We start from the raw sequence: 57671 nt of genomic DNA, 5'->3' as shown, positions 1-57671 counted from the left end.
GCCGATCCGAAGGCCGCCTCCACCGCCGGAACCGAGCAGCTACGCGAGATCATCGAACGGACCATCGCCGTGAAGGCACGGATCGTGTCCAGCGACCTGCGCGAAGCAGGCCAGCGCGAGTTCCTGAACTACGGACACACCCTGGCCCACTCCATCGAATTGGCCGAGCGCTACCAGATGCGCCACGGGGCAGCGGTGTCCATCGGCCTGGTCTTCGCCGCCGAACTGGCCCGTTCGATGGGCCGGATCAGCGACGAGCTGGCGGACCGGCACCGGAACATCCTCGAGTCCCTGGGCCTGCCGGTGTCCTACCGCCGCGACCGCTGGCAGTCCCTGCTCGACGGGATGCGCCGGGATAAGAAGGCCCGCGGGGACCTGCTGCGTTTCGTGGTCCTGGACGGGCTGGCCAAACCGGGGATGCTCGAGGTCCCCGATACGTCCCTGTTGTTCGCCGCCTACCAGGAAATCGCCCAATGAGTACCGCAGAGAACTGGATCCGCACCGGGATCCCGGGCCTGGCCATCGACCCCGAAACCCTGCTCGCCGAGGTCGTCGACGAGGAGGCCGCACGGCAGGCCTACGCCACGGCCAACCCGGTGGAGAAGGTCATGATCCTCGTCGCCCGCGGTGATGTCGCCGACGCGGCGGAACTGGTCACCGAGACCCGGCTCGTGGAGCCACAGAACTTCCCGATGCGCGTGGTCGACGCCGATGTCGTCCGCGCCAACGGCGACCCGCAACGGGCCATCAACCGGCTGCGGAACCTCATCGAGGAGTATAAGGACCTGCCGCACGAGTCGGTACTGCAGCAGCAGCTGGGGGTCCTCTACTACACGGTGGGGGATTTCCATGCCGCGGTGACCCGCTTCAAGCTGGCGCTGGACCTGCGCGTGGAGGCCGGGGACGAGGAGTTCAGGATCGAGATCTCGCGGCGGTCGCTGGCGGCCGCGCAGGCCAAGGCCTCGCCCGTACGTTAGAATGGCTATGGTTTTTTGACAATGCGACCCGACCCGCAGTCCTGCCCGTGACCGGGCGGGCACTGACCGCGGAGCGGGAATCAACAGAGAGAGTATTCGTGGCTACCACTAACGACATCAAGAACGGCACCGTGCTGAAGATCGACGGCCAGCTGTGGACGATCACCGAATTCCAGCATGTGAAGCCCGGCAAGGGTGGGGCCTTCGTCCGCACCAAGATGCGCAATGTGCTCTCCGGCAAGACCGTTGACAAGACCTTCAACGCCGGTCTGAAGATCGAGACCGCGAACGTGGACCGCCGCGATTACCAGTACCTGTACCAGGACGGCGCCGACTACGTCTTCATGGACACCGAGGACTACGACCAGCTCACCGTCGAGGGCAAGGTCGTCGGCGATGCCGCGAACTTCATGCTCGAATCGCAGATGGTCACCATCGCCCTGCATGAGGGCACGGTGCTCTACGTGGAGCTGCCGCCGTCGGTCACGCTCGAGATCACCTACACCGAGCCGGGCCTGCAGGGCGACCGCTCCTCGGCCGGCAACAAGCCCGCCACGGTGGAAACCGGTTACGAGATCCATGTCCCGCTCTTCCTCGAGCAGGGCACCATGGTCAAGGTCGACACCCGCACCGGCGATTACCTGGGACGTGTCAACTAGTGAGTGCCCGCACCAAGGCCCGGCGCAGGGCGCTCGACGTCCTGTTCGAGGCCGAACAGCGTCAGGTCTCCCCGTTGGAGGCCATGCGTCTGCGCCGGGAGACCACCGACATCACGGTCAACGAGTACACGCTGACGCTGATTGAAGGGGTCATGGCCCAGGGCGAGCGGATCGACGAGATCCTGAGCACCTATGCCAAGGGCTGGACGTTGGAGCGCATGCCCGCGGTGGACCGCACCCTGCTGCGTCTGGGGACCTGGGAACTGCTGTACAACGACGATGTGCCCGACGCCGTCGCGGTGGCCGAGGCCGTCGCCACGGCGAAGCTTTTCTCCACCGATGACTCCCCGGAGTTCATCAACGGCCTGCTCGGACGCATCCAGCAGCTCAAGGACACCCTGTTGGCCTAGCCGACACCGGGGTTCCCCGGAAAGAAGACAGCGTACGACGGCGGGTGCCGTCCCCGAGATGGGGACGGCACCCGCCGTCGTTGGTGCATGGATCGTCTCAGGCGGTGCCCGGGGCCTGCGGGGTGCCGGTCAAGGCCAGCCGGTAATCAAGGATCAGCGCCAGCAGCCTGGCCTCGTCGCGTTGGGCCTTCTGCCGGTGGGAGCCGGCAATGATGCGGTTGCGGGTGGCCGCCAGGCGCATGGCCGTCCGGGTGAAACCGCGCATGGCCTTCCGCCGCCCGGTGGCCGAAGCCCAGCCGTTGGCCTGGCGGCGTCCGCGGCGGGTGGCGAACATCTCGACCTCCTCCGGGCTGAACCAGCCGGCCTGGGCATAATCGGTCAGCCGTTGGGCCACCAGCCGGCGTTCGGCCCGGCGCAGCAGGATCACCGCCACGATGGCGCAGATGAACAACGGGACCTGCAGCAGCACGTAGAACGTCCAGAAGTTGTGGAAGATCAGCCCCACCCCGCCGTTCCAGAGGAAGTGACCGAGCATCGCCGGGATCAGCCCGGCCAGGAAGTAGAAGGGCCAGTAGCGACGGGCCCCGCGTTGGACGGCCAGGCCCAGGGCGAATCCGGTCCACGCGGTGAACATCACGTGGGCGAAGGGGGAGAAGAGCCCACGCAACACGAACACCTGCACCGCTCCCGCCCCGGCTCCGGCGAAGGCGTCGGAGAAGTAGAGGATGTTTTCGGTGAACGCGAAGCCGGCGGCAATCGTGCCCCCGTAGACGATCCCGTCCACCGGTCCATCGAAGTTCCTCCGGGCGACGAAGAAGATCAGCAGCACCCCCAGGCCCTTCATGGTCTCTTCGACCACCGGGGCCTGCACCACCGCGCCGAACAGATCGGGCCCGGTGACCGCGGCCAGTGACGCGAAGGCCCGTTCGAAGGCTGCCCCGAAGATCAAGGACCCGGCGACGGAGACCCCGGCGCCCCAGACGAATGCGCTGATCAGGATCAGCTTGGGTTCGGGATCCCACCGGTCCACCCAGGCCAGGCCCGCCAGGCAGATGCCGAGCGGGAACAGGGCCAGCAGCCCCACGACGAACAGGGTTCCGGCGCCCAGTACCAGTCCCAGCCAGAGGGCGACCCCGAGCAGGATCAGCCCACTGAGCACCAGGACGATCACCAGCCCCGGGCTGTAGCGTCGCGGCGGTTTCACCGCCGGGAGCCGGGTGGGGTGGAACAGGTTTTGGGCCGGCTCGTGGTGGGGCCAGGCAGGGGTCGAGGGGGCCGCCGGATCCACTCCGTGGAGGTGCGGTTCCCGGGGAGGGTAGACGTTCATGGTTTCCAGCATATCCATTCGACGGATGGATTCGTCGATCGTGGCTGCCGGCTACGGAGACCCTGCGGCTTCCCCGACCGACCCTGGGCGCGGGAGGCCGCAACGACCCACCGGGGTCCTACACGGCCAGGCCACCATCCACCGGCAGGAGGACGCCGTTGATGTAGGAGGCCTCGTCCGAGAGCAGGAAGGCCACCGTGGCTGCGATCTCCTCCGGCTCGGCCATCCGCTGCATGGGCCCGAAGCCTGTCAGATCCGCTGATTCAGGGATGCCTGCTGTCATGGCGGTCTTCACTCCGCCGGGGCACACGGCATTGATGCGCAATCCATGACGGCCGTATTCACTGGCCGCCGTGACCGTCAGCCCCGCCAGCGCGTGTTTGGTGGCGGCGTACATCCCCATCGACGGTTCGGCCCGGATGGCCGCATGTGATGCGGTATTGACGATGGAGCCCGAGCCCTGGAGCATCATCTGCTCCAATACGTATTTCATTCCCATGAAGGCCCCGCGCAGGTTCACCGCAACGATCTGGTCGAAGTCCTCGATGCTGGACTCGTGGAGCGGGCCGGGGACCTGCAAGATTCCGGCATTATTGTGGAACAGGTCGACCCGCCCAAAATTCTCGATCGCGGCTTGGACGTACCCGTGCACGGCGCCGGAGTCGGAGACGTCCGCGACGACGGCATGGGCTTCGGCCCCCTGTGCCTTGACCAGTTCCAGCGTTTCGTGGAGCATTTCCTCGTTGTAGTCGACGAGGATCAGCTTCGCACCGTCCGCTGCCAGCCGCCGCGCCGTGGCCCGGCCGATCCCGCTGGCGGCACCCGTGACGATCGCGGCCTGGTCTTTCAGTTTCATGTCCGTTCATCTCCCTGATGGTCTGCGCATCTTCAGGCCATCCTCGGTCGAAAGGTCCATAAAGGCCAGCATCTTGATGAAGAACCAGCGGTCCGCCGCCGGGGGACGTGAGCAAGGCCTCGGGTCACATACCCCTACCCGGGTCACCGGCGAGTGGGAACGCCGACGTCCTGTGGTAATTTTGAGCGGGCAGTCACCCTTTAAATTCCGTCCAGTGAGGCGGGGAAGGAGGCGGCATCTTGGAAACCAACGGCGCCACCGATGAGACCGGGTCCACCGGTCCCACCAGCGTTCGCACAGTACTTTCAGAAGCCGACATCTCGCGTGTGCTCACCCGCATCGCGCATGAAATCATCGAAGCCAATAAGGGCACCGAGGACCTGGTCCTGATGGGCATCCCCACCCGCGGCTTCCCGCTGGCGCAACGGCTCGCCCAGCGCATCGCCCGGGCCGAACCGGGCACCGATCCCGCAGCGATCACCGGTCAGCTGGACATCACCATGTACCGGGACGACCTGCGTCATTCCACCACCCGCACCCCGCTGCCCACCAAGCTGCCCGCCGGGGGGATCGACGGCAAGGTCGTGGTCCTCGTCGACGACGTGCTCTACTCCGGGCGGACCATCCGCGCGGCCCTGGACGCCCTCTCCGACCTGGGACGACCGCGTATCGTGAGGCTGGCAGTGCTGGTCGACCGGGGCCACCGCGAACTGCCGATCCGGGCCGACCACGTCGGCAAGAACCTGCCGACCGCCTCCTCCGAAAAGGTGCGGGTCCGCCTCGGCGAACTGGACACCGACCACGGCGAACCAGTGAACGACGTCGTCATCGAGTCCCGCGCATGAGGCATCTGCTCTCCACCGCCGATCTGGCGCGCACCGATGCCATCCGGATCCTGGACATCGCCGAGGACATGGCCGCCGTGGGAACCCGCGAGGTCAAGAAGCTCCCGGCCCTGCGCGGGCGCACCGTGGTGAACCTGTTCTTCGAGGACTCCACCCGCACCCGCATCTCCTTCGAGGCCGCCGCCAAACGCCTCTCCGCCGATGTCATCAACTTCTCCGCCAAGGGCTCCTCGGTGTCCAAGGGCGAATCGTTGAAGGACACCGCCCAGACGCTCAAGGCGATCGGCGCCGACGGGGTCGTCATCCGCCACGGGTCCTCCGGGGCCCCGGCCAGGCTGGCCGCCGCCGGCTGGATCGACGCCCCGGTGGTCAATGCCGGGGACGGCACCCACGAACACCCCACCCAGGCCCTGCTGGATGCCTTCACGCTGCGCAACCACTGGGCGCAGGTCCAGGGCGTGGACTCCACCGGCTCGGACCTGACGGGCATGCGCGTGGTCATCGTCGGGGACATCCTGCACTCCCGGGTCGCCCGCTCGAACCTGTGGCTGCTGCGCACCCTGGGAGCCGAAGTCACCCTGGTCGCCCCGCCGACCCTGTTGCCGGTCGGCGCGGCCGCCTGGCCGTGCACCATCAGCTACGACCTCGACGCCACCCTGGCCGAAGGGGCGGATGCGGTGATGATGCTGCGCCTGCAGGCCGAACGCCAACATGCCTCCTTCTTCCCCAGCACCCGCGAATATTCGCGGATCTGGGGTTTCGACGACGCTCGGCTGGCCGCATTGGACACCCAGCCCGGCCGCGAGACGATCATCCTGCACCCCGGGCCGATGAACCGTGGGCTGGAAATCTCCTCGGCCGCCGCGGATTCCCCCCGCTCCACTGTGCTGGAACAGGTCAGCAACGGCGTCGCCGTGCGCATGGCCGTCTTGTACCTCCTGCTGTCCGCGGACCCACAGCAACCGGGCTCCCTCTGAGAATCGAGAAACACATGAGCACCACCACCTACCTCATCCGCGGGGCCACCCTCGGCGGGGCCGAGGAGACCGATCTGCTGCTGGTCGACGGCCTCATCGCCGCCGTCGGCCCCGACGCACGAACCCATGAAGCAGCGGCCACCGCAGAAGTCATCGAGGCCGCCGGGCTGATCGCCCTGCCGGGTCTGGTCGACCTGCACACCCACCTGCGCGAGCCCGGACGAGAAGACGCCGAAACCGTCGAAACCGGGACCCGGGCCGCGGCCCGCGGCGGATTCACCGCCGTGCATGCCATGGCCAATTCCACCCCCGTGGCCGATACCGCAGGCGTCGTGGAACAAGTCCACAACCTGGGACAGCGCAGCGGCTGGGTCGACGTCCGACCCGTCGGCGCAGTGACTGTCGGCCTGGCCGGGGAGCGCCTCTCCGAGATCGGCGCGATGGCCGACTCCCGGGCCCGGGTCCGGGTCTTCTCCGACGACGGGATCTGCGTCTGGGACCCGGTGCTGATGCGTCGGGCGCTGGAATACGTGAAGGCCTTCGACGGGGTCATCGCCCAGCACGCCCAGGAACCCCGGTTGACCGAGGGCGCCCAGATGAACGAAGGCGAGGTCTCCGCCGTCCTGGGGCTGACCGGCTGGCCGGCGGTGGCCGAGGAATCGATCATCGCCCGGGACGTCCTGCTGGCCCAGCATGTCGGCTCGCGGCTGCATGTCTGCCATGTCTCCACCGCGGGCTCGGTGGAGATCATCCGCTGGGCCAAATCCCTCGGCATCAACGTCACCGCCGAAGCCACCCCGCACCACCTGCTGCTCACCGACGAAATGGTGCGCAGCTACGACCCCGTCTACAAGGTCAATCCGCCGCTGCGCCGCGAAGCCGATGTCATGGCCCTGCGCGCCGGCCTGGCCGACGGGACCATCGACATCATCGGCACCGACCACGCCCCGCACCCCTCCGAAGCCAAGGACTGCGAATGGGCGCAGGCCGCCATGGGGATGACCGGGCTGGAAACAGCGCTCTCGGTCGTCCAGCACACCCTGGTCGACACGGGCCTGATGAGCTGGGAAGGGGTCGCCCGCATCACCTCGACCACGCCGGCGCTCATCGGCCGGCTCACCGACCAGGGCCGTCCGTTGGCCGCCGGGGAACCGGCCAACCTGATCCTGGTGGATCCCGCGGCCCGCTGGACGGTGGACCCGTCCGTGATGTCCACCAAGGGCAGGAACTCGCCGTTCGCCGGCATGGAACTGCCCGGCTCGGTCAGGGCCACGTTCTTCCACGGTCACCCCACGGTCCTCGACGGCGCCCTGGCCACCCCCCGTCCCTACACCGGAGCCCGCGCATGAGCGAATACACCCCGTACCTCATCGGCATCGTCGTCATCGCCGCCGTGGTCATCATCCTGATGCGCGTGGGTTGGCGTCATCGCCAGGGACGCCAGTCCGACGTCGCCGCCCCGGCCCCGACCCCCGACACCCTGGGCGCGCCCCTGGTGGAAGCCGTGGGCCAATACGTGAGCACGACGACGGCGGGGGACTGGTTGGACCGCATCAGCGTCCACGGCCTGGGCATGAAGTCCAATGCCGAACTCTCCGTGCACACCGATGGCGTGCTGTTCTCCCGCACCGGGGCCCCCGATGTGTTCATCCCCGCCGCCGACCTGGAATCGGTGCGCCGGGAATCCGGCATGGCCGGCAAGTACGTCGAAGCCGGTGGCCTGCTGGTCCTGGGCTGGCAATTGGGGGAACACCACCTCGATACCGGTTTCCGACCGCGACGGGCCGAGGACATGGCCCCTCTGGTGGCAGCAGCCGAATCCCTCATCCCCGCAACCGGCGCCGCAGCGCCCAACCCCGACCGCACCGCACCGAAGAAGGACAAGCCATGAGCGTCAACACCACCCCCGAGCCGGCAGTACTGGTCCTGGAGGACGGCCGGATCTTCCGCGGCCAGTCCTATGGAGCCGGTGGCACCACCCTGGGAGAGGCGGTCTTCACCACCGGCATGACCGGCTACCAGGAGACCCTCACCGATCCCTCCTATGCCCGCCAGCTGATCGTCCAGACGGCCCCGCATATCGGCAACACGGGCATCAACGTCCAGGACAACGAATCCGATCGCATCTGGGCCGCCGGCTACGTCGTCCGCGACGCGGCCCGCCGTCCCTCCAACTGGCGCTCCGAAGGGACACTGGACGAGGAACTGGTCCGTCAGGGCATCGTGGGCATCCAGGGCGTGGACACCCGGGCCATCACCCGCCACCTGCGTGAACGCGGGGCCATGAAGGCCGGGATCTTCTCCGGGGACGACGCCGTGGCCCCCGACGCCGAGCTCGTCGCCCGGGTCGCCGCGCAGGAATCGATGGAGGGCTCCCAACTGGCCGAGGAGGTCAGCGTGAAAACCGCCTACACGGTGGAACCGGCCGACTACGGCTGGCAGGGCGAACCGCGCTTCACCATTGCCGCCATCGACCTGGGCATCAAATCCACCACGCCGGAGCGCTTGGCCGAGCGCGGACTGCGGGTGCACGTGGTCCCGGCAACCAGCACGTTCGAGGACCTCACCGCGCTGGAGCCCGACGGCGTGTTCATCTCCAACGGCCCCGGCGACCCGGCCACCGCCACCGCCCAGGTGGCCACCCTGCGCCGGGTGCTCGAGGCGCGGATCCCGTACTTCGGCATCTGCTTCGGCAACCAGATCCTGGGCCGGGCCCTGGGCTTCGGCACCTATAAGCTGCGCTACGGGCACCGCGGGATCAACCAGCCGGTCATGGACCTGTCCACCGGGAAGGTGGAGATCACCAGCCAGAACCACGGCTTCGCCGTCGACGCCCCCCGCGGGGGTGCCTTCCAGGCCCCCGAGCAGAAGTTCGGGCGGGTGGAGGTCTCCCACGTCTCGCTGAACGACGACGTCGTCGAAGGGCTGCACTGCCTGGACGTTCCTGCCTTCTCCGTCCAATACCACCCCGAGGCAGCCGCCGGTCCCCACGATTCCGCCTACCTCTTTGACCGCTTTTTCGACATGATGGCCGCCCACGGCGACCAGTCCACGAACTCCAAGGAAGAGAACTAATGCCCAAGCGCGAAGACCTCAAGTCAGTCCTGGTCATCGGGTCGGGCCCGATCGTCATCGGACAGGCCGCCGAATTCGACTATTCGGGAACGCAGGCGCTGCGTGTGCTGCGCGAGGAGGGCCTGCGGGTCATCCTGGTGAACTCGAACCCGGCCACCATCATGACCGACCCGGAGTTCGCCGACGCGACCTACATCGAACCCATCACCCCCGAGGTGGTGGAGAAGATCATCGCCAAGGAACGCCCCGACGCTATCCTGCCGACCCTGGGCGGACAGACCGCACTGAACACGGCCATCGCCCTGGACAAATCGGGGGCGCTGCAGCGCCATAACGTGGAACTGATCGGCGCGAACATCGAAGCCATCGAACTCGGCGAGGACCGCGAGAAGTTCAAGGGCGTCGTCGAACGCTGCGGGGCCGAATCCGCGAAGTCGATCATCGTGCACTCCATGGACGAGGCCTTCGCCGCCGTGGAGGAACTGAACTACCCCGTCGTCGTCCGCCCCTCCTTCACCATGGGCGGGCTCGGCTCGGGGATGGCCTACAACGCGCAGGACCTGCGCCGCATCGCCGGGGCCGGCATCCAGTACTCCCCGACCTCCGAGGTGCTCCTGGAGGAGTCCATCCTGGGCTGGAAGGAATACGAGCTGGAAATGATGCGCGACGCGAACGACAACGTCGTGGTCGTCTGCTCCATCGAGAACTTCGACCCCGTGGGGGTGCACACCGGTGACTCCATCACCGTCGCCCCGGCCATGACGTTGACCGATCGCGAATACCAGAAGCTGCGCACCATCTCGATCGCGGTCATCCGCGAGGTCGGGGTGGACACCGGCGGCTGCAACATCCAGTTCGCGATCGAACCCGACACCGGCCGGGTGGTCGTCATCGAAATGAACCCGCGCGTCTCCCGTTCCTCCGCGCTGGCCTCGAAGGCCACCGGTTTCGCGATCGCCAAGATCGCCACCAAGCTCTCCCTGGGCTACACCCTGGACGAGATCCCCAACGACATCACCCGCAAGACCCCGGCCAGCTTCGAACCGGCGCTGGACTACGTCGTGGTGAAGGTCCCGCGGTTCGCCTTCGAGAAGTTCCCGGCGGCGGATCCGACCCTGACCACCACCATGAAGTCCGTCGGGGAGGCCATGGCCATCGGCCGCAACTTCACCGAGGCCCTGCAGAAGGCGCTGCGTTCGCTGGAACAGCGCGACGCCCAGCTGCAGTTCACCACACCGAACGCGATGGACGTGCCCGGCCTGCTCGAACGCAGCCGGGTCGGCACCACCGGCCGGCTGGCCATGGTCCAGCAGGCACTGCTGGGCGGGGCGAGCATCGAGGAGACCTACGAGGCCACCGGGATCGACCCCTGGTACCTGGACCAGCTGGTGCTCATCAACGAGATCGCCGAACGGATCCGGGAGGCGGGCTCCCTCACCGAGGACGTGCTGCGTCTGGCCAAACGCCACGGTTTCTCCGATGAGCAGATCGGCGCGCTGACCCACACCCCCGAGGCAGTGGTACGCGGGGTGCGTCATGCCCTGGGCGTGCGCCCCGTCTATAAGACGGTCGATACCTGTGCTGCCGAATTCGCCGCCTACACCCCGTACCACTACTCCTCCTACGACGAGGAGTCCGAGGTCGAGGTGCATGAGAAGCCCTCGATCATCATCCTGGGCTCGGGACCGAACCGGATCGGCCAGGGAATCGAGTTCGACTACTCCTGCGTCCACGCCACCATGGCGTTGCGGGAGGCCGGACACGAGACGGTCATGATCAACTGCAACCCCGAAACGGTCTCCACCGACTACGACGTCTCCACGCGGCTGTACTTCGAGCCGCTGACCCTGGAGGACGTGCTGGAGGTCATCCACGCCGAGGAGGCGACCGGCGGGGTGCTGGGCGTCTTCGTCCAGCTCGGCGGGCAGACCCCGCTGAAGCTGGCCCAGGAACTGGCCGACGCCGGGGTCCCGATCCTGGGCACCTCGCCGGAGGCGATCGACCTGGCCGAACACCGGGGTGCCTTCCAGCAGGTCCTGGACGCCGGAGGGCTCATCGCCCCGAAGAACGGCACCGCAGTCTCCTTCGAGGATGCCAAGCGCATCGCCGACGAGATCGGCTACCCGGTCCTGGTCAGGCCCTCCTACGTGCTGGGCGGCCGCGGCATGGAAATCGTCTACGACGAGCCGAACCTCGCCCGCTACATCGAACACGCCACCGAGATCACCATCGACCACCCGGTGCTGGTGGACCGTTTCCTGGAGGATGCCATCGAAATCGATGTCGACGCCCTCTACGACGGCACCGACATCTACGTGGGCGGCATCATGGAACACGTGGAGGAGGCCGGCATCCACTCCGGTGACTCCGCCTGCGTGCTGCCCCCGATCACCCTGGGCACCGAGGTCCAGGCCCGGGTGGCCGAAGCCACGCTGGCCATCGCCCGCGGGGTGGGGGTCCGGGGGCTGATCAACATCCAGTTCGCCCTGGCCTCCGACGTCCTCTACGTCATCGAAGCCAACCCACGGGCCTCCCGCACGGTGCCGTTCGTCTCCAAGGCCACCGGGGTGCAGTTGGCCAAGGGGGCCGCCCTGATCGGGACGGGGGTCTCGATCAAGCACCTGCGCGAGGTCCACCACCTGCTGCCGGCCAGCGGCGACGGATCGCATCTTCCCGACGACGCCCCGGTTTCGGTGAAGGAGGCCGTACTGCCCTTCGCCCGCTTCCGCACCCCCGAAGGCCGGGTCGTCGACTCGCTGCTGGGCCCGGAAATGCGCTCCACCGGCGAGGTCATGGGCATCGACAAGTACTTCGATACCGCCTTCGCCAAGAGCCAGGCGGCCGCGAATTCGCCGTTGCCCACCCACGGACGGGTCTTCGTCTCGGTGGCCAACCGGGATAAGCGCTCCATCGTGCTGCCGGTGAAGCACCTGGCCGATCTGGGCTTCGAGATCGTCTCCACCGGCGGGACCGCCGAGGTCCTGCGCCGCAACGGCATCACCGCCACCGTGGTCCGCAAGGTCCGCGAAGGCACCGAGGACGGGGAAGCCACGATCGCGGATCTGATCACCGACGGCAAGATCGACATGATCCTGAACACCCCCTCGGGAGGCGATGCCCGCGGAGACGGGTACGAGATCCGGGCGGCCGCGACCTCGGTCGGCACCCCGGTGATCACCACGGTGGCCTCCTTCGGGGCGGCCATCCAGGCGATCCAGGCGATGCGCCAGTTCGAATGGTCGGTCACCTCCCTGCAGGAGCACGCCGAACGGCTCAACGACTCCCGCCAGGGGGCCTGAGCCGTGAGTGCACCGCACGACGCCGGCCGGGAGCCTTTCGGCTCCCGGCTGGCCCGGGCCATGGCCGTGCACGGTCCGCTCTGCGTGGGGATCGACCCGCATCCGGGGTTGCTGGCCGACTGGGCGTTGACCGACGATGCGGCCGGGGTGGAACGATTTGCCCTCTCGGTGGTGGAGGCCCTGGCCGGAGAAGTCGCCATGGTCAAACCCCAGGTCGCCCTGTTCGAACGCCACGGGTCGGCCGGAATGGCCGCCCTGGAACGGACCCTGGCTGCATGTTCGCAGGCCGGGCTGCTGTCCCTGGCCGATGCCAAACGCGGGGATATCGGCTCCACCATGGCCGCCTATGCGGACGCCTGGCTGCGCGATGGGTCCCCCCTGGCCGCTGATGCGGTGACGCTGAGCCCCTATCTGGGGTTCGGGTCGCTGCGTCCGGCCCTGGAGGCCGCCGCCGCCAGCGGCCGCGGGGTCTTCGTCCTGGCGCTGACCTCCAACCCCGAGGGGGCCAGCGTCCAGCATGTCGGCGGGGCCGCCTCGGTGGCGCGGGGGATCGTCGAGGCCACGGCCCGGGAGAACCAGGGGACGCAGCTGGGCTCCACCGGGTTGGTGATCGGGGCGACCGTCGGCCCGGCCCTGGAGGAACTGGGGATCGATCTGGCGGCCAGCCAGGCCCCGATCCTGGCCCCGGGGCTGGGGGCACAAGGAGCCACGCCGGAGGATTTGCGGGCGGTGTTCGGCGCGGTCTGGGACCAACTGGTGCCCACCTCCAGCCGCGACATCCTGCGCCATGGACCCGATATCGCGACGCTGCGCAGGGCCGCCATCGACGTCCAGGACTCCTTGCGCGGTTGAGTCGGCAGGCCTGCGACCATTGCGCCTGGTCCCAGGGTTCGCTAGGTTCGGATCACATCGTCACTAGGCACGTTCGGTTCCCGGTGACGACCGATTCCTAGTCGGCAGGGGATTACGCTATGGTTTTGAAGTCATTATCGGAGGAAGACCGTGCGAAGGCGAGGGCCAAGGCCCTGGTCTCGCGGACCCGCCGAGCCGAGGTGAAGAACAGCTTCGGCCGCGGCGAGTTGCCCATTGCGGAGCTGCTCGAGCTGGCCCGCAGCGATGAGGCGGTCGGACGCCTCCGCGTTGCGGATCTGTTGGAGTCGGTTCCCGGGATCGGTTCGGTCAGGGCCGCGGCGCTGATGGAACGCATCGGCATCTCGGCGAATCGCCGGTTGCGCGGCCTGGGACGTAAACAGCAGGCGGCGCTGCGGTCCCACTTCGACGACACGCCGCCACACGCAAAAAAGTAACAAAGGACACCATGCCGGCTTCCAGCCACCCGCCAGTCACCGTCCTCGCCGGCCCCACAGCAGTGGGCAAGGGGACCGTTTCCACCTACATCCGTGACCACTACCCGGAGGTGTGGCTCTCCGTTTCGGCGACGACACGCGACCCCCGGCCGGGGGAGCAGGATGGAATCCACTATTTCTTCGTGGGCCCGGACGCCTTCGACGAACTGGTCGGGGCCGGGGACATGCTCGAATGGGCGGTGGTCCACGGACGCAACCGCTACGGGACGATCCGCACCAAGGTCGCCGAAGCCGTGGCCGCCGGACGCCGGGTCCTGTTGGAGATAGACCTGCAGGGTGCCCGCCAGGTGAAGGAGTCGTTGCCGGAGGCGAAATTCGTGTTCCTGGCCCCGCCCAGCTGGGAGGAACTGGTCCGCCGGCTCATCGGACGCGGCACCGAATCGGAGGAGGAACAGCAAAGACGGCTCGATACCGCTAAACTGGAACTCGCTGCCGAATCCGAATTCGACGTCACCATCGTGAACGACGATATTCGGCGTGCAGCCGACGAGCTGGTTTCCCAGATGGGCCTGACTCCGCACCAGCGGTAGTCGGGGCCGACCGGCACCGACGAACACCACACAGAATTTGGAGGCTTCGTGTCTACGAACACCGAAGGCATCATCAATCCGCCGATCGACGAGCTGCTGACCACCACGGATTCCAAGTACGCCTTGGTGATCAACTCGGCCAAGCGGGCCCGCCAGATCAACGCCTACTACTCGCAGCTGCATGAGGGCCTCTTCGAGTACGTCGGCCCGCTGGTCGACACCCAGTTGAACGAAAAGCCGCTCTCCATCGCCCTGCGCGAAATCAACGAGGGCCTGCTGCAGGTCAAGCCGCTCGACGCCGACGACGCGCAGTAGCGCCACCCCGTGAAGGCCCAGCAGCGCATCGTCCTCGGAGTAGGCGGCGGGATCGCCGCCTATAAGGTGGCGGGGCTGCTGCGCCTGTTCACGGAATCGGGCCACCGGGTCGACGTCGTCCCCACCGAAGCCTCGCTCCGGTTCGTCGGCAAGGCCACGTGGGAGGCCCTCTCGGGGCGCCCGGTGCGCACCAGTGTGTTCGAGGCCGTGGAGGACGTGAACCATGTCCTCCTCGGCCAGGACGCCGATCTGATCGTCATCGCCCCGGCGACGGCCGATCTGCTGGCCCGCCTGGCCGCCGGGATGGCCAACGACCTGCTGACCAATACGGTGCTGGCCTCCACCGCCCCGATCGTGGTGGCCCCGGCCATGCACACCGGGATGTGGGAGAACCCCGCCACCACCACCAATGTCGCCACCCTGCGTTCGCGCGGGATCACCGTCATCGACCCCGCCGTGGGCCGTTTGACCGGCAAGGACACCGGTGCCGGACGCCTGCCCGAGGCGTCGCAGATCTTCGACGTCGCCCAACGTTTCCTGATCCCCTCCGGGGCCACGGGCCCACGGACCCCCATGGAGGAGCCGACGACGGGGGAGGGACCCCTGGCGGGCCGCACCGTCGTCGTCACCGCCGGGGGCACCCGGGAACCATTGGACCCCGTCCGCTTCCTGGGCAACCGCTCCTCCGGCAGGCAAGGTACGGCCATCGCCCGGGCCGCCCTGGCCGCCGGCGCCACCGTGCGACTGGTCGCCGCCCATCTGGAGACCGAGGTCCCCGCCGGCGTCGAGCTGACCACCGCCTCCACCGCGCTGGAACTACGGGACGCCGTCAGCGAGGCCTGCCAGGGGGCCGATGCGGTCATCATGGCCGCCGCCGTCGCCGATTTCCGTCCCGCCGACTACGCCGGCACCAAGATCAAGAAGACCGGCGAGGACGGGGCCCCCGGCCTGACGCTGGTGCGCAACCCCGACATCCTGGCCTCACTGGTCGAACACCGCCGGGACCATCCCGAGGAGGGCCCGGCCCTGATCGTCGGCTTCGCCGCCGAAACCGGCGACACCGAAAACTCCGTGCTGGAATACGGCCACGCCAAACTCGTGCGCAAGGGCTGTGACCTGCTGGTCGTCAATGAGGTCTCCGCCACGTTGGGCTTCGGCACCGAAGACAACACGGTCACCATCCTGGCCTCCGACGGCGCCGAACCCACCCGGATCGACGGGAGCAAGGACGAGGTGGCCCGCGGACTCATCGCGACGGTGGGGACCCTCCTGAACCGGTAGAGTGATCGGGTGACTTCCCAGAACCCCTCCCTGCGCCTGTTCAGTTCCGAATCCGTCACTGAAGGCCACCCAGACAAGATCTGCGACCAGATCAGCGATGCCATCCTCGATGAGATGCTCGCCCAGGACCCGAATTCCCGCGTCGCCGTGGAAACGCTGGTCACCACCGGTCTGGTGCACGTCGCCGGTGAAGTCACCACGGCCGGATACGTCGAGATCCCGCATCTGGTGCGCAAGACCATCCTGGACATCGGCTACGACTCCTCGGCCAACGGATTCGACGGGGCCCGCTGCGGCGTCTCGGTCTCCATCGGCCAGCAATCCCAGGAGATCGCCGACGGCGTGTTCAACTCCTGGGAACAACGCGAAGGCACCGGCCAGGATCCCCGGGACGCCCAGGGCGCCGGGGACCAGGGCATCATGTTCGGCTATGCCTCCGACGAGACCCCCGTGTTGATGCCCACCCCCATCTGGCTGGCCCAACGGCTATCCGAAAAACTCACCGAGGTCCGCAAGACCGGGGCCCAGCCGCTTCTGCGTCCCGACGGCAAGACCCAGGTCACCATCGGCTACGACGGGGACGTCCCGGTCTCGGTGGAGACCATCGTCGTCTCCTCCCAGCATGCCCGCGAACTCGAACTCGAGGCGCTGCGCACCGATCTGCACGAACTGGTGGTGCGCCCGGTGCTGGCCGGAACCGATCTGGACATCTCCAACACCCGGATCATCCTCAACCCCTCCGGCCCATTCATCATCGGTGGCCCGGTCGGCGATGCCGGGCTGACCGGACGCAAGATCATCGTCGATACCTACGGCGGCTTCGCCCGGCACGGCGGCGGGGCCTTCTCCGGCAAGGACCCCTCCAAGGTCGACCGTTCGGCCGCCTACGCGATGCGGTGGATCGCCAAGAACGTGGTGGCCGCCGGGCTGGCCCGCCGCGCGGAAATCCAGGTCGCCTACGCCATCGGCGTGGCCCGGCCCGTGGGGCTGTACGTGGAGACCTTCGGCACCGAAACCGTGGATCCGCTGAAGATCGCCAGCGCCATCGAGGAGGTCTTCGATCTGCGCCCGCTGGGGATCATCGAGGATCTGGATCTGAAGCGTCCCGTCTATCAGCGCACCGCCGCCCACGGCCACTTCGGCCGCGAGGAACCGGGCTTCACCTGGGAGCAGACCAACCGCGTCGAGGCGCTGCGCCACTACTTCAACCTCTAGGAGGGCCTCGTGGACCGGTCAGCCGCAGAGCCCGAGCAGCCCACGCTGCTGCAGGGCTTCGACGTGCGCCGGCCCCTGCCCACCGGGGTCACCCCGGCGGCCTCGCTGCCCGTGGCCCGGGTCCTGCTCGACACCCAGGTCCCGCATCTGGACCGGCTCTACGACTACCTGGTGCCCGCGGAACTGGAGGCCCGGGCCATCCCCGGGGTACGCATCCGGGCCCGTTTCGGCGGGCAGGAACTGACCGGATATCTCGTGGAACGACTGGCCGAAACCGACCCCGGGGTGAGCTTGCAGCCACTGGGGAAGATCGTCTCCGACGAGGTCGTCCTGCGCCCCGAGGTCCTGCGGCTATGCCGGGCCGTCGCGGACCGCTACGCCGGAACCCTTCCCGATGTCGTCCGCTCCGCCATCCCCCCGCGGATGGCCCGCGTCGAAACCGAGACCAGTGCCGCCGACGCCTCCGATGCCCCACGGGCCGCACTCCCGGCGGCCCCCACCGACGAGGGCCCGCGCGTGACGCCGTCGTCGGTGCCGGAGTACGACGGTGGAGCAGGGTTCCTGGAGTCGCTGGCCGGCGGCGGCGCCCCCCGGGCCGTGCTCAGCGTGATGCCCAACCAGCCGGGGGGCTGGCCTGCCCTGCTCGGCGAAGCGGTGGGAGCCTGCCTGGATTCGGGGCGGGGGGCCCTGGTCGTCGTCCCCGATGCCCGCGACCTGGATCGGGCCGCCGAGACCTTGACCGCCCTGCTGGGCCCGGCGGTCGTCGCCCGGCTCAGCGCCGAGGACGGGGCCACCCCGCGCTACCGGGAATTCCTGCGGATCTCCCGCGGCCAGGCATCGGTGGCGGTGGGGACCCGGTCGGCGGCCTACGCCCCGGTCCACGACCTGGGACTGGTGGTGCTGTGGGAGGACCAGGATTCCAGCCACGCCGAACCACGGGCCCCCTACCAGCACGCCCGCGAAACCCTGCTGCTGCGGTGCCAACTGGCCGGCTGCGCCCTGCTGATGGCCGGGACCTCGCGCAGCGCCGAGGCCCAGCGCCTCGTGTTGACCGGGTGGGCCGCCGAACTGACGGCCCCGCGGGCCCTGTTGCGGGCCCAGGCGCCCCGGGTGGTGGCCAGCTCCGATTCCTTCGAGCAGGAACGTGACCCGGTCCTGCATGCCGCCCGGCTGCCGAAGCTGGCCTGGTCGACGGCGTCGAAGGCGCTGGAGCACGGTCCGGTGCTGGTACAGGTGGCCCGGACCGGCTTCCTGCCGGCCGTGCGCTGTGAACGCTGCCGCGAACCGGTGCGGTGCCCCGCCTGTTCCGGCCCTCTGGGTCTGGATCATTCCTCCGCCGTCCCCGGCTGCCGGTGGTGCGGGGAACAGGCCCCGAACTGGACCTGCCCCACCTGTGGGGGGCGGCGTCTGCGGGCCGCGGCCATCGGGGCCGACCGCACGGCGGAGGAACTGGGCCGGGCCTTCCCCAAGGTCCCGGTCGTCAGCGCCACCGGCGGCCTGCCCCGCCGTCGTGTCCCGGGATCCCCGTCGCTGGTGGTCGCCACCCCGGGGGCCGAGCCGGTGGCCGAGGGCGGCTACGCCGCGGTGCTGCTGTTGGACGGGGACCGCATGCTCGCCCGCGATGAACTGCGCACCGGGGAGGAAGTGCTCCACCGCTGGCTCGCGGCCGCCTCCCTGGGCAGGTCATCACGGGATGGTGGCGTGGTGGTCATCGCGGCGGGGGAGTCCGATCCGGTCCGCGCCCTGGTGCGCTGGGATGCCGCCGGCTATGCCGAACGCGAGCTGAACCTGCGGCGTGAACTGGAGCTGCCCCCCGCGGTGCGCACGGCCTCCCTCTCGGGTCCCGCCCTGGCGGCCGACGCCTTTGCCGAAGCACTCGAGCTTCCCGAATCGGTCAGGCTCACCGGACCGGTGATCGAAGAGGACGGGGTCCACCGGTGGCTGCTGTTCTTCTCCTACGGCCAGGGCGGACCGCTCTGCGCTGAACTGCGCCGGGTCAAGGCCAGGTCCTCGGCCAACCGCGATCCGGTGGTCGCGGTACGCGTCGACCCGCAGGGCCTGCTCTAGTTCTTGCCGGTCAGGAAACCGGTGATCATCCTGGCCGCGGTCCGCGGGCGTTCGTAGTGGATCAGGTGCCCCACCCCGGCGATGACCTCGACCCTGGCCTGCGGGAACCTGGCCGCCAAGGAATACTGCCCCTCGATGGAGCCGAGGTCGTCGAGGGCGCCGACGATCAGCAGGGTCGGCTCCTCCACCTCGGCGGCGACGTCACGGACCGTATCGGTGATCGAGGAGGCGAAGGCCTCCTGCAGGCTGGCCCGGGTGGCGAAGCGGCTGAAATAGCGCCGGTGCTGGTCCACCACATAGGCCTGGGTCCGCGGATCCCCGGAGGTGCCCATCGCGGCCGACATGACATCGACGATCAGCCGGTTGCGCAGCACCGCCAGGCCCAGGCGTTCGGGCAACATCCGACCGGCGGCGTAGTAGCCGGCCGCGACCCGGGAGAAGACGGCCTGGCTGCCCTCCAGCGCCGGTTCGCAGATGGGGTTGATCAGCACCAGCGAGGCGAACCTGCCGGGATGTTCGGCCAGGTAGCGGGAGGCGACGATCGTTCCGAAGGAGTGCCCCAGCAGGACGGCCGAGGCCGGGATCCCCAGCTCGGCGCGCACGGTTTCGATGACCCCCGCCTGGGTGGCCGCGTCGTGGCGGGCGTCGGGGTAGGCCGTGGAATCACCGAACCCGGGCAGGTCGGGAACGATGACGGTGTAGCCGGGAAGGTTGCGCACCAGCAGGTCCAGTCCGTGGTGGTCCCCACGGAACCCATGGATCGCCAGGATGATCCCCTGCGAGGGGCCCCGGGAGGGGTAGGTCCTGACCGCCAGGTCCGAGCCCAGGTGTCGGTGGCGGGTGACCCAGGGGGCGCGGTAGTCGGAAGGGATGTCCATGGGATGAGCCTATCGGCCGCCGGTGCTCATTTAAGCAACCGCCAGGCGGTCCCCTCGTCGATCACCAGATCGGTCATCAGTCGGCCCTCCAGTGCGCCGCGGACGGCTTCGAGCTTGCCCCGGCCGGCGACGATCGCCAGCCGTTGCGGAACCCGGCGCAGGGCGTCGAGCGGGGGACCGGTGGAGCGGTCGTTCATCGAGATCGAGTCGTCACTGCCATCGCGACGGTAGAAGACGGTGGCCACGTCCCCGACCACCCCTTGTTCACGCAAGGCGGCGGCTTCCCGGGCGCTGACATAGCCTCCGCGGTAGATCTGGCTGGGGACCGCGGCGTCGATGGAGCCCAGCCCGAAGACCGCCAAACGGCACTCTGACTGGGTGTCCAGCACGCGGCGGACAGATCGTTCCTGCCACATGGCGGCCCGGGTCTCGGCCCGGTCGAAGAAGGCGGGGACCGGGAACTGTTCCACCCGGGCGGTGAAGGCCGCCCCGAACCTGAAGAGGATCTCGCTGGCATAGGAGATGCCCGTGGTCTGCGGGTTGGCGGCGCCGTTGAGTTGGACGAAGACCGTGTCATGGGTGGGTTTATGCACCAGGTGCCGGCTCAACGCGGTCAGCGTGGACCCCCAGGCCAGCCCGACGGTCATTCCCGAAGAGATCAGCGGTTGGACCACATGGGCCCCGTGGGCGGCCACGCGTTCGAGGACCTCGGCCTCACTGAGAGAACCGTCGGTGGGCACCACATGGGCCCTGACCCCGTATCTGGTTTCCAGGGCCCTGACCAACGACGTGGCCCGGCCGCGCGGGGGATTCAACTCGATCTTGACCAGGCCATTGCGCTTGGCCAGTGACAGCAAGCGGGACACGGTGGACCGGGAGACCCCCAGGTCCCGGGCAATGGCCTCCATGGTCAGTTCCTGGACGTAGTACAGCTGGGCCGCCCGCAGCGCATCGCGTTCGCGCCGGTCACCGGACGTGTGTCGTACGCCATGAACGTTCGGGTCACCGGATCCGTTCTCCGGATCCTCCTCCAGCGGGTCGTACGGCATGATTCCTCCGCTTCCTGCACGTTTGTGCATTCCGATTGACGGCAACGTTCTCCACTGGACAGACTACTGGGCGGTTGCCCGTTCAGGGGCCAACAGTTCCATTTCGCAGCAAAGGACAGATCTAAGTGTCATCCACGCAAGCAGCCCGTCCTGCCGTTTCCCGGTTGTCGGAGAGGCCCCGTGCCCAGGTCCTCATCGTCGGAGGAGGAATCAATGGCGTCGCCACCTTCCGCTACCTGGCCCTGCAGGGCATCGACGTCGCGCTGGTGGAGCGCGGGGACTACTGCCAGGGGGCCTCCGGCGCCTCCTCGCATATGATCCACGGCGGAATCCGGTACCTGGAAAACGGCGAGTTCCGCCTCGTCCACGAATCGGTGCAGGAACGCAACACGCTGCTGGCCATCGCCCCGCACTACGTCAAGCCGCTGCGCACCACCATCCCGATCTTCTCCACCTTCTCGGGGATCCTCAGCGCCCCGGCCCGCTTCCTGACCCACCGCAACGGCAAGCCGCAGGAACGCGGGGCCCTGCTGATCAAGGCCGGCCTGATGATGTATGACGCCTTCGCCGGCTCCGGACGGCTGACCGAACGCCACCGGTTCCACGGCCGTCGCCGGGCCCTGCACGATCTGCCGGCACTGCGCCAGGACGTGAAGTACGCGGCCACCTACTTCGACGCCTCCGTGCACAACCCCGAACGCCTCACCCTCGATGTGCTCCAGGACGGCCTGCGCGCCAACCCGGACTCACGGGCCTCCAACTACGTCTCCCTGGTCAACGAGCACGACGGCGTGGCGACGTTGCGCGACGAACTCACCGGCGAGGAATTCGAGTTCACGGCCCCGGTGATCGTCAACGCCACCGGCGCCTGGGTCGATGAGACCAACCACGCCCTGGGTCAGGACAGCCGGTTCATGGGAGGGACCAAGGGCTCGCATATCGTCCTGGACAGCCCCGAACTGCTCGCCGCCTGCGGCGGCCGGGAGATCTTCTTCGAGCACAGCGACGGACGCATCGTGTTGATCTACCCGATGGGGGACCGGGTCCTGGTGGGCACCACCGACATCGACGCGGACCCGGGCGAGCCGGCACGCTGCACCGAAGAGGAAGTGGACTACTTCTTCGATCTGATCAACCATGTTTTCCCCGAGGTCGCCGTCTCGCGGCAGGAGATCGTCTACCGCTTCTCAGGCATCCGCCCGCTGCCCCGCCACGACGACACCCAGCCCGGCTTCGTCTCGCGTGACTACCGCATCGAAAAGCGATCGGGCGGCCAAGGGTCCACGATGCTCAGCCTGGTCGGCGGCAAATGGACCACCTTCCGGGCCCTGGCCGAACACCTGGGAGGCGAAGTGCTCACGGCACTGGGACGCCCCTCCGGGCCGGATACCAGCGCCCTGGCCATCGGCGGCGGCGTGGACTACCCGCGCAACGACGTCGAACGCGAACAGTGGATCTCCGCCAGGACTTCACGGGCAAGCCGCGACCGACTGGCCGTCCTGCTCGAACGCTACGGTACCCGTGCCGACGAGGTCCTGGAGGCCAGCGGCGAGCAGGACGCCCTGCTGCTGAGCTGCGACGAACTCAGCGTCGACGAACTGGCCCACATGGCCCGCCACGAGCAGGTCGGACGGCTGGTCGACGTGTTCATCCGCAGGACCTCGCTGGCCTTCCGCGGCCTGGTCACCACCGCGCTCATCGACGAATGCGCCGAGGTCCTGGCCCCCGTGCTGGGGTGGGACGCCACACGCGTGGCCAGCGAACGCGCAGAGACCCATCGCGTACTCTCCGAAGAGCACGGCGTCACCTTCTCCCCGGCAGCCGCCTAGGGACCCTCGCCCGACCGTGCCACCGGGCACGGTCGGGCGCCCATTTTTCCGCATCGGCGATCGCCGGGAGCCGGATCACCGCGGGACATCAACTGATGCCCCGCCCCATTCCACACAACGTAGGAGTCAACGATGTCTCTACAAGTCTTCAGTGCGGAAGCACTCGGCACCATGGTGCTGATGCTTCTCGGCTGTGGCGTCGTCGCCAATGCCGTCCTGAGGGGCGCCAAGGGCAATAACGGCAATTTCCTCATGGTCAACTTCGGCTGGGGGCTCGGCGTCTTCGCCGGTGTCTGGGTCGCCGCGGTCTCCGGCGCACACATCAACCCCGCCGTCACCGTCGGCCTGCTGGTCAACCCCAACGTCCACGAGTATGCCCCGGGCGTGGCCATCACGCTGGTGAACACGCTGCTCTACTTCGCCGCCCAGATGATCGGCGCCATCATCGGTGCCGTCCTGGCCTACCTTTCCTATAAGCAGCACTTCGACGCCGAAGAGGACCCGGCGGCCAAGCTGGGCGTCTTCGCCACCGGCCCCGTCTACCGGCATAAGGGCTGGAACCTGCTCACGGAGATCATCGCGACCTTCGTCCTGGTCTTCGTCATCGCCGGTTTCGGACTGACCCCCAACGGACTCGGCCCGCTGGCCGTGGCCTTCCTCGTGGTGGGCATCGGTGCCTCCCTCGGTGGACCGACCGGCTACGCGATCAACCCGGCCCGTGACCTCGGACCCCGGATCGCCCACGCCTTCCTTCCGATCAAGGGCAAGGGACCCAGCGACTGGAGCTACTCCTGGATCCCCGTCGTCGGCCCCCTGGTCGGCGGAGCCTTGGGCGGCGTCTCCGGAGGCCTGCTCTTCTAACGCCTCCGTGCGCACCTCGACCCCGCGGCCAGGACCCATGTCCTAGACTGCCAGCACACGATCGTGTGGTGCGCGTCACGGCATCATCTGCCCCATCACCGGTACTTCGAAGGGAAGCAACCCATGACCAAGAACATCATCGCCATCGACCAGGGCACCACGAGTTCGCGTGCCATCATCTTCGACCACGACGGAGCCATCGTCTCCGTTGGACAGAAGGAACACGAGCAGATCTTCCCCAAGGCGGGATGGGTCGAGCACGACGCCGAGGAGATCTGGACCAACGTCCGTGAAGTCGTCGGCAGCGCCCTGTCCAAGGCGAACCTCACCCGGCACGACATCGCCGCGGTGGGCATCACCAACCAGCGCGAGACCACGGTGGTCTGGGACAAGAACACCGGCAAGCCCGTCTACAATGCCATCGTCTGGCAGGACACCCGGACCCAGGACACCGTCGACGAGCTCTCTGCCGACGGCGGCGGGGACCGCTACAAGGACCGGGTGGGCCTGCCGTTGGCCCCCTACTTCTCGGGCACCAAGATCAAGTGGATCCTGGACAACGTCGACGGGGTCCGCGAACGCGCCGAAGCAGGGGACCTGCTGTTCGGCAACACCGATACCTGGGTGACCTGGAACCTGACCGGCGGTACCGACGGCGGCGTCCACATCACCGATGTCACCAACGCCTCCCGCACCTTGTTCATGGACCTGAAGACGCTGGCCTGGGACGAGGGAATCCTGGCCGATTTCGGGGTCCCGGTCTCGATGATGCCGACCATCAAGTCCTCCTCGGAGGTCTACGGCACGGTGCACACCAACCAGCTGTTGCGCGAGGTCCCCGTGGCGGGCATCCTCGGTGACCAGCAGGCCGCCACCTTCGGCCAGACCGCCTTCAAGGCCGGCGAGGCGAAGAACACCTACGGCACCGGTTGCTTCCTGATCTTCAACACGGGCGAGGAGATCGTGAAGTCCTCCAACGGGCTGCTCACCACCGTGGCCTACCAGCTCGAGGGGGAGAAGCCGGTCTATGCACTGGAGGGCTCGATCGCCGTGGCCGGCTCCCTGGTGCAATGGCTGCGTGACAACATCGGCATGATCTCCTCCGCCGCAGAGGTCGAGGACCTGGCCGCGCAGGCCGAGGACAACGGCGGGGTGTACATCGTTCCGGCGTTCTCGGGCCTCTTCGCCCCCTACTGGCGTCCCGACGCCCGCGGCGCCATGGTCGGGCTCACGCGTTTCGCCAACCGCTCCCATATCGCCCGGGCCGCCATGGAAGCCACGGCGTTCCAGACCCGGGAGGTCCTGGACGCGGTCAACGCCGACGCCGAAGTCCCGCTGACCGAACTGCGGGTCGACGGCGGCATGGTCGCCAACGAGACCCTCATGCAGTTCCAGGCCGATATGCTCGGCGTCCCGGTCGTCCGCCCCGAGGTCACCGAGACCACGGCCCTGGGCGCCGCCTACGCCGCCGGACTGGCCGTCGGGTTCTGGACCGACCGTGATGAGCTGCGCGCCAAGTGGGCCGAGGACAAGCGGTGGGAACCCGAAATGGACCCCACCGAACGCGACCGTCAGATGCGTTTGTGGAAGAAGGCCGTCACCAAGACCTTCGACTGGGTCGACGAGGACGTCCTCTAGGCCCGCCAACCCCTCCACGACCTGCAGCGCGGGGCCGTGACACCCCAGGTGTCACGGCCCCGCCGTGCTGTAGACTGGGACCATGTCAGCAGTCCTACGTCCTTCCTAGCCGGGCCCGAACCGTCCGGCTGCCCCTTGGATGCCAAGGGGTATTTTCATGTTCGGTCCTCGTGGGAACCCCGCGGGGACCCCGGCGCGGGCCGGGACTGGATGACCAACCGAATCTGCACTACCAGAAGGCGACCCACCGTGAGCACAGAGGCACCCGGAACCCCGGAGACCGGCACCACCTACAGCTTCAGCGAGCTGGAGGCACGGTGGCAACCCGTGTGGGAGGAACTGGGGGTCTTCACCCCGAAGGACGACGGCAGCGCCGAACGCCGGTATGTCCTGGACATGTTCCCCTACCCCTCGGGCGACCTGCATATGGGCCATGCCGAGGCCTTCGCCATGGGCGACGTGGTGGCCCGCTACTGGCGCCAGCAGGGCTATGACGTCCTGCACCCGATCGGCTGGGACTCCTTCGGCCTGCCCGCGGAGAACGCGGCCATCAAGCGCAACGCCCACCCCGCGGAGTGGACGTATAAGAACATCGAAACCCAGGCGGCGTCCTTCAAGCGCTATGCCATCAGCGCCGACTGGTCCCGACGGATCCACACCTCCGATCCGGAGTACTACCGCTGGACCCAGTGGCTGTTCACCCGCTTCTACGACAAGGGACTGGCCTACCGCAAGGACCACCCGGTGAACTGGTGCCCCAAGGACCAGACGGTGTTGGCCAACGAGCAGGTCGTCAACGGCACCTGCGAACGCTGCGGAACCGCCGTGACGAAGAAGTCGCTGAACCAGTGGTACTTCAAGATCACCGACTATGCCGATCGCCTGCTCGAGGACATGGAAGGGCTCAAGGGCCACTGGCCCGAACGCGTCCTGGCCATGCAGCGCAACTGGATCGGGCGCTCCGAGGGCGCCCATGTCGATTTCGTCATCGAACCCACCGCCGAGGATCCGGCCGACCACCAGGTGACGGTCTTCACCACCCGCCCCGACACCCTCCACGGGGCGACGTTCTTCGTCGTGGCCGCCGACGCCGACCTGGCCGCCGATCTGGTCGCCCCGGAGCGCCGCGCGGAGCTGGCCACCTACCAGGACCAGGTCAAGGCCCTGAGCGAAATCGAACGCCAGTCCACCGAACGCACCAAGACCGGTGTCTTCCTCGGACGCCATGCCATCAACCCGCTCAATGGCGAACGCCTGCCGGTCTGGGCCGCCGACTATGTCCTGGCCGACTACGGAACCGGGGCCATCATGTCGGTGCCCGCCCACGACCAGCGCGACCTGGACTTCGCCCGGACCTTCGACCTGCCCATCCGGGTCGTCCTGGACACCGGAGAAGAGGACCCGGCCTCCAGCGGGGTCGCCACCACCGGCGAGGGCACCCTGGTCAACTCCGGGGAGCTCGACGGGCTGGAGAAGGACGCAGCGATCGCCCGCGCCGTGGAGATCGTCGAAGCCGCGGGAACCGGCCGGCATACGGTGAACTACCGGCTGCGCGACTGGCTGCTCTCACGCCAGCGTTTCTGGGGGACCCCCATCCCGATCATCCATTGCCCGGACTGCGGCGAGGTCCCGGTCCCGGACGACCAACTGCCGGTCCGTCTGCCGGATGACCTGCGCGGGGAACAACTGGCCCCGCAAGGCACCTCCCCGCTGGCTGCTGCCACCGACTGGGTCAACACCACCTGCCCCTCCTGCGGTGGTGCCGCAATGCGCGACACCGACACCATGGACACCTTCGTGGACTCCTCGTGGTATTTCCTGCGCTTCCTGTCCCCGGACTACACCGCCGGACCCTTCGACCCGGACACCGCCAACGCGTGGATGCCGGTGGGGCAGTACGTCGGCGGGGTGGAGCATGCGATCCTGCACCTGCTCTACGCGCGGTTCTTCACCAAGGTCATCCACGATCTGGGACTCATCGAGGCCACCGAGCCCTTCGCCGCCCTGCTGAACCAGGGCCAGGTCCTCAACGGCGGCAAGGCCATGAGCAAATCCTTGGGCAACGGGGTGGACCTGGGCGAACAGCTCGACAAGTACGGGGTCGACGCCGTGCGTCTGACCATGATCTTCGCCTCGCCCCCGGAGGACGACGTCGACTGGGCGGATGTCTCCCCGGCCGCCGCCGGGAAGTTCCTGGCCCGTGCCTGGCGCCTGGCCCAGGATGTCGACAGCGAACCGGGGGCCGATCCGGCCACCGGCGACCAGGGGTTGCGTACCGTCACCCACCGCGCCGTCGCCGAAGCCGCCGAACTGCTGGATTCGGGCAAGTTCAACGTGGTGGTGGCGAAGCTGATGGAAATGGTGAACGCCACCCGCAAGGTCATCGATTCCGGGGTCGGTTCCTCCGATCCGGCAGTGCGCGAGGCCGCCGAAGCCGTCGCAGTGATCCTGAGCTTGTTCTCCCCGTATACCGCCGAGGACATGTGGGAGCAGCTGGGCCATGGCCCCTCGGTCGCCAACGCCGGCTGGCCGACGGTCGATCCGGCCCTGTTGGTCCAGGACACGGTCGTGGCCATCGTGCAGATCAAGGGCAAGGTGCGCGATCGCCTCAGTGTCCCGGCGGATATCAGCGAAGAGGACCTGCGGGCCCTGGCCCTGGCTTCGGAGCCGATCCAACGGGCCCTGGACGGGCGCGAACTGCGGACCGTGATCGTGCGGGCCCCGAAGCTCGTGAACCTCGTTCCGGTCTCCTAGGGTAGGGACATGCCTTCAGCCCCGCGCCGGGGCGACCCCACGGCCCAGCCCCCGGGTCGTTCCCCCGGCTTCCTCGAACGGTTGCTTCCCCGCGATCGGCGCCACCGGGCGCGGGGGAGGAGCGGTCCGCGTACCGCGGTGGTGACCGATACCGCTTCGGCCATCCCCGCCGCCTGGGCCCAGGAGCACGCCGAACATCTGCGCGTCCTGCCCCTTCCCGTGATGATCGACGGACAGATCTACACGGAAGGACTGGACGACGTCGAGACGGCACTGGCAATGGCCTTGGCCACCGGGGCCTCCGTGCAGACCTCCCGTCCCGCCCCCGGCGCCTTCCAACGCACCTATGAATCCCTGGCCGCCGCCGGCTTCGAGAGGATCTACTCGCTCCATCTGTCCCAAGGTCTCTCCGGAACCGTGGACGCGGCCTGTTGGGCGGCGGAGCAGGTCGAGGTCGAGGTCACCGTGATGGACACCAGGACCGTGGGGTTGGCCCAGGGACTGGCCGTCATGGACGCCGTGTTGGCCGCCGAGGCCGGGGCCGGCGCGCAGGAACTGGAAGCCGGGGTCCGGCGGGCGCAGGACCATGGGCTGTACTTCGTGGTCCCCAGCTTGGAACAGCTACGCAAGGGCGGGCGGATCGGCGCCGCGGCAAGCATGTTCGGCACCCTGTTGGCGGTCAAGCCCCTGCTGGCCATCGAGAACGGGCGCATCGGAGTGCACGAGAAGGTGCGCACCATGCCGCGGGCCATGTCCCGTCTGGTGGAGATCTCCCGCGAGGAGGCCGCTGCCGCGCCGGCCGGGGCCCGGATCGCCGTGCACTACTTCGGCAACCCCGATCAGGCCCACGAACTGTGTGCCGAGCTGGAAAGCTCCAGTGTCGGCGATGTCCTGTGCGAGCCGCTCCCCACCGTGCTGGCAGCCCATGCCGGCGCCGGGGTCCTGGCCGTGGTCATTGCCGCCCTTGCCCCGCCGGACAACCCTGACGAACCGGTCGATGCCGCGGCGCCGTCCGAACAGGATCCCCCCGAAGACGACGCCCCAGGATCCACCGTCCCGGCCTGACCCGGTCCTCCACAGCCGTCGGGCCACCGGGGTTCTCCACATCCGGCCACCCCGGGGCGCCGCCGAGGAACGCGGTTCCTAGGCTGGGAACATGGTCCGACACCGTTGGGAACAGCGCACCGCTACGGCAGCGGGCCCTGTTCCCCGGACACGTTTCCGTTTTCGGCTGGGGCGCGGGGCCATCATGTGCCTGCTGTTCACCGCCGTCATCTGGATCGCTGCCAGTCTGCTCTTCCATCCGCCCGAAGGCGCGGGACAACAACTGGACTCCGTGGCCCTGGATCCCAGCGCCGCCACCGGCCCGGCGTCGACCCCGCCCAGCACCCCCGGCCCGGGCACCACCTCGAGCCACCCTCCCTCAGCCGAGGGATCCAGCCCCACCGGGTCGGACCCGGGGCAGGCCTCCGGGGCGGCGGCCACCGGGACCGCGTCGGTCCTGGTCCACGTGGCCGGAGCGGTGAAGAAGCCCGGGGTCTACCATTTCGCCCCCGGGGCCCGGGCCGAGGATGCCGTTCGTTCCGCCGGGGGACTGGCCAGCGGTGCGGCCCCCGCGGCGATCAACCTGGCGGCCCCCCTGGTGGACGGCCAACAACTGTATCTGCCCACCACCAAGGAACTTCCCGGGGCGGGCGGCACGGAAAGACCCCCGAACGGCGCCGGACCCGGGGCAGGGCCCGGCGGCGCAGCCGGTGCCGGCGCGCGGGAGGCGGGCCCGATCGACATCAACAGTGCCGATGCCGCCGGTCTGCAGGAATTGCCGGGCATCGGCCCGGCCCTCTCCGCGAGGATCATCGACTTCCGGGCGGCGAACGGCCCCTTTGCCTCGATGACGGAATTGGATGCCGTGTCCGGAATCGGTCCGGCCATGATGGAACGGCTCGAACCGCTGGTCCGGTTCAACTGATGGCCCCGGCGGCGCTGCCATGTTGAGCCGCGATGGCGCCGGCTTTCTCCAGCGCCTGCTGTCCCGCTGGGCCCGTCCCGACGCCGGTACCGCTTCGGGCCCCGTCGACGACGGTTACCTGGACCTGCGCAGCCTCGCGGCAGCGGCCGGGGCGTGGGCGGCCGCCTGGGAACTGGTCCGACATGACCCTGCCCTGGCGCGGATACTGACCGTGGCCCTGGGGCTCCTCCTGGTCTTTCTCTTCGGGGTGTTGATGCGCAACCGGGGACTGCTGGCCTGGTCCCGTCATTGGTGGACGCCGGTGGCTGCCGCCGCAGTGGGGGTCTTCCTGGTCTCGGCCGCGATCTCGACCCACTCCCTGGCCCAAATGGACCCGACCTTCGCCGCCCTGGCCGCGACGTCGTCCACCCTGCGGGTGGAAGCGGTGGTCACCGGGGATCCCCGCCGGATCGAAACGGGAGGAGCGGCCCATACGGGGGAACCGATCGTCGGACAACACGCCGCCGAGGAACGTCCGGAACCGACGGCGAGGCTCATGGTCGATGTCCGGATCCTCAAATACTCGGCCCATGGAAACTGGCATGCCGGGGCCGCCGAGGCGGTCCTGGTCTTGGACGCGGGCCGGGCGGGCCCCGGGGCGGAACCACTACCGGGTCGGATCGTCTCCGGGCTGGCACGTCTCAGCCCGGCGGAGCCCGGGGAACGCCAGGGCTACTGGCTCAGGGCCGTCGCTTCCATGCAGACCCGGGACACGCCCTCGCCGGAACCGGTCTCCGAGCAATGGCGACGACGCTTCGTACTGGAGTCGGCGGTGCTTCCCGGCACCGGTCCGGCGCTCCTGCCCGGCATGGTGATGGGGGACCGTTCGGCCCAGGGCCCCGAACTGGACAGCGCCATGAAAACCGCTGGGCTGGCTCATTTGACTGCGGTGAGCGGGGCCAACGTGGCGATGATCCTGGGCAGTGTGTTGTGGTTGTGCCGCTTCTGCGGGGTGAATCGATGGTTGGCCCTGGGTGCCTCGCTGGTGACCCTGGTCGGGTTCGTCATCCTGGTCCATCCCGAACCCAGTGTCATCCGCGCCGCGGTGATGGGGGCCGTGGGTGCGGTGGCCGTCTACCTGGGCAGGGGGCGCCAGGCACTGACCGCCCTCTGCGTCTGTGTCTGCGGGGTGCTGGCCTGGGATCCCTGGTTCGCCCGGGAACCCGCCTTCCAGCTCTCAGTCCTTGCCACCGCCGGGATAGTACTCATGGGTGCCCGGCTGGGGGCGCTGGCCCGACGCATCATGCCGGGATGGCTGGCCGACGGGGTGGCCATCAGCACCAGTGCCCAGCTCTTCTGCCTCCCGGTGTTGTTGGGCATGAATCCTGCCTTCAGCCTCTATGCGGTTCCGGCGAACGTCCTGGCGGCCCCCTTGGTCCCGCTGGTCACCGTGGTCGGCATGTCGGCACTGCTGCTCTGTGCCGTGCCGGGACCCTGGGCGCAGCCACTGATCTGGCTGGCCGGGATCCCGGCGGACTGGATCGGGATGTTGGGCCGGCTGGTCCATGGCCTGCCCGGCGCATTGCTTCCGTGGCCGGAAGGATCCGGTGGCCGCGGGGCCGCGGTTCTGTTGGCCTTAATGGCCCTGGTCGCGGTGTGGCTTGCCGCCACGCCGGCGGCAGAGGCCGGGCCCCACCCCGGACGCTGGGCCTGGATACCGCGCCCGTTCGCCGGCGGCCGCTGGGCCTCGAGGACCGGGCCCGCCCCCGGAACAGGACGCAGGACCGTCGCCGGGGCCGCCGCGTTGGGGTGCCTGGGCCTATTGGCAGGACTCACGCTTCCGGCAACCGCCTGGTGGCCGGACCCGCCCGGGCAGTGGCAGGTCGCGGGCTGCGACGTCGGGCAGGGGGATTCCTTTGTCCTGCGCTCCGCCCCCGATCATGCCGTCGTGATCGACACGGGGCTGGACCCCGACGTCGTCGATGATTGTCTGGACGAACTCGGGGTCCACACCATTGATGCCTTGTTCATCACCCATCTGCACGCCGATCACGCCGGCGGAGTGGAGGGGGCGGTTCGGGGCAGGACGGTGGAACAGGCCTTCTACTCCACGGGAACGGACAGCACCGAACTACCGGGACTTCCACAGGGGCTGGAGGCCACGGTTCCCGAGGTCGGGCAGACCGGATCCGCCGGCCCGGTCAGTTGGGAGGTCATCGGGCCCATCGGGGATCCGCGGGGGGAAGAGGAAAACGATGCCTCCCTGGTCGTGGTCTTCCGGATGGCAGCCCCTGGTCATCCGCCCTTCACTCTGCTGGCCACCGGGGACCTGGAGGAGCAGGCCATGGACGCGGTGCTCCGGGCCCACCCCGAGCTGCAGGTGGACGTGTTGAAGGTCAGCCATCACGGGGCGAAGAACGGCGGGACGGCCGTCATCGACCAATCCGGGGCCCGGGTGGCCCTGATCGGGGTGGGGGACGGGAACAGCTACGGCCATCCCACCCCGACGATCCTCAAGGCGTTGCATGAAGCCGGCATGCACACGTTCCGCACCGACCTCAACGGGACCATCCGTTTGCGCGTCACGCCCACGGGGGAGCTGGTGATCACCGGACGACCTGTCCGGCCCTCGGGACGATAGGATGCAATGTCAGACTCCAATGGAAGGTGGATCAGGGTGGCCAATAAGACCTCGGGCCCGTCCCGGGCCTCGGGAACGCGTGCACAGGACCGCACCGGTTGGCGCCAGGCCGCCCCCGCCCCGCTGGTCCTTCTCCAGGGACCCGAGGCCTACCTTGCCGGAAGGGTCATCGAATCGATCCGCCGGCAGGTTCGCCACCGCGACGGGGACGCCGAGGTGACGGCCTTCGATGCGTCGACCTACCAGCGCGGCGAGCTGCTGCTGGCAGCCAGCCCCTCCCTGTTCGGTGAGGCCAAGATCATCGAGGCCACCTCGCTGGCGACCATGAACGAGGACTTCCTCGACGACGCGCTCGCCTACGCGGCCTCCCCGGCCCAGGACGTGGTCATGATCCTGCACCACTCCGGGGGCAACCGCGGCAAGAAGGTCCTTGATGCACTCAAGGCCGCCGGGGCCCGGGTCATCGACTGCCAGCCGTTGAAGAGGGACTCCGAGAAGGTCGAGTTCGTCTCCCACGAATTCAAGGAGGCCCGCCGCAGGATCCTTCCCGAGGCCACCCGTGCCCTCGTGGCAGCCGTCGGCGCCGATCTGGGCGAATTGGCGGCGGCCTGCTCGCAATTGATCCAGGACACCACGGGTGAGGTCGATCAGGAGACCGTGGACCGGTACTTCGGCGGGCGGGTGGAAGCCACCGGCTTCAAGGTGGCCGATGCCGCCCTGTCGGGTCGTGGCCCCGCGGCGTTGGGGGCCCTGCGCCATGCCCTGGCCACCGGTACCGACCCGGTCCCCATCGTCGCGGCACTGGCCATGAAACTGCGTCAGGTGGCCAAGGTCTCCGGGCAACGCCGTTCCGCAGGATCCATGGCCCAGGAGTTCGGCATGGCACCGTGGCAGATCCAACAGGCCCAGGAGCAGGCCCGCTTTTTCTCCTCCGATGACCTGGTGCGTTGCCTGCGCCTGGTGGCCGAGGCGGATGCCCAGGTCAAGGGCGCTTCCCGCGATCCGCGCTATGCGGTGGAGCGGGCCGTCACCGGGATCGCCCTGGCTGCCCGGCGCTGAACCCAGGGCCCCGGGGCCGGGGGCATTAAACGAAGAAGCCGCCTCCGGAGAACCGGAAGCGGCTTCTTGCGATGAAACCTTGAACGGGCTTTAGAGCGCGTTGACCTTCTTGGAGATGGCCGACTTGTGGTTGGCTGCATTGTTCTTGTGCAGGACACCCTTGGAGACGGCCTTGTCCAGCTTGCGGCCTGCAACGCGCAGCGCTGCCGTGGCGGCATCCTTATCAGCCTTGGTCACAGCCTGCTTGACTGCGCGGATGGCGGTCTTCACATCCGAACGGACTGCCGCGTTGTTGGCGCGGGCCTTCTCGTTGGTGAGGATGCGCTTCTTCTGGGATTTGATGTTTGCCACTAGTTTAAACTCTCTTGCTTTCGCGGAAAATGGTCGGTGAGGGATCCCTCCCGAGCCATCGACTGAGCGGCGTGGGGATACCTATGGCGACCCGGGAGAAGTGCCCGTCGACCTGCGCGGACACACAGCAAGCAATCTTAGCAGCTAAGGCCGATGCCCGCGATTCGAAGCAGTTTCCGGCGGGTCGGCCCGTCGGGACGCTCCAGGCTGGAACGCTGCGCCCTCAGGCTCCGCCCAGGGCCCGGCCGACCCGCTCGAAGGCGCCTCGGTCCAGCACGGCCCCTTCGCGACGAATGCCCTGCGGGTCCACACGGATGACCCGATCGACCTTGACCTCGCTGGGCCTGCCGGCCCGGTCCCAGGCCCCGGTCCCGATGTCGACGTAGTCCCGATCACGGTGCCGGCGGTTGTTGTGGTCCTGGGAGGTGAGCATCAGCCCCAGGAGGAACTCCCCGTCACGGCCCACCAGCAGCACCGGACGATCCTTGCCCCGGGAGGGGTCCTCTTCATAGGGGACCCAGGTCCAGACGATTTCCCCCGGATCCGGATGGCCGTCCGGCCGTGGGGCATACCGGGGGGTGAATCGGCCCTCGTAGTCGCCGGGATAGGGGCGTCCACCCTCTGGCCCCGATGAACCGGCCGGGGAAGTTCCGGGGCTCCGTGAGGGGCCGGGCGTCGATCCCTGGCTACGGCGAAAAGCCCGGAAGGCCTTGGAACCGAGCCGAACCAATTTCCTGATGTTACCGGCGCTGATCTGCATGCGCCCACGGTAACAGCGCTGCGCCACACCCACTGCGGGGTCAGACTCGGGCCCGAATCGTGGAACAATGAGGTGCTGTGGTGCAACTGCGCCCTCGATCCATCCCAACAAGAACCCCAGAGTGAGGTCACCTACGTGTCACCCATGGCCCGCACCGCACCGGTGCCTGCCGCAACCGATCCGGCGATCCTCAGGAACTTCTGCATCATCGCCCATATCGACCACGGGAAATCCACCCTGGCCGACCGGATGCTGCAATCCACGGGGATCGTCTCCCAGCGTGAGATGAAGGCACAGTACCTGGACCGGATGGATATCGAGCGCGAGCGCGGCATCACCATCAAATCCCAGGCCGTGCGCATGCCGTGGGAAGTCGATGGCGTCTCCTACGCACTGAACATGATCGACACTCCGGGCCACGTCGACTTCACCTATGAGGTCTCCCGCTCCCTGGCAGCCAGCGAGGGGGCGATCCTGCTGGTCGATGCCGCCCAGGGGATAGAGGCCCAGACCCTGGCCAACCTCTACCTGGCCATGGAAAACGATCTGACGATCATCCCGGTGCTCAATAAGATCGACCTGCCGGCCGCCCAACCCGAGAAGTATGCCGCCGAAATCGCCGGCCTCATCGGCGGCGATCCCGAAGACGTGTTGAAGGTATCGGGCAAGACCGGTGAAGGCGTCGATGCACTGCTGGACAAGATCGTCCGCGAACTCCCGCCCCCGGTCGGCGATGCCGATGCCCCGGCCCGGGCGATGATCTTCGACTCCGTCTACGACACCTACCGTGGCGTCGTCACCTACGTCCGCGTCGTCGACGGGAAGCTGAGCCCGCGCGAGAAGGTCCAGATGATGTCCACGCGCACCGCCCACGAGGTGCTCGAGATCGGGGTGTCATCCCCCGAACCGACCCCCTGCAAGGGTCTGGGCGTAGGCGAGGTCGGCTATCTGATCACCGGGGTGAAGGACGTCCGCCTGTCCAAGGTCGGCGATACCATCACCTCCTTCGCCAACCCCGCGCCGGAGTCCCTCGGCGGGTACGAGGACCCCAAGCCCATGGTCTTCTCCGGGCTGTACCCGATCGACGGATCGGATTACCCGGTGCTGCGCGATGCCCTGGACAAGCTGTTGCTCAACGATGCGGCCCTGACCTTCGAACCGGAGACCTCGGTGGCCCTGGGCTTCGGGTTCCGGGTGGGCTTCCTGGGCCTGCTGCACCTGGAGATCACGCGGGAACGTCTGGAGAGCGAGTTCAACCTGGACCTCATTTCCACGGCCCCCAACGTCATCTACGACGTGGTGACCGAGGACAAGTCGGTGGTCACCGTGACCAACCCCAGCGAATTCCCTGCCGGCAAGATCCAGGAAGTGCGCGAACCGATGGTGGCCGGCACGATCCTGACCCCGAACGAATTCGTCGGCTCGGTCATGGAATTGTGCCAATCCCGCCGCGGTCAGATGCTGGGCATGGACTATCTCTCCGAGGACCGGGTGGAATTGCGGTACTTGTTGCCGCTGGCCGAGATCGTGTTCGATTTCTTCGATTTCCTCAAATCCAAGACGCGGGGTTATGCCTCCTTCGACTGGAAGGCCGAAGGCGAACAGGTCGCCGATCTGGTCAAGGTCGACATCCTGCTCCAAGGCGAGGCGGTGGACGCATTCAGCGCGATCACCCATAAGGACAAGGCCTACCCCTACGGGGTGATGATGACCCGCAAGCTGCGCGAACTCATTCCGCGCCAGCAGTTCGAGGTCCCCATCCAGGCGGCCATCGGCTCGCGGATCATCGCCCGTGAATCCGTCCGGGCCATCCGCAAGGACGTCCTGGCCAAATGCTACGGCGGCGATATCTCGCGTAAGCGCAAGCTGCTGGAAAAGCAGAAGGAAGGCAAGAAGCGCATGAAGATGGTCGGCCGCGTCGAGGTGCCGCAGGAAGCCTTCATCGCCGCCTTGTCCTCCGAGGGCTCCGCGGACAAGGCCAAGAAGTAGCCTTCATGCCTTCTGCCTTGCCCCTCGGGGATCCGGCGCCGGCCGATGGCCTGCTGCCCGCCAGCACCATCGACGGCGCCACCGAACGCGACTTCTGTGTCTATGTGCATATCCCGTTCTGTGCCGTGCGCTGCGGATACTGCGACTTCAACACCTATACGGCCCATGAACTAGGCTCCGGATCCAGCCAGGACACCTATGCGGCCGCGGCCTCCGCCGAGCTGGAGTTCGGCGGAGGGGTCCTGCGAGCCAGCGGGTTGCCCGACCGGAAGGTCTCCACCGTCTTCTTCGGCGGGGGAACCCCGACCCTGTTGCCGGCCGAGGATCTGGCCTCGGTCCTGGAGACGATCCGTGGGACATGGGGGTTGCAGGACGGTGCGGAGATCACCACCGAAGCCAACCCGGACTCGGTGACGTTCGAATCGCTCAGCACCCTGGCCGAGGCCGGCTTCACCCGGGTGTCCTTCGGCATGCAATCGGCCGTTCCCCACGTCTTGAAGACCCTGGACCGCACCCACCGCCCCGAAGGGGTCGGCCAGGCGGTCGCGTGGGCCCGCGAAGCCGGACTGGCCGTCAGCGTGGATCTGATCTATGGGGTTCCGGGGGAGTCACTGGAGGATTGGCGGGCCTCGCTGGAGACGGCCCTGACCTATGACCCCGATCATATTTCCGCCTACGCCCTGATCATCGAGGACGGGACGCGGCTGGCCGCCCAGATTCGTCGCGGCGAAGTCGCCGACATCGATGACGACGACCACGCCGATAAGTATCTGCTGGCCGAGGAACTGCTCACCGCCGCCGGGTTCTCCTGGTATGAGGTCAGCAACTGGAGCCGGAGCGAAGCAACCCGGTGCCGCCACAACATGGCCTACTGGAAGGGTGCCGACTGGTGGGGCGCCGGACCCGGAGCGCATTCTCATGTCGGAGGTCTGCGCTGGTGGAACGTCAAGCATCCTGCGGCCTACCAGCAGCGCATCGACGCCGGGACTTCCCCGGCGGCCGGACGCGAAAGCCCCGATGAGCAGGCGCGTCTGCTCGAGCGGACGATGCTGCTGACCCGGATCGTCGACGGTCTTCCGGTCGCGGAGCTGCCTGCCTCGGGACGCCACGCCGTGGCCGGGCTGATTTCCGACGGACTCATCGAGGGCTCGGCCGCCGTGGGCGGCCGGATCATCCCCACCTTGAATGGCCGTCTGCTGGCCGACGCCATCGTGCGTCGGCTCCTGGACTTCTAGGGGCCCTGCCCCGAACGGAAGCGGGCCCGGGAACCAGGTTCCCGGGCCCGCCCGAACTCCGTACCGGGGCGAGTGCTAATCGATGAGTCTGAGGTTGAAGGGGTAGCGGTAGGGACGACCGCGGTTGACCTCGATCCCGGCGACCACGCCGCTGACGGTGATATAGGTCCACAGCGCGACGGCGATGATGGCGAAGACCCCACCGACCACCGGGATGAACATGAGCAGGTTGGAGATCAGGGCCAGCACCGTCAACGGAAGCGTGAAGTTCAGCGCCTCCTTGGATTCCTGGGCGGTGAAGGCCCCGCGGTCCCGATAGACGAGGTAGATGATCCCCGACGGGATGCATCCCAGGATGCCCCCGAAGTGCGCAATCGTCGCCCACTGGCGATCTTCCGAAGGTGTCAGCGGCAGGGGAGCCGATGACGAACCCTCGAAGCGTCCGGCGTCGGCCGAGCCTTCGCCGGGCTTCTTGCCTGATCCGTTCATCACCAAGTCGTTCCTCCCGTCCAACACGATTTTGCCTAGTTTATCGCCCCCGGGGGCCTCCGGTACCCCTTCGCGGGACGTACGGCGCGCCGAGAGGTCAGTTTCGGCCGGTGGTCAGGAAGTCAATGACCTCTTCGACCCGCCCGAGCAGGCTCGGTTCCAGGTCGGTGAAACTGTTCACCTGGCCCAATAGCCGCCGCCATCCCAGGGCCACATCGGCTTGGCTGGCATGGGCCCACCCCAGACCCTTGAGGATACCTGTCTTCCAATCGGTTCCCCGCGGGATGACCGGCCATGCGGTGATGCCCAGCACCTGCGGGCGGATTGCCTGCCAGACATCGACATAGGGGTGCCCGACGATCAGGACATTGGACCGGGCCCCCGGAACCCGCATGGCCTCGGCGGCGATCTTCTCCTCCTTGGTCCCGGAGACCAGGTGGTCCACCAGGATCCCCAGCTTGCGCTCGGGCCCCGGGGAGAACTCGGCGATCGCCCCCGCCAGGTCATCGACACCATGCAGGGGTTCGACGACGATCCCTTCCACCCGCAGGTCGTGGCCCCAGACCTTTTCGACCAGTTCGGCGTCGTGCTTGCCCTCGACCCAGATCCGGCTGGCCAATGCGGTACGGGCCTTGAGGTTGGAGACCTTCACCGAACCGGAGGCGCTCCGGCCGCCTCCGGCCCCGGGGGCGGCCGCCACGGCCTGTGGTTCGATGACCTCGACCGGCTCGCCTTCGATCAGGAAACCGAAGCCCGTGGGGAAGGACCGGGTCTTGCCCCGACGATCCTCCAGGACGACCAGACGCAGGCCCCCGGAACGTTCGATCCGCACGACTTCACCGACCCAGCCGGATTGCACGTCTTCGAGCAACAGGCCCAGGGCGGCGGGCACCCGGCGCAGCTGGCGGGCTTTCGGTGCCGATAGATTCTGGGCTCCCCACTGGTGGATATCCAATGCTGACACGGCCTTTCACTGGGTCGGGCGGTCGCGAGGAGCGGGCCGCCGGCGCCGATGCGCGCGGCCACCATGCTAACAAGCGGTCATTCGTATTAGACTTAGCACTTAGGCGTGTCGAGTGCTAAGCCACGAGGCCGCAATCCGTCCATCCACCGCGAGACCCACAGGAGGATCGAATGTCAGTACCACGGCGCCTCGAGGTCCTGCGGGCGATCGTCGAGGACTATGTCCATTCCCGGGAACCGGTCGGCTCCAAGGCCCTGGTTGAACGGCACCGGTTGGGCGTGTCGGCGGCCACCATCCGCAACGACATGTCGGCCCTGGAGGAAGAGGGACTGATCATCGCCCCGCACACCTCCTCGGGGCGGATCCCGACCGAACAGGGCTACCGCTACTTCGTGGACCAGATCGACGCCGTCCGCCCCCTCTCCACCGCGGAAAGCCGGGCCATCCACCGCATGCTGGAGGGGACCAACGACCTGGACGAAGTCCTGGAACGCACGGTCCGGCTCCTGTCCCAGCTGACCAACCAGGTCGCCGTGCTCCAGGTGCCGCAGTTTAGCGATGCCACGGTCCGCCACATAGAGTTGGTGGGTCTGGGGTCCGGTCAGGTCCTCACGATCCTGATCACCAACACCGGCAAGGTCGACCAACGGGTGGTCCTGGTCCCTCCGGAGACCAGCGATGAATCATTGGCCGACCTCAAGGCCACGTTCCTGGCAGCCACCTCGGGCCAGCGGATGCAGAGCATCGGTGATCTGGCCCTGGCCGCCTGTGAGAAAATGGTTCCATCCCTGCGCGATTCCGGACGGATCCTGGCCCAGGCCCTGGCTTCGTTGGGGGACAACTCGGTGATCGAGAGGATCATCATGGCAGGGACCGCCAACCTGGCGCGTTCCACCGGGGACTTCCCGTTGACGATCACCCCGGTGCTCGAAGCCCTCGAGGAACAAGTGGTCCTGTTGCGGTTGTTCTCCGAGTTGGAACAGGACGCCCGGGGCATCGCCGTGCAGATCGGACGGGAGAACCCCTACGGCGGCCTGGCCGAGACCTCGGTCGTGGCCACCGGCTACGGCCCCGGTGCCGCGGCCAAGGTCGGGGTCCTGGGTCCCACCCGCATGGACTACCCCACCAGCATGGCGGCCGTACGAGCGGTCGCCCGTTATCTTTCCCGCATCCTGGCCGGCTGACGGACCAGGGCCCGGGGAATAAGCATGTACAGATTGTCGGAAAGGACACAGCACACACTGTGAGCAGCCACTACGAAACCCTCGGCGTCGCGCGCGACGCCTCCGCCGAGGAAATCAAGAAGTCCTACCGGAAGCTCGCCCGCAAGCTCCACCCGGACGTGAACCCGGGCGAGGATGTCTCGGATAGGTTCAAATCCGTCACCCACGCCTACGAGGTCCTGTCGGACCCGCAGAAGCGTGAGATCTATGATGCGACGGGCAATGAGAACGGCACCGCCGGCGGCGGAGGTGGCGGTGGCGGCTTCGGCGGCTTCGGGGACATCTTCGAACAGTTCTTCGGCGGGGGAGCGGCCCAGGGTCCCGCCTCGCGGACCCAGCGTGGACGGGATGCGCTGGTGACCGCCAGCATCGATCTCAAGGACGCGGTCCAGGGGACCGTCTACACCCTCGACATCGAAACCGCGGTCACCTGTGGCGTCTGCCAAGGCACCTGCTGCCAGCCGGGGACCTCGCCGGAGACCTGCACCATCTGCCAGGGGCAGGGCCAGGTGCAGCGTCCGGTCCGCTCCTTCCTGGGCAACATGATGACCATCGAAACCTGCAGCGCCTGCCGTGGCTTCGGCACCACGCTGCCCAGCCCCTGTAACGAATGCATGGGCCAGGGCCGAGTGCGTGAGCGGGTGTCCAAGCAGCTGAAGATCCCCGCGGGCGTGGCCACCGGCACCCGCATCCACCTGGACAGCCAGGGCGAAGCGGGGCCCGGCGGCGGACCGTCGGGCGACCTGTACGTGGAGATCAACGTCAAACGCCATGCGGTCTTCGAACGCGAAGGCAACGATCTCCATGCCACGTTGCGCATCCCGATGACGGCGGCGGCCCTGGGCACCGACATGAAGTTGGAGACCTTCGACGGCGAGCAGGACATCCTGATCGAGCCGGGCACCCAGTCGGCCGATACGGTCAAGCTCTCCCAGCTGGGCGTCCCCCGGCTGCGCGGGGGCAGCCGCGGCGATCTGGTCGTCCACCTGCAGGTGGAGACCCCCACGAAGATCGACGACGAACAGCGTGAGCTGCTCGAACGTCTGGCCACCCTGCGTGACGAGGAATTCGCCGAGGGCCGGTTGGCCGAACGGGGCGGGGTCTTTTCACGGCTACGCGATAAGTTGGGCCACCGCGCCTGATGAGCAACCAGGCGTTCCTGCTCGATGAGGGGCTGCCCGCCACGGCGGCCCCCGGCGACGCCGTCGACCTCGACGGGCCCGAAGGCCACCACGCGGTGACGGTCAAAAGGGTCCGTCCCGGAGAGCAGATCGATCTGCTCGACGGGACGGGTACCCGCGCCGTCTGCACCGTCCGGCAGGCGGGGAAGGCGTCCCTGAGCGCCGTCATCGACCGGATCGAGCACGAGGAGCAGCCACCGGTCCAGCTGGTCCTGGTCCAGGCCCTCGCCAAGGGGGACCGGGATCTGCAGGCCGTCGAGGCGGCCGTGGAGCTGGGCGTGGACGCCATCCAGCCGTGGCAGTCCGACCGCTCGGTGGTCCGTTGGCCGGCGGCAAAGGCCGAAAAGGGCAGGGCCAAATGGGAGGCGACGGTCCGCTCGGCGGTCAAACAATCCCGGCGGAGTCGTCGCCCCGAGGTCGCCCCGGTCGTGTCGACGGCGCAGCTGGCCGCGAGGTTGGGTCTTACCGGGGCCGGGAAGGGCCCCGAACTGGCGGTCATCCTGCATGAGGGGGCCACCGAACCGCTGTCCGCCGTCGTCCGGGATTTCATGGACGAGTCCGGAACCCCGGATCCTACGGCCGCCCGTCCGCGCATCCTGTTGCTGGTCGGCCCCGAGGGGGGCATCGCCGATTCCGAGGTCTCCCGGCTCGTGGAAGCCGGAGCGAAGACCGCGGTCCTGGGACGCCATGTCCTGCGCGCTTCGACGGCCGGGCCGGCCGCGCTGGTCGTCGCCCGCCAGGTGGCCGGGCTGCTGGACCTCTAGGCCGGGGAGGCCGCCCTACTTCACGGTGATGGTCTTGGAGTCCTCGGCCTGCCGGTCGCTGGAACCGTCCTTGGTGCCCCAGACGGAGAGCGTGTATTCCCCGGGTTCGACGCCGGAGGTCAGGGCGAAGGCGTTATCGGCCAGATCACCCTCACCGAGCTTCACGGTCCCGGAGTCGACGCGCACCTGTTTGTCTTCTTCGCTGCGCGTCAGTTCCCAGTGGGTCCCCCCGGCGAAGGTGGCCGAGGTGCCCTGGATCTTCAGCGCTCCGGCCGGGACCTCGGCCCCTTGCTGGGGGTCGATGATCCAGATGGGGGCCCGGAATCGGCTATTGCGCTGGATCGGCCCGGTCAGTTCCACATGCCCGAAGGCATTGAAGCCCGAATGCCCGTCCACCAGGATGTTGACGCTGGCGGCCGGTTCCTGTCCGATCAGCCCCGACGCGGCGGCCGCGGCCGTCGTGGTGTAGACCAGTTGCTGGATGGCCCGCTGGGCCAGACCGTCGTCGAGCTTGCGGTGGAAGGCGTCGGCCGAGAGGTCGACGGTGATGACGTTGTCGGCGTCGATCGAGGTGCCGATCCGCGAGGGTTTGCTCCAGAGGTTGAAGTAATCCGGATCGTCGGGCTGCTGTTCGGTGAGGTATTTGATCGCCGTGGTGACCGGATCACCCTGATCCTCGGCGGCGACGTACTCCCGATAGAGGTAGACGGTCGAATCGCGTTCACCCAGCCAGTAGATCGGGGACAGATGCGGACCGCTCAGTGATTCCAACGCCGCCGAACTGCTGCGTCCCGCCACGGAGGAGGAGACGTCGGTGGCCGCCGGCATGCTGCTCGGGAAGCCCTCCGGGGATCCCACGCACGCCGAAACCGCCCCCAGGGACAGCACCGCAATCAGCATCACCATGCGACCGCGGGTCCGGCGGTTGGTGTGGGCGGCGATCACGTGGGGGGAATCCTTCGGCTCGGTGGAGGTTCAAAGACGGGGCGGAGACACACGCGTGCCGCGACCGACCATTAATATTGGCACACGAGGCCGGGGTCGGGGCCCCACTTCGGCGCCCCAAGCAGGACCGTTGCAAGACCGATATATACAGTTGCATGAATAACGAGCGCCTCCTGCGGGCTTGTCCCGTAGGATGGAAGGGTGCCGAACGACCGCATTGCAGCGGTCGGAACGGCTGTCAACCAGCACGCGATCGGGAGGGCCAACCCACTAGGATGACCGACGAGGACAACACCACCGCACCGGAAGCGAACCGGGCCACGGTGATCACGTTTTCCAGCAGCGAGCAGATGATCGGTGCGCTCGGCGCGAACGACGAGGTCCTGCGCATCCTCGAGGGGGTCTATCCCTCCGTGGACCTGCATGTCCGCGGCAACGAACTGCGCATCACCGGTGAGTCCGCTCCGGCGGGACGGGCCGAACACGTGGTGAAGGAAGCCCGCTCGCTGGCCGCGCGGGGCACCCGCGTTTCCGCCCAACTGGTCGAACAGCTCGTCCGGATGGTCGAAACCGACGGCGCGGTGCACCGTTCCGGGTCGGAGACCTTCGGATTGAACGTCATTTCCGGGCGCGGCAAACGCATCCGCCCCAAAACGGTCAACCAGAAGGCCTACGTCGATGCCATAGACGCCAATACGGTGATCTTCGGGATCGGACCTGCCGGCACCGGCAAGACCTATCTGGCCATGGCCAAGGCCGTCCAGGCCCTCCAGGCCAAGGAGGTCAACCGGATCATCCTCACCCGTCCGGCCGTCGAGGCGGGGGAGAAGCTCGGCTTCCTGCCCGGATCCCTGAACGAGAAGATCGATCCGTATCTCCGCCCGCTCTACGACGCGCTGCACGACATGATCGATCCGGAATCCATTCCGCGCCTGATGGCCGCCGGGACCATCGAGGTGGCCCCCCTGGCCTATATGCGCGGACGGACGCTCAACGACGCGTTCATCATCCTGGACGAGGCCCAGAACACGACGCCGGAACAGATGAAGATGTTCCTGACCCGGCTGGGCTTCGGCTCCAGGATCGTCGTCACCGGCGACATCACCCAGATCGACCTGCCCGGCGGGTCCAGATCGGGGCTGAAGGTCGTCTCGCAGATCCTGGGCTCGGTCGAGGACATCACCTTCTGCCATCTCGACGCCACCGATGTGGTGCGCCACCGGCTGGTCGGGGACATCGTCAGCGCCTATGAGAAATGGGCGGACGACCCGCAGGAGGACACCGGGTCCGAACGCCGTCGCGCCGCCGCACAGGACAACGCCGCGGCCCGCGAACGGATCGCCCACCGTCGGGCGGCGGAAGCCGGCAGCGAAGAACAGCCCCCGACCGTACAAGCCACCGAGCCGGAGTCCTAGAACATGAGCATCGAAGTCAACAACGAATCGGGGGTCGAGGCCGACCTCGAGGCACTCGAGCGCCTCATCCGGCATATCCTGCATTCCCTCCGCGTCCACCCCGAGGCGGAGGTCTCCGTCATCCTGCTCGACGAGGAGGGCATCGAGCGCCTGCACGTGGATTGGATGGATCTGGATGGACCCACCGACGTGATGTCCTTCCCCATGGATGAACTGCGTCCGGGCAGCCCCGGCTCGCTGACCCCCGCGGGGATGCTCGGGGATCTGGTCATCTGCCCCCAGGTCGCCGCCCGGCAAGCCGAAAGCGGGGGCCACTCCACGGAGGACGAGATCCTGTTGCTGGCCACCCACGGCACCCTCCACCTGCTGGGTTTCGATCATGAGGAACCCCAGGAGAAGGAAGAGATGTTCTCCCTGCAACGCACCCTGCTGGAGGAGTTCCTCGGTCGGAAGGCTCCCCGCGAGACCACCGAATGATTCCTGCCCTGCTGCTGGCCCTGGCGTTGGTCTTCGTCTGTTGCGCGGCGATCCTCACGGCCTCCGAAGCGGCCTTCCTGGCCTTGCCCCGGCAGGAGGCGGAAGACATGCTGGCGGAGCGCCCCCGCCGGCAGTTGCGCCTGATCCTTTCCGATCCGGCAGCCCATACCCATGCCGTGCGGTTCTGGAGGATCTGGTTCGAAACCGCCGGTGCGGTGGCGATCGCCCTGCTCTACCACGACCTGTTGGACAACATCTGGTGGGCAGGCCTGCTGGCCACCGTCACCATGGCAGCGGTCGGGTTCGTCCTGGTCGGGGTCTCCCCACGCCGTTACGGGCGGGTCCGCAGCCGCAGCGTCGTGGTGCTCAGCGCGCCGATGGTCCGTGTGCTGCGCCTGGTCCTGGGACCGATCCCCGGCTGGCTGGTCAGCCTGGGCAGCAGCGTGGCCAAGGGCGCCCCGGCGACCGAGGAGGCGTTCTTCACCGAAGAACAGTTCCGTGACATGGTCGACCGCGCCCACGAGGCCGACATCATCGAGGACGTCGAAGCCGATTTGATCCACTCGGTCTTCGAGCTGGGCGATACCCGGGTCAGGGCCGTGATGGTGCCGCGTACCGATATGGTGACGGTCGACCACGGCTCCAGCCTCGGAGAGGCGATGAGCCTGTTCCTGCGTTCGGGCTGCTCACGCATCCCGGTCATCCGCGACAACCCCGACCAGATCGTGGGCATCATCTACCTCAAGGACGTCGCGGCCCGCCTGCATGCCCGGCCCGATGACCACCACCTGGTCGAACAGGCCTGCCGCGACGTACGCTACGTGCCCGAATCGAAGTCCGTGGCCGAACTGCTCCAGGAACTCCAACGCGAATCCACCCACGTGGCCATCGTCATCGACGAGTACGGTGGTACCGCGGGCCTGGTCACCCTGGAGGACCTGATCGAGGAGATCGTCGGGGAGATCGACGACGAATACGACGATTCCACGAACGAGTCCGAGGAGCTGGAGGACGGCGTCTTCCGGGTCAGCGCCCGGATGAGCATCGATGACTTCGCCGAACTGTTCCAACGCCGGATCACCGACGACGAGGTCGACACCGTCGGCGGCCTGCTGGCCAAGACGTTGGGCCGGGTGCCGATCGTCGGTTCCGAGGTCACCGTCGACGGCATCCGCATCCACGCCGAACGCCTCGCCGGACGGCGCAACCGGATCGGTTTCGTCCTGGCCTGGGTCGACGAATACCCCGAAGCCGCAGACAATGATGAGGGATCGTTGGGCCGTTTGGCCGCCGACGACGTCCCCCGCGAGAACAAGGAATGAAACCGATGGCAGCACAGCAACGCCGCAACCCCGGGCCAGCACGTCGCGGAGCAGGCAAGAACCCCCACCAGGCAGCCAGGGCCCCGCAGTCCCGGCCACCGCATGTCTCCGAGTCCGTGGTCCAGGAACCCGGGGTGGGCCCGCGGCGCGCCGTCAGCGCGCTACCCACCGAATGGCCCGAGGATTTCCGGGCCGGTTTCACCTCCTTCGTGGGGCGGCCCAACGCCGGCAAGTCGACCTTGACCAACGCCCTGGTCGGTCAGAAGATCGCCATCACCTCGGCCAAGCCCCAAACGACACGGCACACCATCCGCGGGATCGTCCACCGCGATGACGCCCAACTGGTCCTCGTGGACACCCCCGGGCTGCACCGGCCGCGCACCCTGCTGGGTCAACGCCTCAACGATCTGGTCGCCGAGACCCTCTCCGAGGTCGACGCCATCGGATTCTGCATCCCGGCCAACGAGAAGATCGGCCCCGGTGACCGGTTCATCGCCACCCAACTCGGCCAGTTGAAGCGCAAGCCCATCGTGGCGATCGTGACCAAGGCGGATCTGGTCGACCGGTCGGCCCTGGCCCGCCAGCTGGTGGCCGTCACCGAATTGGGGGTCGAGACCCTGGGGGAGTCGGGCTGGGCCGCCGTCGTGCCCGTTTCGGCCACCGGGGACTTCCAGGTCGAAGCCGTCTCGGATGTCCTGGCGAAGACCATGCCGTTGTCCCCGCCGCTGTATCCGGACGGGGAACTGACGGACGAGCCGGAGTCCGTGTTGATCGCCGAGCTCATCCGCGAAGCCGCCCTGGAGGGGGTCCGCGACGAGTTGCCGCATTCCCTGGCCGTCGTCGTCGAGGAGGTCATCCCGCGCGAGGACCGGCCGGAGGACAGCCCGATGCTGGACATCCACGTCAACCTGTTCGTCGAACGCTCCTCGCAGAAGGCGATCATCATCGGCCGGGCCGGTTCACGGCTGCGGGAGGTCGGGACCCGGGCCCGGCAGGGGATCGAGGCGCTGATGGGAACCCGGGTCTACCTCGACCTGCATGTGAAGGTCGCCAAGGAATGGCAGCGGGATCCGAAACAGCTCGGCCGCCTCGGATTCTAGGGCCGGCCCCACCGACGAAACATTCGGTGCGGACCTTCGAACCGGCCCGGACCTGATGCTAGGGTGAATTTCATGCATGCGGAACTCCTTCTACTAGGTAGCCGCGACGGGGATCTTCTGGACACCAGTCACTAGGGCCGACCCCCCGTTGCGGAGTTTCGTGCTGCCGGCCTGCATTTTCAACCACCACTGAAAAGGCCCCCTAGATCCATGCAGAACATGCAAAAGCCCTCAGGAATGCCGATCCAGAAGTACATCCCCTTCCAGGATCAGATCACCGTCGAACTGCCCGACCGCACCTGGCCGGACAAGATCATCGACAAGGCACCGCGGTGGTGCGCCGTCGATCTGCGGGACGGCAACCAGGCCCTCATCGATCCGATGAGCCCCGAACGCAAGCACCAGATGTTCGATCTGCTCGTGAAGATGGGCTATAAGGAGATCGAAGTCGGTTTCCCCTCGGCCTCGCAGACGGACTTCGATTTCGTCCGCCAGCTCATCGAACGGGACCGCATCCCCGAGGACGTGTCCATCCAGGTCCTCACCCAGGCCCGCGAACACCTGATCGAGCGGACCTACGAATCCCTCGAAGGGGCCAAGCAGGCGATCGTGCACCTGTACAACTCCACCTCGGTGCTCCAGCGTGAGGTGGTATTCAAGCAGGACCAGGACGGCATCGTGGACATCGCACTGACCGGGGCCCGGCTGTGCAAGAAGTTCGAGGAACAGCTGACCGGCACCAGGATCACCTACGAGTACTCGCCCGAGTCCTACACCGGGACCGAACTGGAGTTCGCCCGCCGCATCTCCGACTCCGTGGCCGAGGTCCTCGAGGCCTCCCCGGAGAACCAGATGATCCTCAACCTGCCCGCCACGGTGGAGATGGCCACCCCCAACGTCTACGCGGATTCGATCGAATGGATGCACCGCAACCTGCGCAACCGCGACTCCATCATCCTCTCCCTGCACCCCCACAACGACCGGGGCACCGGGGTAGCGGCCGCGGAACTGGGCTACATGGCCGGCGCCGACCGCATCGAAGGATGCCTGTTCGGCAATGGGGAGCGCACCGGCAACGTCGACCTGATCACCCTGGGGATGAACCTCTACGGACAGGGCATCGACCCGATGATCGACTTCTCCGACATGGAGTCGATCCGCCGCACCGTCGAATACTGCAACCAGCTGCCCGTCGCGGAACGTTCACCCTATGGTGGCGATCTGGTCTTCACCGCCTTCTCCGGCTCCCACCAGGACGCCATCAAGAAGGGCTTCGAACATATGGAGGCCAAGGCCGCCGCAGCGGGCAAGGACATCAACGACATCCCGTGGGCCGTTCCCTACCTGCCGGTCGATCCGCAGGACATCGGCAGGTCCTACGAGGCGGTCATCCGGGTGAACTCGCAGTCCGGCAAGGGCGGGGTCGCCTACGTGCTCAAGCACGACCATTCACTGGACCTGCCACGTCGGGCACAGATCGAATTCTCCGGGGTCATCCAACGCCTGGCCGAAGGCGACGGCGGGGAGATCAGCCCGGCAAGCATCTGGCAGCAGTTCCAGAACGAGTACCTGCCCTGCGAAACCTTCGAGGGGGAGAGCTGGGGCCACTACCGGTTGGGGAACACGCGCACCCGCACCGACGAGGACGGGTCGTTCACCCTGGACATGGCCCTGGTCTCCAACGGCGTCGAGCAGGAACGTTCGGGAACCGGAAACGGCCCGATCAACGCGCTGGTGAACATCCTCTCCGCCGACGGCGTGGATCTGCGCGTCCTGGACTACACCGAACACGCGTTGAGTGAAGGCGGTTCGGCCCAGGCCGCCGCCTACGTCGAATGCGCGGTCGGCGAACGTGTGCTGTGGGGCGTGGGGATCGATGCGAACACCACCACCGCCTCCTTGAAGGCCGTCATCTCGGCGGTCAACCGGGCAATCTGGGACAACGCACAGCAGGCCTGAGGCGGCAACTACAGCCACCGGCGGCACATGGGGCACGGCTTCTCTGGGATACTGGAGCCGTGCCCCGTTCCAGTTTCGCCGCGAAGTCCTACCGGACCCGGGGTCTGGTCCTGCGCACCTATAAGTTGGGCGAGGCCGACCGGATCATCGTGTTGCTGACCTCCGATCACGGCCAGGTCCGTGCCGTGGCCAAGGGGGTGCGCCGCACCAGCTCCAAAATGGGGGCCACCCTGGAGCCTTTCATGTTCGTAGAGGCCCAGGTCGTCCGTGGTCGGAGCCTGGACATCATCACCCAGGCCCAATTGCGCCATCCCTACGGCCAGTCCCTGTCGCTGGACTATTCGAGATACACCAGTGCCAGCGCCATGGCCGAAACCGCCGAGCGCCTCACCGAAGCCGATACCGAATCCGCGGCCACCCAGTTCAGGTTGCTCCACGGTGCCATCGCGGCGATGGCCCGCGGCGCCCAGGATCCCGGCCTGCTGCTGGATTCCTATCTGCTCCGGGCGCTGGCCACCGCCGGGTGGGCCCCGAGCTTCACCGACTGCGTGCACTGCGGGGCCCCCGGCCCGCATACCGCCCTGAACATCCCCCTGGGCGGGGTCGTCTGCGCCGAATGCCGTCCTGCCGGGTCCAGCTCCCCGGCCCCGGCGACCGTTTCCCTGCTGGCCGCCCTGCTCACCGGGGATTGGCCTGCGACGCTTCACGCCGATGCCTCGGCCCGACGGGAGGCTGCCGGTATGGTGGCGGGGTATCTGCAATGGCATCTGGAACGGGTCGTCAAGTCCCTCAAACACGTGGAAAGAGCCTGATTGATGAAGCGATCCTCCCGCCAGCGGGCGAACCGTCCCGACGTCCTCGCCCCGTGGCCGCACCCCAGTGGTGCCACGGCCCCACGCATCCCCGCCGAGCTGGTGCCCCGGCATGTGGCCATCGTGATGGACGGCAACGGACGCTGGGCCAACCAACGCGGACTGCCACGCACGGAAGGACATAAGGCGGGGGAGGCCGCGCTGCTCGATGTGATGGCCGGGGCGATCGAACTGGGCGTGAAATACGTGTCGGTCTACGCCTTTTCCACCGAAAACTGGAAGCGCAGCCCCGAGGAAGTCAGGTTCCTGATGGGCTTCAACCGGGATGTGCTCCACCGGCAGCGGGACCAGCTCGACGCCTGGGGGGTCCGGGTGCGCTGGGCCGGCCGGCGCCCCAGGCTCTGGCGTTCGGTGGTCAACGAACTGCTCGAGGCCGAGGAACAGACCAAGGACAACGACGTCTGCCATCTGACCATGTGCGTGAACTATGGTGGCCGGGCCGAGATCGCCGACGCGGTGTCGGCGATCGCCGAGGATGTCGCCGCCGGGCGGCTGAAACCCCGCGGGATCTCCGAGAAGACCATCGGACGCTATCTGGACGAACCGGATCTTCCCGATGTCGACCTGTTCCTGCGGTCCTCGGGGGAGCAACGGACCTCCAACTTCATGCTCTGGCAATCCGCCTACGCCGAAATGGTCTTCATGGATGTGCTCTGGCCCGATGTGGACCGGCGCACGCTCTGGGAGGCCGTCGGGATCTACGCCCGCCGCGATCGGCGCTTCGGCGCCGCCATGGACACCCCCACCGAATGAATGCCGGAACCGCTCAGGGCGCGGGGACGTACCCGTCGCAGAACCGGGTCACCGCCTCGTAGGCCTTCGCACGGGTCCGCGCAGCAGAGGTGAACAGGTCATGCATCCCCGCTTCAATCCGCACGATCGCCACCTCGTGGCCCAGCTTCAGGGCCCGCTGCCTGACCGTCTCCACCTCGATGACGGTGTCCGAAACCAGCATCTCGGGTTCGAAGGAGGTCCCCAGATGCGTCCGGTCTGAGGTCATCACCAACACCGGTGCCTTGATATCCAGTCCCCGGTTGACCTCCGCGTGTCCGGCCAGGACCGCAGTGATCCATCCGGCGGTGACCGGGAAGGCATGGCGTGGGCGCCAGAGTGGATGGATGTCCCATTCCCCATGCGCCCGGTTGGACAGGGACTGCCAGTAGTGGTCGACCTCGGGGAGCTTGATCCTGGCCTTGGGCCGCACCCTCGCCAACGGATCGAGTAGTCCGGCGGCCGCGTTGCGGACCAACCAGCTGCCCTGCATCTCCAGCCAGGGTGAATTCAGGATCAGCGCCGTGAACACCCCGGGGTGGCGATGGGCGTAGAGGCTCGCCGTGAGACCCCCGGTGGAGTGGGCCACGCAGAGGGTCCGGCCCACCGGACCCACATCCTCCCTGATCGTGGCCAGCGCGGCTTCGATATCGACGTCGTACTCGGTGAGCGAGGTGACGAATCCCGGGGTCTGCCAGGATCTGAGGCTGCGACCGTACCGGCGCAGATCCAACGCGTAGAAACGGTATCCCCGTCCGGCCCAATACCTGGCCAGTTCCGCGTTGTAGAAATAGTCGGTCCAGCCATGCATCCCCAGCACGACGTCGGTGGGCTCCTCGGTGGCGGCGCCGGCCTGCGGCCCGCCGGCCAGGACCCGGTCCAGTCCCTGGCGGAGGTTGAGCATGGCATCGCGCCAATGCTTCTGTTCCCGGGGTGGCTCCGGCGAGGACGCCTCGACGGGCAGGTAGCGCACCAACGTGGCACTGAGGGGACCTTCCTCATCCCGTCCGCGGGCAATCGTGGTGTAGCTGAATCCCGGCCCCAGTTCATCCTCGACCCACTGCCCGGGACGGGTGTCGACCGCGTACTGCGGTTCCTCGCTATGCATGTGTCGAGCATATCCATGGTGGAGTTGGCAGCGGCAGCATGGGCAGGGAAGACTGGTGGCATGCGCTTCTACCCGACGTTCTTCCGTGTGGTCTTCTCCGGCATGGATCCCGAAAAGGCCCACCAGATCGGCTTCCGGCTCATCCGCCTGGCCGAAACCACCGGGGCTTCGGCGGTGCTGCGCCGGATCACCCGCCCGCACCCAAGCCTGAAGCGCCGGGTCATGGGCCTTGATTTTCCCTCACCCTTCGGTCTGGCTGCCGGTTTCGACAAGGAGGGCCACGGGGTTGCGGCCCTGGCGGATCTGGGCTTCGGGCATCTCGAAATCGGGACGATCACCGGCCAGGCCCAACCAGGGAACCCGAAACCACGACTGTTCCGGCTCGTCGAGGATCGTGCGGTGATCAACCGGATGGGATTCAACAACGACGGTGCCGCAGCGGTCGCCCCCCGGATCCGCGCCGCGTTGCCCGTCCTGACCCGACGGTTCGGCCCCGACCGGCCGGTCGTGGGCCTGAACATCGGCAAGACCAAACTCGTCGAGCTGGACGATGCCATCGAGGACTATCTGGCAGGAACCCGGGAACTGGCTGGCGCGGCGGACTACCTGGTGGTCAACGTCAGTTCCCCGAACACTCCTGGGCTGCGCCTGCTCCAGGGCATCGACTCGTTGCGTCCACTGCTGGCCGCCGTCGGGGCCGAAGCGGACCGGACCACGGGAAGGCATGTCCCCCTCCTGGTGAAGATCGCCCCCGATCTGGCGGACTCTGATGTCGATGACGTGGCCGCGCTGGTCACCGAGCTCGGGTTGGAAGGAGTCGTGGCCACCAACACCACCATCGAGCGCACCGGATTGGTCACGGTTCCCGATCGGATCCGCGAATACGGAGCCGGCGGTCTGAGTGGTGCCCCGCTGAAGTCCAGGTCATTGGACGTGCTGCGCCGCCTGCGCTCGACCTTGCCACAGGAGTCCACGGTGATCTCGGTCGGGGGAGTGGAGACGGCGGACGATGTCCTGGAACGCCTGGCGGCCGGGGCGGATCTGGTCCAGGGGTACACCGCCTTCCTGTATGAAGGCCCGTTCTGGGTCGCCCGGATCAACCGCGGATTGCGCAAGGCCTTCTCCGGTCGCTGATCCTGCACACAGGCAACGAGGGCCCCCACCGATGGTGGGGGCCCTCGTTGCATGCTCCGGGAAGCAGTGCGGTCAGTCGACCGGTCCGCCGCGGGCGACCTGCGGCTTCGGCAGGCGCAGCTTGCGGAACTGCAGGCCGCGCATCGCCGCGTACCACAGCACTCCACGGTCCCGGGTGCCGAACTTATCGGTCAAGCGCCGTTTGAGCTGGCGCGTCATGATGAACGAGTCCAGGACCGTGACGCCCAGGACGATCCACAAACCGAAGGTGACGTAGGCGGTGACCTGGATGTTGCTGCTCATCGAGAAGGAGATGATGAGGAAGACCAGGATGATGATCATCAGGAACTCACCGACCATCCAGCGGGAGTCCACGAAGTTGCGGGCGAAACGCTTCTGCGGACCCTTGTCCCGGGTCGAGAGGTAGCGTTCGTCGCCGGTCTCGTTGGCCAGACGCATCCGCTCCTGGGCGGCCGAACGCTGCTGGCGCGCCTGGGCCTTGGCCGCCTTCCGGTCGCTGGGCACCAGGGGACGCTTGTTCTGCGCCTGCTGGCTGTTGCGCCTCGGCGTCGGCGTGCCCTTGCCTAGGGCCGGGCTGTCTGACTCTTCTGGGGTGGCCGGCGGCTGTGCGGCATCGGCTTTTTTGCTTCCAAACACGTGCCAAGTCTAGCCGGGCCTCTCCCGCAGCCGAAACGCCGGGCGGTTGTAGGCTGAAGCCATGACTACTTCCGAACCCGTTTCCGCCGCCGTCGATCACGGCGTCGATCTGGCAGCGATCACCGAGCGCGTGAACCGTGCCATCGACCAGACCCTGACCGAGCTGAAATCCCTTGTCGCCATCCCCGGGATCGCCTGGGAGGCCTTCGATGCCGCCGAACTCGATCGCAGCGCCGAAGCCGTCGCCGCATTGGTCCGTTCCACCGGCATGGAGGACGTACAGATCCTTTCGGTGGACACCCCCGAGGGCAAGCCGGGCTCCCCGGCCGTCGTGGGCCGGCGCCCGGCCCAGCCCGGCAAGCCAACGATCCTGCTGTACGCCCACCACGATGTCCAGCCCCCGGGGGATCCGGACCTGTGGAACACCGCCCCCTTCGAAGCCACCGAATCCGAGGGCCGGCTGTACGGTCGTGGTGCCGCCGATGACAAGGCGGGCATCATGGTCCACATCGCCTCGCTGCGCGCGGTGCTCGACGTCGTGGAGGACTTCGGCGTCGGAGTGACCTATTTCTTCGAGGGGGAGGAGGAAGCCGGTTCGCCCTCCTTCCGCCCGTTCCTGGAGAAGCACCGCGAACTGTTGGCCTCCGATGTGATCGTCGTGGCCGATTCCAGCAACTGGAAGGTCGGTGTCCCGGCCTTGACCACCAGCTTGCGGGGGATGGTCGGCGCCGAGATCGAAGTCCGCGTCCTGGACCACGCAGTGCATTCGGGCATGTTCGGTGGCCCGGTCCTCGATGCCCCCACCGTGGCCGCGCGACTGATCGCCTCCTTCCATGATGATGAAGGCAACGTCGCCGTCGAGGGTCTGCTGGCCCGCGACACCGATCCGGTGGACTACGCCGAGGCCGACTTCCGGGCCGATTCCTCGGTGGTCGAGGGATACCGCCTGGCCGGTACCGGCGCGCTGGCCGACCGGCTCTGGAACAAACCGGCACTGTCGGTCATCGGCATGGACATGCCTTCCGTGGATCTGTCTTCCAACACCCTGCAGCCGTCGACCCGGCTGAAGATCAGCGTCAGGTTGGCCCCCGGCCAGGATCCGCAGGAAGCAGCCGAGGCGCTGCAACGCCACGTGGAGTCACAGGACCTCTTCGGCGCCCAGGTCGACTTCACCGCCGTCGAACAGGGCAATGCCTTCTCCACCGACACCCAGGCGGCAGCCGCCCGGGCCAGCCTGTGGTCCTTGGAGAAGGCCTGGGGCGTCACCCCCGTGGAAACCGGCATCGGCGGCTCGATTCCGTTCATCGCCGATCTGCTCGATGTCTACCCGCAGGCCCAGATCCTGGTCACCGGGGTCGAGGACCCCGACTCGCGGGCCCATAGCGCCAACGAGTCGCTGCATCTCGAGGATTTCCGCAAGGCCGTCATCGCCGAAGCACTGCTTCTGGCGCGGCTTGATTCAGAAGGACTGAAATAAGGGTGCCTGTCGTACCATGGGACATGAGGGGACGGCACGCTACGGTGCCGCCCTCCGGAACAAGCAATATTGGAGGACCAGATGACCGCCACGACCAATGATTCGACCGCCGGTTCCACCGAGGAGCTCAAGACCCACGAGGTGCTTCTCTCCGATGTGGCCGCGGAAAAGGTCCGCAGCCTGTTGGAGCAGGAAGGGCGAACCGATCTCCGCCTGCGCGTGGCCGTCCAGCCGGGTGGCTGCTCCGGCCTGATCTACCAGCTCTACTTCGACGAGCGCCAGCTCGATGGTGATGCCGTGCGCACCTTCGAGGGGGTCGACGTCATCATCGACAAGATGAGCGTGCCCTACCTCGCCGGTGCCTCCATCGACTTCGAGGACACCATCTCCAAGCAGGGCTTCACCATCGACAACCCCAACGCCGGCGGCTCCTGCGCCTGCGGCGACTCGTTCCACTAGGACGCTGCCGACCTGAATCCCACGTCAACGTAACCATCGGTTGACACGGGGTTTCGGTCGGCATTCCGTCGTTCGAGAGGGTAAGCTCTACGATGAGTAGTAAAACTATTGGTCTCGAAGTGCCGGTGCCGGATGCCTTGCTGCGGCCGGAACCGAATCTGGCAGCTCCGAGACCACGTATCGCACCAACAAAGAGGAAGGGCCGTCTGTGAGTTCGCAAGACCGAACCAGCAGCAGTCGCAGGGGCAAGGCCAAGGTACTGGCCATCGCCGGCGCGGGGGCGCTGCTGCTGACGGGTTGTTCAGAACAAGTCCAGCGTGGCTGGCTCCCGAACGAATCCCGGGATATCACCAACCACACTGCAAGCATCCAGGATCTCTGGGTCCACACATGGGTCACCGTCCTTCTGGTCGGCATCATGACCTGGGGGCTGATGATCTGGTGCATCGTGGCCTACCGCCGCCGTAAGGGCGAAGTCGGTTTCCCACGCCAGCTCAGCTACAACCTCCCCATGGAGATCCTCTACACGGCAGTGCCGTTGATGATGGTCCTGACGTTCTTCACGTTCTCGGATAGCACCCAGACCGCCATCGAAGAACCCGTCGATTCCGAACTGGTCGTTGATGTCCAGGCGAAGCAGTGGGCCTGGGATTACAACTATTCCTACCAGGGCGAAGAAAAGTACGATGCCAGCGTTCAGGCCCACTTGGATGGTTCCAAGGGCAAGAACGATGAAATCGCCACGTTGTACCTGCCGGTCGACACCTCGGTGACGCTCGAGCTGAACAGCCGTGACGTCATCCACTCCTTCTGGGTTCCTGCCTTCCTGCAGAAGCTCGACATGATTCCGGGCAAGACCAATACGATCTACCTCACTCCGCAGGAGGAGGGCACGTACGCCGGCAAATGTGCCGAGCTGTGCGGCGAGTACCACTCCGAGATGCTCTTCAACGTCGAGGTCGTTTCCGAAGCCGAGTTCAAGTCCAAGCTTTCCGAGATGGAAGACGGACACATCGGCAAGGACTACAGCCGCAAGCCGGACGAGGTCAATTCCATCACCATTCCGGGAGAGGAAGGGGAGTAGGCCGCGATGACTACTTATGAATACGCCACGGACGAGGCCAAGCCCCTCGCCCCCCGGGTCGTGCCGGTCTCCAAGGGA

At 67.4% G+C, this 57671-nt stretch carries 52 protein-coding genes (1 of these 52 running past the window's edge); 41 read left to right on the top strand and 11 right to left on the bottom strand.

Annotation, left to right across the window (positions count from 1 at the left end):
• The 4 genes from aroB to nusB all read left to right on the top strand — a co-directional run.
• Nucleotides 1–477, top strand: the final stretch of a protein-coding gene (gene aroB / locus ACT3UE_RS11555; RefSeq protein ID WP_444555523.1) for a 3-dehydroquinate synthase. It extends 615 nt beyond the left edge of the window; the window shows 477 of its 1092 coding nt (coding positions 616–1092); its start codon lies beyond the left edge, outside the window; its stop codon occupies nt 475–477.
• Entirely contained in the window at nt 474–977 is a 504-nt protein-coding gene (locus ACT3UE_RS11550) for a DUF6584 family protein (RefSeq protein WP_443381849.1), read from the top strand. Before aroB ends, ACT3UE_RS11550 begins: the two co-directional genes overlap by 4 nt.
• A 98-nt stretch (nt 978–1075) precedes the next feature.
• Nucleotides 1076–1636, top strand: coding sequence for an elongation factor P (gene efp / locus ACT3UE_RS11545; protein WP_444566749.1), 561 nt, complete (start codon nt 1076–1078; stop codon nt 1634–1636).
• A complete protein-coding gene (gene nusB / locus ACT3UE_RS11540; protein WP_444566748.1) occupies nt 1636–2046 on the top strand; it encodes a transcription antitermination factor NusB in 411 nt (136 codons plus the stop codon). Before efp ends, nusB begins: the two co-directional genes overlap by 1 nt.
• 97 nt (nt 2047–2143) lie before the next feature.
• On the opposite strand, the gene ACT3UE_RS11535 is transcribed toward nusB, so the two are convergent.
• Nucleotides 2144–3373: a PrsW family intramembrane metalloprotease gene (locus ACT3UE_RS11535; protein ID WP_444566747.1), complete on the bottom strand. Its 1230-nt coding sequence runs from the start codon at nt 3371–3373 to the stop codon at nt 2144–2146.
• A gap of 118 nt (nt 3374–3491) precedes the next feature.
• On the bottom strand, nt 3492–4229 hold the full coding sequence (locus ACT3UE_RS11530; protein WP_444566746.1) for an SDR family NAD(P)-dependent oxidoreductase: 738 nt from the start codon (nt 4227–4229) through the stop codon (nt 3492–3494).
• Nucleotides 4230–4468: 239 nt separating this feature from the next.
• Between ACT3UE_RS11530 and pyrR the strand changes: the two genes are divergently transcribed.
• The 13 genes from pyrR (at nt 4469) to ACT3UE_RS11465 (ending at nt 19200) form a co-directional block, all read left to right on the top strand.
• Nucleotides 4469–5074, top strand: a complete 606-nt coding sequence (gene pyrR, locus ACT3UE_RS11525) for a bifunctional pyr operon transcriptional regulator/uracil phosphoribosyltransferase PyrR (RefSeq protein WP_444566745.1) — start codon at nt 4469–4471, stop codon at nt 5072–5074.
• The gene (locus ACT3UE_RS11520; RefSeq protein WP_444561383.1) at nt 5071–6051 is read left to right on the top strand and encodes an aspartate carbamoyltransferase catalytic subunit; all 981 of its coding nucleotides are present in this window, start codon (nt 5071–5073) and stop codon (nt 6049–6051) included. Before pyrR ends, ACT3UE_RS11520 begins: the two co-directional genes overlap by 4 nt.
• 14 nt (nt 6052–6065) lie before the next feature.
• Nucleotides 6066–7400 (top strand): dihydroorotase, encoded by a 1335-nt coding sequence (locus tag ACT3UE_RS11515; protein ID WP_444566744.1) that lies wholly within the window; start codon nt 6066–6068, stop codon nt 7398–7400.
• Nucleotides 7397–7942, top strand: coding sequence for a PH-like domain-containing protein (locus ACT3UE_RS11510; RefSeq protein WP_444566743.1), 546 nt, complete (start codon nt 7397–7399; stop codon nt 7940–7942). The genes ACT3UE_RS11515 and ACT3UE_RS11510 overlap by 4 nt, the downstream gene beginning before the upstream one ends.
• Entirely contained in the window at nt 7939–9126 is a 1188-nt protein-coding gene (gene carA, locus ACT3UE_RS11505) for a glutamine-hydrolyzing carbamoyl-phosphate synthase small subunit (RefSeq protein WP_444566742.1), read from the top strand. The genes ACT3UE_RS11510 and carA overlap by 4 nt, the downstream gene beginning before the upstream one ends.
• The gene (carB, locus tag ACT3UE_RS11500; protein WP_444566741.1) at nt 9126–12425 is read left to right on the top strand and encodes a carbamoyl-phosphate synthase large subunit; all 3300 of its coding nucleotides are present in this window, start codon (nt 9126–9128) and stop codon (nt 12423–12425) included. Before carA ends, carB begins: the two co-directional genes overlap by 1 nt.
• 3 nt (nt 12426–12428) lie before the next feature.
• Nucleotides 12429–13277 (top strand): orotidine-5'-phosphate decarboxylase, encoded by an 849-nt coding sequence (pyrF, locus tag ACT3UE_RS11495; protein ID WP_444566740.1) that lies wholly within the window; start codon nt 12429–12431, stop codon nt 13275–13277.
• A gap of 119 nt (nt 13278–13396) precedes the next feature.
• Entirely contained in the window at nt 13397–13732 is a 336-nt protein-coding gene (mihF, locus tag ACT3UE_RS11490) for an integration host factor, actinobacterial type (protein WP_444554904.1), read from the top strand.
• A gap of 11 nt (nt 13733–13743) precedes the next feature.
• The gene (gene gmk, locus ACT3UE_RS11485; protein WP_444554905.1) at nt 13744–14322 is read left to right on the top strand and encodes a guanylate kinase; all 579 of its coding nucleotides are present in this window, start codon (nt 13744–13746) and stop codon (nt 14320–14322) included.
• Between the two features lie 48 nt (nt 14323–14370).
• Nucleotides 14371–14637: a DNA-directed RNA polymerase subunit omega gene (gene rpoZ / locus ACT3UE_RS11480; protein WP_444554906.1), complete on the top strand. Its 267-nt coding sequence runs from the start codon at nt 14371–14373 to the stop codon at nt 14635–14637.
• 9 nt (nt 14638–14646) lie between these two features.
• Nucleotides 14647–15918, top strand: coding sequence for a bifunctional phosphopantothenoylcysteine decarboxylase/phosphopantothenate--cysteine ligase CoaBC (gene coaBC, locus ACT3UE_RS11475; protein ID WP_444566739.1), 1272 nt, complete (start codon nt 14647–14649; stop codon nt 15916–15918).
• Nucleotides 15919–15927: 9 nt separating this feature from the next.
• Nucleotides 15928–17133: a methionine adenosyltransferase gene (metK, locus tag ACT3UE_RS11470; protein WP_444554908.1), complete on the top strand. Its 1206-nt coding sequence runs from the start codon at nt 15928–15930 to the stop codon at nt 17131–17133.
• Nucleotides 17134–17142: 9 nt separating this feature from the next.
• Nucleotides 17143–19200, top strand: coding sequence for a primosomal protein N' (locus ACT3UE_RS11465; protein WP_444554909.1), 2058 nt, complete (start codon nt 17143–17145; stop codon nt 19198–19200).
• On the opposite strand, the gene ACT3UE_RS11460 is transcribed toward ACT3UE_RS11465, so the two are convergent.
• Together ACT3UE_RS11460 and ACT3UE_RS11455 are read right to left on the bottom strand one after the other, a co-directional pair.
• Nucleotides 19197–20078, bottom strand: coding sequence for an alpha/beta fold hydrolase (locus ACT3UE_RS11460; protein WP_444554910.1), 882 nt, complete (start codon nt 20076–20078; stop codon nt 19197–19199). The genes ACT3UE_RS11465 and ACT3UE_RS11460 overlap by 4 nt on opposite strands.
• 26 nt (nt 20079–20104) lie before the next feature.
• Nucleotides 20105–21127 carry a sugar-binding transcriptional regulator gene (locus tag ACT3UE_RS11455; RefSeq protein ID WP_444554911.1) on the bottom strand — a complete coding sequence of 341 codons (1023 nt, stop codon included), beginning with the start codon at nt 21125–21127 and terminating at the stop codon, nt 20105–20107.
• Nucleotides 21128–21252: 125 nt separating this feature from the next.
• Here ACT3UE_RS11455 and ACT3UE_RS11450 point away from each other — a divergent pair, with 125 nt between their 5' ends.
• The 8 genes from ACT3UE_RS11450 (at nt 21253) to holA (ending at nt 33857) form a co-directional block, all read left to right on the top strand.
• Complete coding sequence (locus tag ACT3UE_RS11450; protein ID WP_444554912.1) at nt 21253–22956, top strand: FAD-dependent oxidoreductase; 1704 nt, start codon at nt 21253–21255, stop codon at nt 22954–22956.
• Between the two features lie 132 nt (nt 22957–23088).
• On the top strand, nt 23089–23817 hold the full coding sequence (locus ACT3UE_RS11445; protein WP_444554913.1) for an MIP/aquaporin family protein: 729 nt from the start codon (nt 23089–23091) through the stop codon (nt 23815–23817).
• A 123-nt stretch (nt 23818–23940) separates the two neighbouring features.
• Nucleotides 23941–25455: a glycerol kinase GlpK gene (gene glpK, locus ACT3UE_RS11440; protein ID WP_444554914.1), complete on the top strand. Its 1515-nt coding sequence runs from the start codon at nt 23941–23943 to the stop codon at nt 25453–25455.
• 210 nt (nt 25456–25665) lie between these two features.
• Nucleotides 25666–28209 carry a leucine--tRNA ligase gene (gene leuS, locus ACT3UE_RS11435; protein ID WP_444554915.1) on the top strand — a complete coding sequence of 848 codons (2544 nt, stop codon included), beginning with the start codon at nt 25666–25668 and terminating at the stop codon, nt 28207–28209.
• 9 nt (nt 28210–28218) lie between these two features.
• Nucleotides 28219–29274, top strand: a complete 1056-nt coding sequence (locus tag ACT3UE_RS11430; RefSeq protein ID WP_444554916.1) for a DegV family protein — start codon at nt 28219–28221, stop codon at nt 29272–29274.
• A gap of 91 nt (nt 29275–29365) precedes the next feature.
• Nucleotides 29366–30178, top strand: coding sequence for a helix-hairpin-helix domain-containing protein (locus ACT3UE_RS11425; RefSeq protein ID WP_444566738.1), 813 nt, complete (start codon nt 29366–29368; stop codon nt 30176–30178).
• A 19-nt stretch (nt 30179–30197) separates the two neighbouring features.
• On the top strand, nt 30198–32798 hold the full coding sequence (locus ACT3UE_RS11420; protein ID WP_444566737.1) for a ComEC/Rec2 family competence protein: 2601 nt from the start codon (nt 30198–30200) through the stop codon (nt 32796–32798).
• A gap of 6 nt (nt 32799–32804) precedes the next feature.
• Nucleotides 32805–33857 (top strand): DNA polymerase III subunit delta, encoded by a 1053-nt coding sequence (gene holA, locus ACT3UE_RS11415; protein WP_444554919.1) that lies wholly within the window; start codon nt 32805–32807, stop codon nt 33855–33857.
• A 90-nt stretch (nt 33858–33947) separates the two neighbouring features.
• Here the strand turns inward: holA and rpsT are convergent, their stop codons facing one another.
• The gene (gene rpsT, locus ACT3UE_RS11410) at nt 33948–34208 is read right to left on the bottom strand and encodes a 30S ribosomal protein S20 (RefSeq protein WP_444554920.1); all 261 of its coding nucleotides are present in this window, start codon (nt 34206–34208) and stop codon (nt 33948–33950) included.
• A 223-nt stretch (nt 34209–34431) separates the two neighbouring features.
• A complete protein-coding gene (locus ACT3UE_RS11405; protein ID WP_444554921.1) occupies nt 34432–34968 on the bottom strand; it encodes a type II toxin-antitoxin system PemK/MazF family toxin in 537 nt (178 codons plus the stop codon).
• A gap of 135 nt (nt 34969–35103) precedes the next feature.
• Between ACT3UE_RS11405 and lepA the strand changes: the two genes are divergently transcribed.
• Nucleotides 35104–36957: a translation elongation factor 4 gene (gene lepA, locus ACT3UE_RS11400; RefSeq protein WP_444561392.1), complete on the top strand. Its 1854-nt coding sequence runs from the start codon at nt 35104–35106 to the stop codon at nt 36955–36957.
• 5 nt (nt 36958–36962) lie between these two features.
• Nucleotides 36963–38192 carry a radical SAM family heme chaperone HemW gene (hemW, locus tag ACT3UE_RS11395; protein WP_444554923.1) on the top strand — a complete coding sequence of 410 codons (1230 nt, stop codon included), beginning with the start codon at nt 36963–36965 and terminating at the stop codon, nt 38190–38192.
• Nucleotides 38193–38267: 75 nt separating this feature from the next.
• Here the strand turns inward: hemW and ACT3UE_RS11390 are convergent, their stop codons facing one another.
• Nucleotides 38268–38681, bottom strand: a complete 414-nt coding sequence (locus ACT3UE_RS11390; RefSeq protein ID WP_444554942.1) for a DUF4870 domain-containing protein — start codon at nt 38679–38681, stop codon at nt 38268–38270.
• A 97-nt stretch (nt 38682–38778) separates the two neighbouring features.
• Nucleotides 38779–39636: a DUF3097 family protein gene (locus ACT3UE_RS11385; RefSeq protein WP_444554943.1), complete on the bottom strand. Its 858-nt coding sequence runs from the start codon at nt 39634–39636 to the stop codon at nt 38779–38781.
• A gap of 179 nt (nt 39637–39815) precedes the next feature.
• Here ACT3UE_RS11385 and hrcA point away from each other — a divergent pair, with 179 nt between their 5' ends.
• The 3 genes from hrcA to ACT3UE_RS11370 are packed head-to-tail and all read left to right on the top strand — an operon-like array spanning nt 39816 to nt 42813.
• Complete coding sequence (gene hrcA / locus ACT3UE_RS11380; RefSeq protein ID WP_444566736.1) at nt 39816–40829, top strand: heat-inducible transcriptional repressor HrcA; 1014 nt, start codon at nt 39816–39818, stop codon at nt 40827–40829.
• Nucleotides 40830–40888: 59 nt separating this feature from the next.
• Nucleotides 40889–42010, top strand: a complete 1122-nt coding sequence (gene dnaJ / locus ACT3UE_RS11375; RefSeq protein WP_444561395.1) for a molecular chaperone DnaJ — start codon at nt 40889–40891, stop codon at nt 42008–42010.
• On the top strand, nt 42010–42813 hold the full coding sequence (locus ACT3UE_RS11370) for a 16S rRNA (uracil(1498)-N(3))-methyltransferase (protein ID WP_444554926.1): 804 nt from the start codon (nt 42010–42012) through the stop codon (nt 42811–42813). Before dnaJ ends, ACT3UE_RS11370 begins: the two co-directional genes overlap by 1 nt.
• Nucleotides 42814–42828: 15 nt before the next feature.
• Here the strand turns inward: ACT3UE_RS11370 and ACT3UE_RS11365 are convergent, their stop codons facing one another.
• Entirely contained in the window at nt 42829–43758 is a 930-nt protein-coding gene (locus tag ACT3UE_RS11365; protein ID WP_444554927.1) for a GerMN domain-containing protein, read from the bottom strand.
• 275 nt (nt 43759–44033) lie between these two features.
• Between ACT3UE_RS11365 and ACT3UE_RS11360 the strand changes: the two genes are divergently transcribed.
• The 7 genes from ACT3UE_RS11360 to ACT3UE_RS11330 all read left to right on the top strand — a co-directional run bounded on the left by ACT3UE_RS11360 (nt 44034) and on the right by ACT3UE_RS11330 (nt 51656).
• Complete coding sequence (locus ACT3UE_RS11360; RefSeq protein WP_444566735.1) at nt 44034–45173, top strand: PhoH family protein; 1140 nt, start codon at nt 44034–44036, stop codon at nt 45171–45173.
• Nucleotides 45174–45176: 3 nt separating this feature from the next.
• Nucleotides 45177–45650: an rRNA maturation RNase YbeY gene (ybeY, locus tag ACT3UE_RS11355; RefSeq protein ID WP_444566734.1), complete on the top strand. Its 474-nt coding sequence runs from the start codon at nt 45177–45179 to the stop codon at nt 45648–45650.
• The gene (locus ACT3UE_RS11350; protein ID WP_444554930.1) at nt 45647–46972 is read left to right on the top strand and encodes a hemolysin family protein; all 1326 of its coding nucleotides are present in this window, start codon (nt 45647–45649) and stop codon (nt 46970–46972) included. The genes ybeY and ACT3UE_RS11350 overlap by 4 nt, the downstream gene beginning before the upstream one ends.
• Nucleotides 46973–46977: 5 nt before the next feature.
• A complete protein-coding gene (gene era, locus ACT3UE_RS11345; RefSeq protein ID WP_444554931.1) occupies nt 46978–48072 on the top strand; it encodes a GTPase Era in 1095 nt (364 codons plus the stop codon).
• A 210-nt stretch (nt 48073–48282) separates the two neighbouring features.
• Nucleotides 48283–50031, top strand: a complete 1749-nt coding sequence (gene leuA / locus ACT3UE_RS11340; RefSeq protein ID WP_444554932.1) for a 2-isopropylmalate synthase — start codon at nt 48283–48285, stop codon at nt 50029–50031.
• Nucleotides 50032–50090: 59 nt separating this feature from the next.
• Nucleotides 50091–50843, top strand: coding sequence for a DNA repair protein RecO (recO, locus tag ACT3UE_RS11335; RefSeq protein ID WP_444554933.1), 753 nt, complete (start codon nt 50091–50093; stop codon nt 50841–50843).
• Between the two features lie 3 nt (nt 50844–50846).
• Entirely contained in the window at nt 50847–51656 is an 810-nt protein-coding gene (locus ACT3UE_RS11330; RefSeq protein WP_444554934.1) for an isoprenyl transferase, read from the top strand.
• 13 nt (nt 51657–51669) lie between these two features.
• Here ACT3UE_RS11330 and ACT3UE_RS11325 read toward each other — a convergent pair whose 3' ends face one another.
• Nucleotides 51670–52782, bottom strand: a complete 1113-nt coding sequence (locus tag ACT3UE_RS11325) for an alpha/beta hydrolase (RefSeq protein WP_444554935.1) — start codon at nt 52780–52782, stop codon at nt 51670–51672.
• A gap of 60 nt (nt 52783–52842) precedes the next feature.
• Here ACT3UE_RS11325 and ACT3UE_RS11320 point away from each other — a divergent pair, with 60 nt between their 5' ends.
• A complete protein-coding gene (locus ACT3UE_RS11320) occupies nt 52843–53916 on the top strand; it encodes a quinone-dependent dihydroorotate dehydrogenase (RefSeq protein ID WP_444561396.1) in 1074 nt (357 codons plus the stop codon).
• Between the two features lie 72 nt (nt 53917–53988).
• Here ACT3UE_RS11320 and ACT3UE_RS11315 read toward each other — a convergent pair whose 3' ends face one another.
• Nucleotides 53989–54573 (bottom strand): DUF3043 domain-containing protein, encoded by a 585-nt coding sequence (locus tag ACT3UE_RS11315; RefSeq protein ID WP_444554937.1) that lies wholly within the window; start codon nt 54571–54573, stop codon nt 53989–53991.
• A gap of 61 nt (nt 54574–54634) precedes the next feature.
• Between ACT3UE_RS11315 and ACT3UE_RS11310 the strand changes: the two genes are divergently transcribed.
• The 3 genes from ACT3UE_RS11310 (at nt 54635) to ctaC (ending at nt 57593) form a co-directional block, all read left to right on the top strand.
• Entirely contained in the window at nt 54635–56050 is a 1416-nt protein-coding gene (locus tag ACT3UE_RS11310; RefSeq protein ID WP_444554938.1) for a dipeptidase, read from the top strand.
• Nucleotides 56051–56131: 81 nt separating this feature from the next.
• A complete protein-coding gene (locus tag ACT3UE_RS11305) occupies nt 56132–56509 on the top strand; it encodes a HesB/IscA family protein (RefSeq protein ID WP_444554939.1) in 378 nt (125 codons plus the stop codon).
• 208 nt (nt 56510–56717) lie between these two features.
• A complete protein-coding gene (gene ctaC, locus ACT3UE_RS11300; RefSeq protein ID WP_444554940.1) occupies nt 56718–57593 on the top strand; it encodes an aa3-type cytochrome oxidase subunit II in 876 nt (291 codons plus the stop codon).
• Nucleotides 57594–57671 lie beyond the last annotated feature (78 nt).

This window comes from Arthrobacter sp. 179 (assembly GCF_052379645.1).
Classification (GTDB): Bacteria; Actinomycetota; Actinomycetes; order Actinomycetales; family Micrococcaceae; genus Arthrobacter_H.
Note: the sequence above shows the minus strand (reverse complement) of the source record. Positions and strands in the feature narration are given on the sequence as shown.

Excerpts from the sequence above, each read along its gene's own strand:
- leuA (WP_444554932.1), top strand. The coding sequence starts at position 48,283 with ATGCAGAACATGCAAAAGCCCTCAGGAATGCCGATCCAGAAGTACATC.
- ACT3UE_RS11460 (WP_444554910.1), bottom strand. The coding sequence starts at position 20,078 with ATGGACATCCCTTCCGACTACCGCGCCCCCTGGGTCACCCGCCACCGA.
- ACT3UE_RS11390 (WP_444554942.1), bottom strand. The coding sequence starts at position 38,681 with ATGAACGGATCAGGCAAGAAGCCCGGCGAAGGCTCGGCCGACGCCGGA.
- ACT3UE_RS11320 (WP_444561396.1), top strand. The coding sequence starts at position 52,843 with ATGCGCTTCTACCCGACGTTCTTCCGTGTGGTCTTCTCCGGCATGGAT.
- ACT3UE_RS11535 (WP_444566747.1), bottom strand. The coding sequence starts at position 3,373 with ATGAACGTCTACCCTCCCCGGGAACCGCACCTCCACGGAGTGGATCCG.
- ACT3UE_RS11330 (WP_444554934.1), top strand. The coding sequence starts at position 50,847 with ATGAAGCGATCCTCCCGCCAGCGGGCGAACCGTCCCGACGTCCTCGCC.
- ACT3UE_RS11445 (WP_444554913.1), top strand. The coding sequence starts at position 23,089 with ATGTCTCTACAAGTCTTCAGTGCGGAAGCACTCGGCACCATGGTGCTG.
- ACT3UE_RS11310 (WP_444554938.1), top strand. The coding sequence starts at position 54,635 with ATGACTACTTCCGAACCCGTTTCCGCCGCCGTCGATCACGGCGTCGAT.
- ACT3UE_RS11510 (WP_444566743.1), top strand. The coding sequence starts at position 7,397 with ATGAGCGAATACACCCCGTACCTCATCGGCATCGTCGTCATCGCCGCC.
- ACT3UE_RS11425 (WP_444566738.1), top strand. The coding sequence starts at position 29,366 with ATGGTCCGACACCGTTGGGAACAGCGCACCGCTACGGCAGCGGGCCCT.
- mihF (WP_444554904.1), top strand. The coding sequence starts at position 13,397 with ATGGTTTTGAAGTCATTATCGGAGGAAGACCGTGCGAAGGCGAGGGCC.
- hrcA (WP_444566736.1), top strand. The coding sequence starts at position 39,816 with ATGTCAGTACCACGGCGCCTCGAGGTCCTGCGGGCGATCGTCGAGGAC.
- holA (WP_444554919.1), top strand. The coding sequence starts at position 32,805 with ATGTCAGACTCCAATGGAAGGTGGATCAGGGTGGCCAATAAGACCTCG.
- gmk (WP_444554905.1), top strand. The coding sequence starts at position 13,744 with ATGCCGGCTTCCAGCCACCCGCCAGTCACCGTCCTCGCCGGCCCCACA.
- carB (WP_444566741.1), top strand. The coding sequence starts at position 9,126 with ATGCCCAAGCGCGAAGACCTCAAGTCAGTCCTGGTCATCGGGTCGGGC.
- ACT3UE_RS11550 (WP_443381849.1), top strand. The coding sequence starts at position 474 with ATGAGTACCGCAGAGAACTGGATCCGCACCGGGATCCCGGGCCTGGCC.
- ACT3UE_RS11305 (WP_444554939.1), top strand. The coding sequence starts at position 56,132 with ATGACCGCCACGACCAATGATTCGACCGCCGGTTCCACCGAGGAGCTC.
- ACT3UE_RS11370 (WP_444554926.1), top strand. The coding sequence starts at position 42,010 with ATGAGCAACCAGGCGTTCCTGCTCGATGAGGGGCTGCCCGCCACGGCG.
- ACT3UE_RS11520 (WP_444561383.1), top strand. The coding sequence starts at position 5,071 with ATGAGGCATCTGCTCTCCACCGCCGATCTGGCGCGCACCGATGCCATC.
- ACT3UE_RS11350 (WP_444554930.1), top strand. The coding sequence starts at position 45,647 with ATGATTCCTGCCCTGCTGCTGGCCCTGGCGTTGGTCTTCGTCTGTTGC.
- leuS (WP_444554915.1), top strand. The coding sequence starts at position 25,666 with ATGACCAACCGAATCTGCACTACCAGAAGGCGACCCACCGTGAGCACA.
- glpK (WP_444554914.1), top strand. The coding sequence starts at position 23,941 with ATGACCAAGAACATCATCGCCATCGACCAGGGCACCACGAGTTCGCGT.
- ACT3UE_RS11530 (WP_444566746.1), bottom strand. The coding sequence starts at position 4,229 with ATGAAACTGAAAGACCAGGCCGCGATCGTCACGGGTGCCGCCAGCGGG.
- ACT3UE_RS11515 (WP_444566744.1), top strand. The coding sequence starts at position 6,066 with ATGAGCACCACCACCTACCTCATCCGCGGGGCCACCCTCGGCGGGGCC.
- ACT3UE_RS11430 (WP_444554916.1), top strand. The coding sequence starts at position 28,219 with ATGCCTTCAGCCCCGCGCCGGGGCGACCCCACGGCCCAGCCCCCGGGT.
- ACT3UE_RS11420 (WP_444566737.1), top strand. The coding sequence starts at position 30,198 with ATGTTGAGCCGCGATGGCGCCGGCTTTCTCCAGCGCCTGCTGTCCCGC.
- carA (WP_444566742.1), top strand. The coding sequence starts at position 7,939 with ATGAGCGTCAACACCACCCCCGAGCCGGCAGTACTGGTCCTGGAGGAC.
- ACT3UE_RS11405 (WP_444554921.1), bottom strand. The coding sequence starts at position 34,968 with ATGCAGATCAGCGCCGGTAACATCAGGAAATTGGTTCGGCTCGGTTCC.
- ACT3UE_RS11325 (WP_444554935.1), bottom strand. The coding sequence starts at position 52,782 with ATGCATAGCGAGGAACCGCAGTACGCGGTCGACACCCGTCCCGGGCAG.
- ACT3UE_RS11455 (WP_444554911.1), bottom strand. The coding sequence starts at position 21,127 with ATGCCGTACGACCCGCTGGAGGAGGATCCGGAGAACGGATCCGGTGAC.
- ACT3UE_RS11360 (WP_444566735.1), top strand. The coding sequence starts at position 44,034 with ATGACCGACGAGGACAACACCACCGCACCGGAAGCGAACCGGGCCACG.
- hemW (WP_444554923.1), top strand. The coding sequence starts at position 36,963 with ATGCCTTCTGCCTTGCCCCTCGGGGATCCGGCGCCGGCCGATGGCCTG.
- era (WP_444554931.1), top strand. The coding sequence starts at position 46,978 with ATGGCAGCACAGCAACGCCGCAACCCCGGGCCAGCACGTCGCGGAGCA.
- ybeY (WP_444566734.1), top strand. The coding sequence starts at position 45,177 with ATGAGCATCGAAGTCAACAACGAATCGGGGGTCGAGGCCGACCTCGAG.